The following is a 57,671-nucleotide window of genomic DNA, read 5'->3' as shown; positions in this document are numbered from 1 at the left end:
ATGAGCGCCTACGAACGCAAAATCGTCCACGACGCCGTAGCTGACCTTGGTCTGGTCAGTGAATCCGAAGGTGAAGGCGCTGGCCGCCACATCGTTGTATCCGCTGACTAGAGAATTGCTGAACAGCTAATCATGGTTGATATCACGGCAGCTGAACTGCTGGCCGCAGAGAAGATCTTCGGCGACCGGCTGGACCTCGCTAAGCGATACGTTGAGCACCTGGCTACCTCTGGAACGGAGCGTGGGCTCATCGGCCCGCGTGAGATCCCGCGGCTGTGGAGTCGGCACGTCCTGAACTGCGCAGTCATCGAAAGCGAGATCGCCCACGGGAGCCATGTTGCCGACGTTGGAAGCGGTGCAGGCCTCCCCGGACTGTGCCTCGCCATCGCCCGTCCGGACCTGGAACTGACCCTGATTGAGCCTCTCGAGCGCAGGGTGATCTGGCTCCAGGAAGTGGTGGATGACCTTGGCTTGGCTAACGTGACGGTCATGCGAACGCGGGCGGAGCTCGCCGTGGGGCATGTGAATGCCGATGTGGTGACCGCCCGTGCGGTGTCAGCACTGAGTAACCTGGCTGGACTCACTATTCCCCTGCTTGGCGGCAAGGGTGAGGTTGTGGCTATCAAGGGCCGCAGCGCGGGCGAGGAAATTGAAAAAGCCGCCAAGGTCATCAGGAAACTCGGTGGCGTCCAGACGTCCGTGGTCACGGTGGGTGAGCATCTCCTGGAGGAGCCCACCACCGTGGTCCGCATCGTTGTAAATAAGTCCCAAAAGATTGCCTAGCGCCGGGCCCCGGTAACCTTGGTCTACAGGGCGAAGCGGTTAGGCTAGACAACGGCAGCAAAAAGCTGAACGAGAGTGAGTGTGTCCCAGTGACCAGTAGCGAAGCCTCCACACAACGGATTCCCCCGTTTGTGTCTTTGGGGTCAGCACGATCAGTTGCTGGGCCGGGATACGCACCAGGACGGGGCGGAATTCACCCGAATCCGGTTGCTGAACTTGCAACGATGGCCGCTGTTTCACGTGAAACAACCACTTCCGGTAAAACCAATGTTTTTGACTCGATGGACGATTCCAGCCCGATCGCCCGTGAACTTGCCCATGAGACCAAGCGCAGGGAACGCCTCCTGGGCAGGGAGTTGCCCAAACCCGAGAAGACTCGGATCTTCACGGTCTCGAACCAAAAGGGTGGTGTTGGCAAGACCACCACTACCGTAAACATCGCAGCAGCCCTGGCAGCGGCCGGCTTAAACGTCCTGGTCATTGACATCGATCCCCAGGGCAATGCTTCTACAGCACTGGGCGTCGAGCACCATGCCGATGTGGACAGTATCTATGACGTCCTCATCAACGATTTCCCGCTCGCCGACGTTGTGGCGCCTTGCCCTGATATCAGCAACCTGATCTGTGCACCCGCCACCATTCATCTCGCCGGCGCGGAGATCGAACTCGTCTCCCTTGTGGCCCGCGAACAGCGGCTCCGCCGGGCCATTGATGTTTATGCCAAGGCCCGAGCCAAGAACGGCGAAGAACGACTGGACTACATTTTCATTGACTGCCCGCCCAGCTTGGGGCTGCTCACAGTCAATGCCTTCTGCGCCGCTGGCGAAGTACTGATCCCTATCCAGTGTGAGTACTACGCCCTCGAGGGCCTGAGCCAGTTGCTCAAGAACATCGAGATGATCCAGAAGCACCTGAACGCTGACCTGGAAGTCTCCACAATTCTTCTGACCATGTACGACGGCCGGACTAACCTGGCGGCGCAGGTAGCTGCAGAAGTTCGCCAGCACTTCCCGGACCAGGTATTGGGTGCGGTGGTTCCACGCTCCGTCCGGATATCGGAAGCGCCAAGCTACCAGCAGACCGTGATGACTTACGATCCTTCCTCCAGTGGAGCCCTGTCTTACCTGGAAGCCGCAGCTGAAATTGCTGAACGCTAGAATCTTCGAAAACTGCAACAACCGGAGCCGGGCTTTGTCAGGCTCTACCACTGGAGGGATTTATCCATGAGCGAAAAGCGACGGGGCTTAGGCCGCGGTCTTGGCGCACTCATTCCAAGTTCCGCCTCTGGCAGTGCGTCGGGTAACGGGGCTGCAGCGTCCCGGCCAGTGGATCTCTTCTTTCCTGAAGGCCGCAAGAAAGTCACCTCGGTTGAGGATGATGCCGACCGTACGCCGTCTGACAGGACGCCCGGCGTAGCCGAACCCGCGGCTGGTGATGCACAGGCTGAAACTGATGCCACGCCCACGGCCAGGAAATCGGCCGCGCCCAAGACGGCGCCGCGAGCTACGCCTAAAGTTGAGGCTAAGCCGGCAGCTGCGAAGGAACCGTCGAAGCAGCGGACAGCCGCCGCGAAGACCAGCTCCCCCAAGCTTGCCGAGGACGAGGCCCCCGCGGGGACATCAGCTGCCATTTCCGAGGACACCCAGCAGATCGACAACGGTGTTGACTTGGTGGAAGTGCCCGGAGCGCGGTTCGCTGAAATTCCCGTGGGTGACATCCACCCGAACCGGAAACAGCCGCGTTCCGTCTTCGATGAAGATGACATGGCGGAGCTGATTCACTCAGTCCGCGAAATAGGCGTCCTCCAGCCAATTGTGGTGCGCACATCAACCGAATCCGGTGGTGAACCATATGAGTTGGTGATGGGTGAGCGCCGGTGGAGGGCTGTCCAAGCCGCAGGCCTGGAAACCATCCCCGCGATTGTCCGTGACACCACAGATGACGACCTTCTCCGTGATGCGCTGCTCGAGAACTTGCACCGCAGCCAGCTCAACCCACTGGAAGAGGCTGCGGCCTACCAGCAGCTTCTTGAAGATTTTGGCACCACTCATGAACAGCTTGCAGACCGGATCGGACGGTCCCGGCCGCAGGTCTCCAATACGCTCCGCCTCCTAAAACTGCCACCACTGGTCCAGCGGCGTGTGGCGGCAAGTGTTCTATCGGCGGGCCACGCGCGGGCCCTGCTGGCTCTTCCCGATGCTGCAGCGATGGAACGCCTGGCGCAGAAGATCGTGGCCGAAGGTATGTCCGTGCGTGCTACGGAGGAAGCGGTCACTCTTTACCAGGACCCGGCGAAGCCAGCCAAGAACAACATTCCGCGCCCTGGCGCGCGCCACGAACGGCTTGATTACCTGGCTTCTTCCCTCTCAGACCGCCTGGATACAAACGTCAAGATTTCGCTTGGAGTGCGCAAAGGACGCGTCAGCATCGAATTTGCAAGCGTTGAGGACCTAAACAGGATCATGGAAGTCTTGGCTCCGGGCCAGGACAACTAAAAGATACGCATGCGGGGGCCTGTTTCACGTGAAACAGGCCCCTTCTTTGTCTTCGTTTCCACGAGTGGCTGCGCAATTCGTTGTGGGGAGCACCATGTCATTAGTGACTTCTTGGGCACCATATCCAGGCCGCTGCACTCCCCGTGCTTGGTCGGGACCAGGGCCAGCCGTCGGGGTGAGACAGGACGCCTCCCGGGACTCGCTGAGTTGAAACTTATAGGTTGCATTTTTGAGTCCCGCGGCATGTGTTGGTTCCTGTTCAGCGTTCCGTCCGTTCACTGAGGCGCGATCGCCACAACGTTCGGGCTTCTTCTGTTGGAGTTCCAGGACCGCTTTGAGGTTTGTCTTCTATGTGACTCTTTGACCTATTACGGCGAACAAAACGGGAAGCTTTCGAGGCTATTCGGATACATTCCCGGTAGCGAGCCCGGAGTTCATCGAATCCGGACGTGACAAGAGTCTTTCTAGCATGGCTTCCAACTTGGTGGCGCTATTGCTGGGACTCTCTGTGTCCTTTACGGTCGCGGCTCCTTCTGGGACACAAGGTTCTCATGTCGTGGAACCTGATCTCTGCGACCGTTCGTCCAGCGCATTGCACCGTGGGAGCAGAACGAGCCACAGTGCCCCCCCTGTCGTTTCACGTGAAACGACACGGCTTCGATGCAGAGACTAGGGCGGAAACTTGCTCCCCGATACCGGAAATCCCCGATGTTAGGTACGTCTAGCCTGGCGGCTACTTAGAATCTGGGCACATTGGAGTGCATGCGTTGCCTCGGCCCAGGATGCCGGCTCAGGCGTCAAAGCTTGCAACGGTACGTCAATAAGCTAGGTCCGAACATAGAACTATTAGAAGTATCCGGGCCGCTGCCGAAGCATGCGCATTCCTTCCGTGAGCGGCAGATGATTGCCTTGGCCTTCCTGAGGGAATCTTATTTCGGCGGATTGTTTCACGTGAAACAGGACTACTCCAGCCGGAAAGTTCACAGGTCCGGACGGGCAGTGAACTCATACCCGCTCATTGTGGCACTGCGTCTGCTTTGCCCGTCTCTGAAGGCCCCCAGATCCATCACTACCCGTACCATCCAGGGCGCATCTGCGTCCCGGAGGCGGCCCGGGGCCACAGTGGGGGCGATATGAAGGTCCACCTCATTGGGCGGCCCAACAGCCGTGCTACGGGCCTCACGTTCGCTACGCCCCTCATGGGACCGTCATCGTGGGAAGAGGCTGAGCTGGCAACATACAGAGCGTCGGAGCCCATGGCCACCATTTTCTGACGTCGGACACCTTGCTGCCCAAATGATTCGTCTTCGGGGGGTCTGGGCAGGCTAGGTTCGGTCCTTGCCTTGGATCGTACTGAACCACGGTATGCAGAGGACAATCTCCTGTTGAGCTATTCACCAGCTTTCGTCCCGATGAACCCGACCGTGCCACTTTGCAGGCTTCGGAACGGACATCTCATGTGGAGAGCGCACGCCAGGCTGACAGTCCCCACCCGGCGGCTTTATCGGACCAGCCATGCCAGCTCATCGCCGATCTGCCAGGCCCTATCTCATCGCATTGTCGATCTTGGAGACTCGGTCCTCCGCAATGGGCGATCGGTCCGGCAGTCCGGGACCAAAAACCTTAAAGACGAACGATTCTTGCCCGCTGCAAATGCAGGGGAAGACATGGCCTCGGGGTGGGAGCTGATCGGCACTCCCCCTCCTAGAGCGCCCTCGTCGGTTCACTACGGATCCCGTGGCGTTCCGTCGCGACATGGGGCGGGGCCAATCAGCAGGCAGGATTCAGTACCCCGACAACTATTGCGTCGGGCGAGCGTGGTGCAGGATTTGAACCGCCAATTGACAGCTGATCTCAACGACCGACGGAGCGACCCTACGAAGGAATTGAGGGACTGCCGCTTGGAGGAGGAGGAGTTGGCTACGGACTGGCGGCCCTGGAGCGCGTGACAGCACAAGGCTGGAGGATGGACGTATTCGTCCGATTCCAGCCGGCCTGTCCCAGGTGGGGCGCGGAGCGGTCTTTGACTACAGGAGGTAGTCGGTGAGCTGTCCACTCCATGTGTCCGGACGGAAAAGAACTATGAATGCTACCGGTGGGGAGTTGGGCGTTGGTTCCCTGAAGGCCTGGCAGACGCCTTAGACGAGAGGCTTGGGTCGACGTAGTTTGGGGACGACCTGTGTATTGGGCAGTGGATAACGCTGTGGATAACTTTGTGGATAGAAGACGGCCGGACATACCTCGAGCCCCTTCGGTGTCGACGCCCCATTTGTTTTCTGGGTTCTCTTTGGCTGGTCCCTACTCACTGGACGGCCGCCTGTTTCACGTGAAACACACTAGGTTGTCTCGGCTCGGGCGGAAATACCGGGATATTCGCTCACTGGAGCTGATTTTCCGGCTTGAAGGGCCCCAATAGTAGCGCAGAAGTGGGGGCAATGGGGGTTCTGCTGAAGGGGACTTCCGCCAGCCCATGTCGGCGCCAGACAAGGAATGGCAGTCCTGCGTTCCTGTGATTAATTTCTCAAAAATCACCTTGTGCATAGGCCTGTGGATAATGATGTGGATAACTTCTGGGGATAAGCATGCAGCCTGTTGACAAACTGGCCTTCCACCGAGGTGGAGCCACCAGCCTAACCGGTTCAAAGTCAGTGCTTTGTTCCGTTGGCGGAACGGTAGGTGAGGCGCGGGTTCAAGAATTGGTCACTGCCATGGAATGGATCACGGCATGCTTGGCGCGGCTTTCCCCTTCGAGTGCCTCAACATGGGTTCGACAGTGGCGGGTTGTTGCCTTAGGTTATCCGCGCAACCAGGGCCCGATCGTCTAGTAAGACGAGTTCGCTACTGATTGACCGACCGACGGAAGGCCGTGCATGGTTGAAGATTGGACCGGTACGTGATGTCACCCGCGCGACGGGACCTGTGGCGTGGTGCCTTGCGTACCTCTGAGCCGTGGCTGTTTTACGGCATAACGGCGTCTAACACTCGCCGGCTGATGCCGGACACTTCCATGACGTTTGGGATGTGCGGCACTCAGAGGACTAGCACTGCCCCTTTTAGTACCTAAGGTGCGAGTGGGTTAGGCGGCGCCAATTTCGGCAGGTGCGTGTCTGGGGGTCTTGCCGTCGAAGCGACTGCTTTCTCCGTCATGTGTGCCTCGCGCTTTCGGTTCCTTACGGCCAAGGACGGCTAGGGTGTTTCACGTGAAACATTGCGTGCGTCCGGGCCACGCTCGTGGCGCCAACAGCAGCCAAAGGGCTCCCGTAAGCTCCGAGCCGGGCTGCAGGTCGCATGCACTGATGCGCCGGGGCAGCAGCCCTAGGCCGAAGAGTCATACCGGCAGCCAAGGCCGAAGGGCGTACCGGAAGGCTGTCTGCTCTGTCCGGGAGCCCGCGTAGTGCCGACTGCCCCGGGCGCTGGGTTCGGCAAAGTGCAGGGCTAGGGCTATGCGAAGTAGTGTCAACGCACTTGCAAGCCGACATTGCCGATGAAGCCAGCCGACGAAGCCAATTGCGAGTTGATGGGATAAATGGATGTAGCCAAGCAAGAGTCGATCGTAGTACCGCCACCGTTGGCGGCTGCCACTGCTTGAGTCCTGTTTCACGTGAAACAGCCAGGGAGGCGTCATGGCCCCGGTGGCTTTGTCCTGGTGTCCTGGTGTTCTGGTTCCAAGGACATGATGAGCTGAGCAGAGGCGGACAGAATACCCGACGCGTTGTCCATTGGGTCGCTGAGCCTCTACGAAAACTCGCAGGTGGACAAGCCGTGCGGCGTACTGCCGGGCGGCCGAACACGTGCCTTCGATTGCTGGTGCCGGCGGACGTGGTGGCCTGTCTCGCGCAGTGGATAGGTCCTCCTCCCCGTCCACAGTGGCGATACGCCCGAATGTAGCTTTCTAGAATCGGGCTGGCTTGCCTGGCTGAGCTGATGCCAGATTAAGTAGGGCTATTCTGTAGTCGCCCAGAGTTTGCGCCAGATGCTCAGGTGGTGGGCTCAAGAGACAGGATGAATCGATGGGGATCAGCCAGATTCAGAAACCTCGGCGACTGCGCCATGAGTTGCCCTGGGCTGCGCACTAGTGAATCTGTAGTCGTGGACTCCGGGGACGATAGCGTTATGGCGGGTGTTTCAGGAACCCTGGACGCGCCCGTTGCTGCAAATCGACGTTCCGACTCGGCCCCTATCCCGAGGGCCCAAGTCCCCTGTCCCGAGCGGCAGAGCCGGTCTTTGCCACCGCACTTTGCGGCAAGCAACCGACCGTAACAGTAATAACGACTTGCAGAGAGACAGGGGTGTGCAACTGTCGAAGAGGACAGTTTGGTTCTTACGCCGCCTTGGATGTTAGCCGTATCCGGTTGTTGTCATCGGTCCTTGGCGATCTTCCATTCTCTGGCGAGTGTCGCGCAGCCAGAATTCAAGGGAATGTTGCACTGGATGTGCACCGGCGGATCATGTGCTCGTCCAATTGTGGGCCGCTGTATGTAGGAGGGATGACTCGCTATGTTTCACGTGAAACACGCTATTACGCCGACTGGCAGGGACCTCCGAGGAGGTGCGTGAATCGGTCATCCACGGGAAACCACAAGCGCTTTTCAGCCTTGGATGAACTCGGAAAATGCCGCAGAGCACCGCGAGGAACCCACCCGGGCACTATGAAGTCAAAGTACCGACTCGTGATGGAAGTGCGGCGGCAGGCCATTCTTTAGCTCAGCCCCAAGGAACTGATTCACCAGAGCTGTGAGCCTCCCAAACGCTTATGGCACCTTATGCTCATCCGATGGGAATGACGAGGTGTCGCTTTGAGTTACATCTCGCGATCCAGGAGAGTTCCGGCCCCATGACAGGCACCGGCTTCCTTAGCTGATGCTCATCGAGCGCTGGTCTGCTCGGCGTTCCCTCGGGATGTCAGACCTGAATGGGCGCCGTCCAGTCAGGCCGCACGAAGTCCATCCATTGCCGCTTCAAGGCCACGCAATGTTTCACGTGAAACACGTGGGCGGAGCCGTGCCTACACAAGTCGAACTTCACCAAGTTTGCCCAGCGCTCCCCCAGTTGCAGGCAAGTCCAGAAAATGACACTCAGGACGGCTGGGAGAACAAACGCGATACGAATTAAACCAAAAATGGACACATAACCCAGCAGATCGCGGCATAAGTGGTGGACCTCAGTAACTTCAGCCGCTTAAAAGAGGATGGCCACCGCTTGGAAGCGGTGGCCATCCGGTTGGCGGCTGAGCGATGAGCCCAGTTCCAGCGAGAACCCTTAGGACAGAACGTCCGCGAATTCCTTCTCAAAGAACTGCTTTGGCTTGGCGCCAATCACCGTGTTCTTGACCTGCCCATCCTGGAACAGGTAAACGGCGGGAATGGATGTGATGCCATACTCAGCAGCGATGGCCGGGTTGTCGTCAACGTTGACCTTGACGACGTTCACTTTCTCGCTGTACTCCACGGAGATCTCATCGAGGATGGGGCCCAGTTTGCGGCAAGGGCCACACCACTCCGCCCAGAAGTCCACAATGACCGGCTTGTCCGCTGACAGGACATCCGTGCCGAAACTTGCATCAGTTACGTCTTTTGCGTTGCTCATAACCTTTTCTCTCTCTTCAAAGGGTGGATACGCGAATTAGGCGTGAAGGTCTGCGAGGTAGTGCTCTACATCAATGGCTGCCACACAGCCCGAACCGGAAGCCGTGATGGCCTGACGGTAGGTGGGGTCCACAACGTCTCCGGCGGCAAAGACGCCGGGGATGCTGGTTTTGGAGCTGCGGCCCTCGACGGCGATGGTGCCGGCGGGCGTGATATCCAAAGTGTCCTTCACGAGCTCAGTGCGGGGGTCGTTGCCGATTGCAACGAAGACCCCGGTGACAGCGAGGTCGGAAACGGACCCGTCCAGGAGGTTCTTGATTTTCAGTCCCGTTACCTTGTTCTCGCCAATGACGTCGTCCACGGTGCTGTTCCAGATGAAACTGATCTTTTCGTGGGCCAGCGCGCGGTCAGCCATGATCTTCGAAGCCTTCAACGAATCGCGGCGATGGACTACTGTGACAGACTTTGCGAACTTGGTCAGGAACAGCGCTTCCTCCATGGCGGAGTCTCCCCCGCCGATGACTGCAATGTCCTGGTCCTTGAAAAAGAAACCGTCGCAGGTTGCACACCAGCTGACGCCGTGGCCGGAAAGGCGCTTCTCGTTGGGTAGTCCCAATTCACGGTAGGCGGATCCCGTCGACAGAATAATTGCGCGTGCCTGGAATGTTTCACCCGTGGCGATCGTGACGGTCTTGACGTCGCCCTCAAGCTGCAGTGCGGTGACATCCTCGAACTGGATCTCCGTACCGAACCGCGCCGCCTGCTTCTCGAAGTTCTCCATGAGGTCCGGGCCCATGATGCCCTCGGGGAAGCCCGGATAGTTCTCTACGTCGGTAGTGTTCATCAGTTCTCCGCCAGCGGTGACGGAGCCCGCCAGAAGCAAGGGCTTGAGGTTGGCACGCGCCGTGTAGACGGCGGCCGTGTAACCAGCCGGGCCCGAGCCGACGATGATGACATCACGTACTTCGGACGCGGTGTTTTCTGCGTTGCTCACTGAACGGTGAACCTCTTCCTTAATTGATGCGCCACCCCGTGGAGGTGGCCACATGGCACAACTGAATCGCATTGCTGAATATTCCGGGCGCCGGTAAACGAAGGAACCATCCGGTAACGGTGCAAAGTCACCTCAACAACGACGCCATACCAGATTACCGTCTGCAGACAGCAGAGCCGCGCCTGTTACCCCAAGAGTGAAGGGGAACTGGCGCGGCTCGACTGCAACGACAAGAACGCGTGAACTATTGGATTTTGATTTCGGCAAGACGGATGCCGTAGCCATATCGCGTCTTAGGCGCAGCCAGCTTGGGCAAAGACTTGATGGACACAATGACGTACTGGGCGTCAACAGGTTCAGCGAGGGGCATGGTCAGATCAGTGGAGGTGAAGCTGTTGGTCCCCACCTGCTTGGCGCCATCCAATGATGGCCGGTCGTTCGTGAACACGCTGATGTTACCGCCGGATGCTCCCAGCTGGGTCAGCGTGATAGAAGAAACAGTGGCCGGGCTCTTCAGCTTAATGAACAGCGGCACACCGTCAGGGGCTAGCCCGCCCCATCCCTCAGTGGCAAACTCCATGTCAGACCAGTAACTGGCGGCATTGCCATCAAACGCTTTCACCAGGTCCACATCGTAGGTGGCGGCAAAATCGAAATTACCCTGGCGGGTAATGCCCTCGATGGCGGGAGGTGCAGCTGGCGCAGTCGAAGTCGCGGTCGGGTTGGCCGGACCGGATTCCGAAGGAGCCGCGTTTGAGCCAGTGGCAGTGGTGTTTGCCTGTGGATCAGAGCGGAACAGGCTTCCCAGATTGGTCACAGCGAAGACGAGTCCAGCAATGAGGACCACGGCGAGCAGGCCCCCGACCAGCCAGCGCATGGAGCGGGGCTCGCGCTCGGGCTCGTCGTCGTCGTCGTAGTAGGTTTCGGGTTCGTCTGCGGGGGCGGAGGATGTCGCTGCCGCTGCGGGCGCAGCAGAACGGGCAAAAGCGGGGAACTTCCCAGAGGAACGATCCGCCTGGCGGGGCGCGGCGGTCGCTGCCGGCTCATCATAGGCGGCTTCCTGTTGGTCCGTACCGTAGTTGTAGTCCTCTTCATTCCACAGGGAGACCTTGGGTGAGGCCGCGCTGGTGCTGTCCGCGGAACCGGAGCCCCCGGCTACCGGCACATTGGGCTGCCGGCCGTTCGGCTGGAGCGGCTGTGGGGAGGTGACATGCTGGGACGCGGCTCCGGAAGCGGCAACGCCGGCGGCAGCGCCAGCAGCAGGGGACGAAGCGGGCCGGGCGGGCGGCTTAGGCGGAACCACCGGCTGGTTGGCCCGGTAAGGGTCGACCTGGCTTGGGTGATCATCCGAATACTTGATGTAGCCGGCGTCGACGTTCTCTTCGTCGTCGTACGGTTCCGGTTCATGTGACCGTGCCTGGCCAAAGATTTCACTTCCGAGCGTATCCGTGAAAAACGGCTCTACGTACGGCGGGTTGGAGGCGACCACAAGGTCCAGCAGGTCTGCGGCGGAAGTGTGATTGGTGATCAGGTAGGTGGCTGCTTCCGTGACACCAAGATCAAGGACCTGGACGGTGCCGGGCCGTTCACCGGTGGCAACTTCACGGGCGCTCTGGGCAACCTGCTCGGTATTTTCCGGGCCGGCGACCAGAATGCTGACTGGACGGTTGAGAACCTGGTCCACCCCGTCCAGCACCAGATCCTGGTCGTGTGAAGTCAATACCGTGGCTGTGACCTTGTAGCGGCCGCCGAGTACTGATCCAACATCGATCGGGTGGGACACGTGTTCCTCCTAGACTGTCCGGGAAATTGCCGGCTTGTGGATGGTGCCACTGCCGTTCCAGGGCCTGCCGGCGGGCCGGCTGACGCTTGACTGCAACAACCCTTGTTCACTTTCGATCCTAGCCGATGGGCTGTGGCGGCCGGTGGAGACAGGCAGCTGATAACCCCGGCTATATCACTTTTTTCGTGGCCGTCGCGGCTTGAAGTGGGGGTTCTGCCCCGCTGGCCCTTGGAAGGTCCGCCGGCCGGGCAACGGGATCTCGTCCCGCAGCAGGCCCCGCCTGGCTGTGCCGGGGACGTCTTCCGCCGGCAAGTATCCACCGCCGGATCCGTCGTCGGAGTCGGCTGGAGGAGGAACGGCGTGGGGGGCGTGGTCCCGTGAAGGCTCCGGCACTGGCCCCGCCCGGAAAGAGACCGCGTCAAACTCGCCGGAAATCCGGGGAATCAGGCCGGTGTCCACCGAGACTGTGGCGCGTTCCGGCGTCGGACGTCCCGTTCCGGAGTGGGCTTCCCCTGAACCGGACGACGGCGGCGTCTCCGGACCGGAGTCAGTGGGAGCGGCGGACTTGGAACGACCAAGGCGTCCCAGCAGCGGGCGGAGAAGGTCGCGCAACTCCGAGACATGGAAGATCTTGAGCAGGAAAACGTAGACCACCAGCATGATGGGTCCGACGACGATGAGGGTCACCAGTGCGGTTGCCTGGTTGGTCCAGGCAAAGCCGTCCGGGCTGTAACTGCCCATCAGCCATAACGCGCCGGCGCCCGCAACGGCGGATCCCAGCGCGGCGTACCCCATCCGGATATACGAATTGGCAATCCGCGGACCGTCGAGGTGTCCCAGCAGCCGGCGCAGGAAATAGGCGCTGATCACCACCGAGAGGATGTTGCCCACCATATAGAGGATGGCGATGGCGTAGATGATCTGGCCGACGGGCAGGAACTGGATGGCGAAGGCGCCCACAACATAGACAAGGGCCAGCAGGAGCTGAATATAGAACGGTGTGCGTGCATCTTCATTGGCGTAGAAGACACGGGACATCATGAAGTTTGCGCTCATAAAGGGCGTGCTGAGGGCCAGGAGCGTGAGCGTCTGGGCCAGCATCACGCCGTCCTGCCGGGGGCCGCCCGAGAAGAACATGCCCAGCGGTCCCGCCAGGGCGAAGAGAGCCAGCGCGCCAAAAACAGTGGCGACAGCCATGGTTCGCAGTCCGTGGGAAAGGGCATCACGGAGCTCGTCCCGGTTGCCGTCCTGGGAGGCCCGGGTCATCCGGTTGAACAGGACTGTGGCCAGCGAAATGGCAATGATGGAGTGCGGCAGCAGGTACAGCTGGCTGGCCACCTCCAGCACGGCGTTGCCGGGCAGCATGGCGGCAGCCGGATCACCGGCAGCCTGAAGCCTGAGCCGCTCGGCTCCGGGAATTGTGGCGATACGCATGACATACAGGAAGGCGAGCTGCCCGACGGCGGCCGTCAGCAGTGTCCACACGCTGAGTTTTGCCGCCTGGCCAAGTCCTACTCCCCGCCAGCCGAACCGCGGACGCAGCTTGAGCTTTAGACGGAATACCGGCACCAGCAGGATGGCGGTCTGGGCCACCACACCAATGGTGGAAAACCCCGCCACAAGAAGGGTCTGCGAAGAACCCCAGTTTTCCAGCGTGTGCGGGTTGGCAATGTTGGCCCCAAAGATCCAAATGAACATTCCCAGGCCAGCGACGGCCACGAGGTTGTTCAGGATGGGTGCCCACATGGCAGGGCCAAAGGCTCCGTTGGCGTTAAGGACCTGGGTGAGCAGCGCGTACAGGCCGTAGAAGAAGATCTGTGGCAGGCACCAGAACGCAAAAGCCACCGCAAGCGACTTCTGCTGTGGCGAGTAACCCTGCGTGGTCAGTTCAATTACCCATGGGGCTGCAAGGGTCACCAGGGCCGTGAGCCCCAGCAGCAGGAGCACAGCCAGGGTCAGCAGCCGGCTGATGTAGTCCGCTCCCCTGTCCGGCGCTTTGCTTGCCTTGATGATCTGGGGCACCAGTACGGCGTTAAAAACGCCACCCGCAACCAGCAGGAAGATCAGGTTGGGAAGGTTGTTCGCGTTGATGAAAGTGTCGTTAACAGTGGACCCGAGTCCAAGGGCAATGCCGAGCATCCAGGTCTTGCCGAACCCGAGGAAGCGGGAGATCAGCGTACCGGCGGCCATGATGGCACTGGAGCGCGTTTCGCTGGGTTGGACGGCAGCAGGCTCGGCTTCACCGGCATTGCCTGCGTTGTCGGAGGGGAAGTTGGTAGCGGACATCGACTTCATCGTCTCACCCGGAAGCCGATATTGCCGCAACGCAGCGGGAAGCCGCGGCCGCGGGGCGCGCGCGATGGACTACTCAAAGATGTTCGGGCAGGACTTCCCGCGCGAGGTCGGCGATGCGCCGTTCGTTGGGAAAGGAGAGCTTCCGCGCGAGTTCCTGGATAGGTACCCAAGCGACGTCCACGGCTTCCTGGTCGGGATCGTTCTCGATGGTGAGTTCGCCGCCGGTGGCGCGCAGCAGGTAGTGGTGCACGGTCTTGTGCACGCGATGTCCGCTGACAGTGAACCAGTAGTCGATGCTGCCCAGCGGCGCCAGGATGTCGCCCTCGATGCCTGTTTCCTCGGCAATTTCGCGGACTGCGGCCTCTTCGTTGTTTTCTTTGCCCTCCGGGTGCCCCTTGGGCAGGCACCATTCGAGCCGTCCGCCCCTGTTAAGGCGGGCGATGATCGCAACCTTGAGGTCGCCGTCGGAAGTGTCCACTACTACCCCGCCGGCGCTGATTTCCTCCACAGTTGGAAGCGAGGCCGGTGCCGAGTGCTGGGCGGGCGCGACATGGGCACCGATTGCCGATGGCAACGGTGGGTTTGTCCTCCTGCCGGGAGCGCTCGGTACGGGATGGGCCATGAAGTCCACTCTAACGACTCTTGCCCGTTCCTGATGACCGGAACATGACATCAGGATGGACTGCGTATGACGCACTTTGCCCCCGCCGGAACGATTAGGCGTGATCTTCACGAGATTTTGGCCTGCCAACGCTCTGGTTTCTGCCAAGCTTAAGTAACTATGGCGCACGTACATCACAAGACTGAATCCCACACCGTCGATTTCCAGGTTGACCCGGTGGTCCTGGAGCTCGGCCAGCGGTTTGTCGACGCAGGCCACGAGCTGTCGTTGGTGGGTGGCCCGGTCCGTGACCTTTTCCTGGGGCGGACGTCTCCGGACCTGGACTTCACTACCGATGCCACTCCGGATCAGACGGTGGCCCTCATTAAGAAGTGGGCGGACAACTACTGGGAGATTGGCCGCGCCTTCGGAACCATCGGCATGCGGAAAGCCGGCTTCCAGATCGAGATCACCACTTACCGGGCCGAGGCCTATGATCCGGAGTCGCGGAAGCCAGTGGTGGCGTTCGGTTCCTCCCTGACCGATGACCTGCTGCGCCGCGACTTCACTATTAACGCCATGGCACTGCGCCTGCCCTCGCTGGAGCTCATTGACCCTTTCGGCGGCGTGCGGGACCTCCACGGCTCCGTCCTGGCCACCCCCGGCTCCCCGGAGGCCTCCTTCTCCGACGATCCCCTCCGCATGATGCGCGCCGCACGGTTTGCCTCCCAGCTGGGGATTTCCGTGCATGACGACGTCCGGCTCGCCATGAGCCAAATGGCCGAGCGGATCACGATCATCTCCGCCGAACGTGTGCGCGATGAGCTGGTCAAGCTCATCTGCGGCGCCAACCCCCGGACCGGCGTGGACCTCCTGGTGGACACCGGCCTGGCAGAGTACGTGCTGCCCGAAGTCTCCGCCCTGCGGCTTGAATCGGACGAGCACCACCGCCATAAGGACGTTTACCAGCATTCTTTGCAGGTCCTGGAACAAGCAGCTGCCCTTGAAACCGATGCCGACGGCGACGTGCCGGCTCCGGACTTTGTGCTGCGGTTTGCGGCGTTGATGCACGACGTCGGCAAGCCGGCTACGCGGCGTTTTGAACCGGGCGGCGCGGTCAGCTTCCGCCACCACGACATGGTGGGCTCAAAGCTCACTGCGAAGCGGATGAAGACACTGCGTTTCGACAACGACACCATCAAAGCCGTGGCCCGCCTGGTGGAACTGCACATGCGCTTCTACGGCTACGGCGATGCCGGCTGGAGCGATTCTGCCGTCCGCCGCTACGTCACGGATGCCGGTCCGCTGCTTGAGCGCCTGCACCGGCTGACCCGCTCGGACGTCACCACCCGCAACCAGCGCAAAGCCGAGCGCCTCGCCTTCGCCTACGACGACCTTGAGGCCCGCATCGCAGCACTGCGCGAGCAGGAATCCCTGGACGCCGTGCGCCCCGACCTCGATGGTGCCCGGATCATGGACATCCTGGGCCTCAAACCGGGGCCAGTCGTTGGCCGTGCCTACAAGTTCCTCCTGGAGGAACGCATGGAGCATGGCCCCCTGCAGCCGGACGATGCCGAGGCCAGGCTGCTCGCCTGGTGGGCGCAGCAGCCCGAAGCAGCACCTCCGGTTCCGGAGGCCGATGAGTCTCCTGCCGACGTCGAACTTTCCGCTACTGAGGAGCCCAAATGAACATCTCTGCCATGACCCCCCGGCCTCAGCTTTGGATCCTGCGCCACGGCGAAACGGAGTGGTCCAAGAGCGGCCAGTACACGGGCCTGACCGATCTGCCGCTCACGGTGGAGGGCGAGCAGCAGGCCGTGGAGGCTCGCAAAGTGCTGGACCAGGTGGACTTCGACCTGGTCCTGACCTCCCCGCTGCGCCGTGCCCGCCGCACCGCCGAGCTCGCAGGATTCCCGGACGCGCAGCACGAGCCCCTCGCCGTGGAGTGGAACTACGGCGACTATGAAGGAATCAGTTCGGACCTGATCCGCAAGGACAATCCTGACTATCTGATCTGGACGCACGGGGTGCCCAACGGGGAAACCCTGGACGAAGTGGCGGCTCGCGCCGACAAGATCGTGGCGAGGGTCCTCGAATCAGGCCTGGATAATGTGCTGATCGTCGCCCACGGGCACTTTTCCCGGATCCTTACCGCCCGCTGGCTCGAATTGGCACCCACCGAAGGTCGCCACTTCATATTGGGTACCGCGAAAGTCTGCACATTGGGCTGGGATAAGAAGACTCCGGCAATTGTGCGCTGGGGCCTCTAGAAGGCTTTAGTTACAAAAGAATTTGAAATGTTTCCCCATTCAGTGGCGAACTGATGCATTCATAGTGTAATTTTATTTCTGACCCCAGAGCGTCTCGCCGGGGTCAAGGCGCGCGTTTGCCTGGCGAGTCAGTCAGTGCAACGGCTTAGCGGAAAAGGAGGTTGGGAGAAATGATTACTTTGACTAGCGGATGGAAGATGACCATCACCGCGTTCCCGGCCCCTGTCGCACATGCGCGCCATCTTGACCGACGAACTGACTCCTAAAGCCTATTGCTGCTGATGCCGAGCATCAGTGGAGCAATAGTCACCTACTAGCCGCCCCGTCAGGGTGGCCGGTTGTCAGCATCTGGTCCAGGCGGAACCCCTCGGTTGCGCAGCACCCATAGTTCGGAACCAGCTTCTTGTTGGGTCTGCAGCGCCAGCCTCAGGGGCCCCATTTTCGCATTCTGCGAACTCTATTAATTAGCACCGGGCATTTCTTTGCCTAAATTCAGGCGTTTATTGTCGCGACCATAAACGGCTCTATTTGTTGTGCCTAATTCCTGCTGAAAGCCCAGAGACCATGACGATCACCACGCCTGCACCATCCAGTTCGCAGCCTGCAAGCCAAGCTGCCAAAGACCCTCGGAAGGAGGTGACACACATGATCAAAAAGATCCAGCGACTGTTCTCCAGGCCCCAACAAGTCCGCGACAGGCCCCGTGAATTCAACGGTGACCTACTGGACAGCCATCGTGAGTACGTTTTCTTACTGATGCACCAGCAAATGCGCGGCATGAACTGATGCCGCAGTCCCTCTTCGTTCGTCCAGGAGGAGCTGATGGCTAATACCGGCAGCAATCCGCAAGGAGCCCACGCGGCGACGCGTGGGCTCCCCCCTTTAAGCGAAGCGAGTCCAATGGCGTTCCTGCAGACTGTGGGTCGTTGCTGCCTGGAACCACACGGGTAAGCTCGAAAGCATGCAGGAGACCAAACCGCCGGCACACCCGCGACGCACTCGCTTGGTGGTTCCCAGCCGCAGCGACCTGCTGCTCAGAAACTTCACTGAAATCATTGGCGGGCCAATGGGTGTCCGTTCGGCTCCCGGCATGATCTCCCCCGGGGCGTTCACAGTGGAGCGCGTGCTGATCATCCTGACGGTGCTCGCGGCCCTGGTGAGCATCCTCATTAAGGGCTATTGCCGCGCCAACGGTTGGGAGTCCCCCAGCCAGTTCTACTCAACGTGCTATTCGGATTTTCCGGAGCTCTTCCGCAACCGCGGGCTGGGAGACGGGACCTTCCCGTTCTTCAGCCAAGGGAGCCTGTTCGAATACCCGGTCCTGATGGGGCTCATCGCAGGTGCCACTGCCTGGCTTGTACCGGGTGAGGGCGTCACCGATGCGAGGATCCTCGGCTACTTCGACGTCAATGCAACCCTGATCGCCGCTGTCTGGATCGTCACGGTACTCGCAACCGCACGGATGTCGCGGCGCCGTCCTTGGGATGCTGCGATGGTGGCGCTGGCGCCTGGGATCGTACTGGCCGGGACCATCAACTGGGATATGTGGGCCGTGGGTCTGCTGGCCGTGGGCATGCTGTGTTTTTCGAAGGGGAGGCTGGTGCTGGCCGGCGTCCTGATCGGCCTGGGAACAGCCACCAAGCTCTACCCGGTGCTTATTTTTGGGGCCATCCTGCTCCTGGCGCTAAGGACCGGAAGGATCCGGACATTCGTGGTCACCGGGGGTGCGGCCCTGGTGGCATGGCTGGCCGTCAACATACCGATTGCGCTGATGAACCCCGCAGGGTGGCGGTACTTTTACCAATTCACGGAAGATCGGCCGGCCGGTTACAGCTCACCCTGGTTCGCGTACAACCTGGTGGCAACAAGGCTGCGCTGGAAAGTCCTGGACGCCGAAGTCATCAACGCGCTGGCCCTCAACCTGTTTGTCCTGGCCTGCGTCGGCATTGCCATAGTTGCCCTGACCGCTTCGAGGCGGCCCCGGCTCGCACAGTTGACCTTCCTCATAGTGGCCGCATTCATCCTGACCAACAAGGTCTACTCCCCCCAGTTTGTGATTTGGCTGATTCCCCTTCTTGCCCTGGCAAGGCCGCGCTGGCGTGACTTCCTCGTGTGGCAGGGAATTGAGGGCCTCCACTGGGCTGCCATTTGGATGTACCTCGGACAGGTGACCAGCGGAGGCTCCTCGCAACACAATATCGATATGCCCTATTACGTCCTTGCTGTCGCGGCTCACATGCTCGCAACGGCATATCTTATGGGCCGTGTGGTGTGGGACATCTACGACCCCGGCTACGATCCCGTCCGCCGCCATGAGATGGATGACCCCCAAGGCGGGCCCTTTGAGGGGGCACCTGACCGTTTGCGGATCCATATCCTCAAACCGGCGGAATCCGTCCTTCCTTGGCGGGCCAAGAGCCATGCTTGACGTCGCCGTCGTCGGATCCGGGCCGAACGGACTGGCTGCTGCCGCCGTGATGGCGCGTGCGGGACTCCACGTTGAGGTCTTCGAAGAGGCAGGAACGATCGGAGGCGGAACCCGGACGTCAGAGCTGATGCAGCCCGGATACTTCCACGATGTCTGCTCGGCGGTCCACCCGATGGCCCTGGCCTCACCTTTTTTCCGCGCTTTTGAGCTGGCCCGCCGGGTGGAACTGGTGGTTCCTGAATTGTCGTTCGGATCCCCCCTCGACGGCGGCCGCGCGGCGTTGGCCTACCATTCACTGGAGCGAACAGTCCAGGGGCTGGGGCGTGACGGTCAGGCCTACCGGAAGCTGATGGGTCCGATTGTCAGCCGCATCGACGGAGTGATGGACCTGACCCAGCACCAGCTCCTCCGGATCCCCAAGGATCCATTGGCTGCGGTGATCTTCGGGCTGGGCACGTTGGAGCAGGGCACGCGGCTATGGAATACGCGGTTCAGGGAAGAATTCGCTCCCGCACTGCTCAGCGGCGTAGCGGCCCATGCTGTCTCGCACCTGCCTTCGCTGGCCGCCGCAGGTGCCGGGCTGATGCTCAACGGCCTGGCCCACGCCCAAGGTTGGCCGATTCCAGTGGGGGGTTCGGCGTCGATTGCTGCCGCGCTGGGTGATGACATCCGTGCCCACGGCGGCGTGATCCATACGGACAGTCCGGTTGAAGACCTCCGGGAACTCGGCGGTGCCCGCGCAACCCTCGTGGACGTGGCACCGCGCGGATTACTCCACATCGCTGGGGATGGGCTGCCGGCTAAGTACCGGCGGTCGCTGGAGTCGTTCCGGTACGGGAACGGTTCCTGCAAGGTGGACTACATCCTGTCAGGACCGGTTCCCTGGGCAGCCCCCGAACTGGCGGATGCCGGCACAGTGCACGTTGGCGGTACCCGTGCCGAACTGGCGCACGCCGAAAACGAGGTTACGGCCGGGAGGCACCCTGAACACCCGTACGTGCTGGTGGCCCAGCCGTCGCGCTTCGACAGCGGCCGCGCGCCCGCCGGCCACCACGTGCTCTGGGCCTACTGCCATGTCCCCGCCGGATCGACGCGGGACATGGGCGAGGTGGTCACTGCGCAACTCGAGCGTTTCGCGCCCGGATTCCGCGACCTGGTGATGCAGACCCACGTAACCACCGCAGCGGAGCTCGGCCGCTACAACCGGAATTACATTGGCGGAGACTTCAGCGCTGGCCTCATGGACGTGCGCGGGCTGCTTCAGAGGCCGGTTATTTCCACGGTCCCTTGGCGGACCCCCCTCCGCGGCGTCTACCTTTGCTCATCATCCACGCCTCCGGGGCCGGGTGTAACGGGCATGCCTGGCTTCTACGCCGCAAAATATGCCTTGAAAGACATGTTTGGTCTGGACGTTCCGCCCTTGGGGCTGTAGGCAGTAAGTTTTTCCAGCTTCCTCGGGGCATACGTCTACTTCACACCGTGTTCTGCGGGGCGTCATACGTTCGGTCGCGCAGGGGAATGGCCAAAAACGGGGCATAATGACGCCGTGGGGAACTCAAAAAAACTGTCTCTTGCCATAGTTGGAATCATTCTCGGCGCCTCTCTGGCCGCCTGCGACGATGGGCGGGGGGACGCGGAAGCCGCGGCGAAACAGCTTGCCTCCGGCGTTTCCGCCCTGGACGTCGGCTCGGTCGCCTTCGACGGCCGGGACTCAGCGGCCGTGAATGATCAGCTCAAGGAAGTGTTCAAGTCGCTCGAGCCGGACAAGCCTACCGTGGAAGCCGGCGAGCTGACCCTCGACGGTGACAGCGCCACTTTCCCCCTGAACTACAAATGGAACATTGCCTCAGCTGAATGGAAATACACCGTCTCCGCGGAACTCAAGAAGTCCGACGGCGAGTGGCGGGCAGTGTGGGATCCGGCAGACCTCGTCCCGGACCTGGCCGACGGCGAGATCCTCAGCAAAGGCACGCAATCGCCGCAGCGGGCTGACATCCTCGGTGCCGGCGATGCCAAGCTGGTCACTTATAGGCCCGTGGTGAATGTGGGCATCGACAAGCCCCGCCTCGGCGCTGCCGATGCGGCTGCATCTGCCACCAAACTGGCCCAGCTCGTGGGCATCGATCCGGCTGCCTACGCCCAGCAGGTAGCCGCTTCCGGCGCTGAAGCATTTGTCCTGGCCATCACCCTCCGCGAGGAGGGACGTACTATCACGGACCAGCAGATCGCCGAGATCCCCGGTGCCCGCGGTATTGCTGCCACCATGCCTTTGGCGCCCAGCCGTACCTTTGCCCGTGCAGTCCTCGGTTCGGTCGGCGAAGCCACGGCTGAACAGATCGAGGCCTCAGCCGGTGCCCTGGCAGCCGGAGACGTGACTGGTATCGGCGGCCTGCAGCAGCAGTACGACGCCCAGCTGCGCGGCACCGACGCCGTGGTAATCCGGGCCCAGCGGGCCGACCTCACCACCGAGCAGATCCAGACTGCCGCTACGGATCCGCGCAGGGTCGTCTTTGAGGTGGCGCCAACGCCTGGCACACCCCTGAAAACTACTCTTGACCCGGCCCTCCAGTCGCTGGCGGAGAGCACGCTCACCAGTGTTGGTCCGGCGTCCGCAATCGTGGCACTGCGTCCCTCCACCGGGGCTGTGCTGGCGGCCGCCTCCGGTCCCGGGAGCAACGGCTACAACACCGCCATGCTGGGTCAGTACGCCCCCGGATCGACTTTCAAAATGGTCGATTCGCTGGCCATGCTGCGCAATGGACTCACCCCGGATTCCAAGGTGGAGTGCCCTCCCGACCTCACTGTGGACGGCCGGACCTTCAAGAACGCCGAAGGCTACCCCGCCGAATCGTTGGGATCCGTGACGCTTCGGGATGCCTTCGCCCATTCGTGCAACACAGCATTCATCGGAGCGCGTGACAAGGTGTCCCAGTCCCAGCTCGAGGCTGCCGCGATGGCTATGGGGGTTGCCGTGGAAGCGCCGTCACTGGGGGCAGCGGCCTTTCTGGGCTCAGTCCCCGGTGAGGCTGAGGGCACCGAACATGCGGCCTCGATGATCGGCCAGGGCAAGGTGCTGCTGTCACCGCTGGCCGCGGCCGTCATGGCCGGCTCCGTCGCTAAGGGCGCGCCTGTCTCCCCGCAGCTTGTCCTGAATCCCGACGCCGGCCCTGCCGCGGCAGAGGCCACTGGTGAGCCTACCGATGGGGCCGCGGCGCCGTCGTCGACCGTCACTCCCGAGGCGCCATCCCAGCCCTCGGACAAGCCGATCACGGCCGCTGAGGCCGCAGCCCTCGCCGACATGATGCGGGCGGTGGTCACTTCCGGCCACGCAGGCTTCCTGTCCACTGTTCCGGGCGCGCCCGTGGGCGCCAAAACGGGCACCGCAGAGTTCGGCAACGAGAACCCGCCCAAGACGCACGCCTGGATCGTGGCTGTCCACGGTGACCTCGCCGTAGCCGTCTTTGTGGAGGATGGCGGCCTCGGCGCCACCACGTCCGGGCCCCTGCTCAAGGAGTTCCTCGTCGCAGCCGGCTGACCCGGCCGACGAGGACCGCGGCGCGGGGCGTGGGAAGATTATTGGCGTGGCCCACATAGACGTTTCCGGTATTGACTATTTCCTCTCCGACGGCACCCAGCTGCTCAACGGGGTGACTTTCAAGGTCCCGGATGGCACCAAAACTGCCCTGATCGGCCCCAACGGCACGGGCAAGACCACGCTGTTCCGGATCATTTCCGGCGACCTCGTTCCGGATGAAGGCGTGATCGGGCGCTCCGGGAACATGGGCATCATGCGCCAGTTTGTGGGCCAGGTCCGGGACGACTCAACCGTCCGCGACCTCCTTGTATCGGCCGCTCCGCCTGCGCTGGCCGCCGCTGCCCGCGAAGTGGACGAGGCGGAACTCGCCATGGTGGAGCTCGACGACGAACCCAGCCAGATGCGCTACGCCCAGGCCATCGTGGACTGGGGAGACGCAGGTGGCTACGACGTAGAAACCGTCTGGGACGAAGTCTGCATGGCCGCCCTGGGCCTGCCCTTTGACCGCGCCCAGCACCGCCCGGCGTCGAGCTTGTCCGGCGGTGAGCAGAAGCGGTTGGTCCTGGAAGCCCTGTTTGCCGGCCCCGACGAGCTGTTGCTGCTCGATGAGCCGGACAACTACCTTGACGTGCCCGGCAAGCGCTGGCTCGAGGAAAAGCTTAACGAGTCCAGGAAAACGGTCTTCTTCATCAGCCACGATCGAGAGCTGCTGAATAACGCCGCGGGCCGGATTGTCACCCTGGAGCCGGGCATCAACGGTGCCGGCGCCTGGATCCATGGCGGCGGCTTCGGCTCCTACGTGGAAGCCCGGGCTGACCGGAACGCCCGCTTTGAGGAACTGCGCAAGCGATGGGACGAGGAGCACGTGAAGCTCAAGGAACTCGTCAACATGTACAAGAACAAGGCGGCCTTCCGGTCCGACATGGCCAACCGCTACCACGCAGCCCAGACCCGGCTGGCGAAGTTCCTCGAGGCTGGCCCGCCGGAGGCCTTGCCAATCGAGCAGAACGTACACATGCGGCTCAAGGGCGGCCGGACTGCCAAGCGCGCCATCGTGGCCGAGAAGCTGGAACTGACCGGCCTGATGAAACCGTTCTCCACCGAGGTGTGGTTTGGTGACCGTGTGGGTGTGTTGGGCTCCAATGGCTCCGGCAAGAGCCACTTCCTGCGCCTGCTCGCGACCGGAGGCACGGATCCGGAGCGTGAGCACCTGCCCGTGTCCGATGTCGAGATCGCCGAAGTGCCGCACGAGGGCACCGTGAAGCTCGGCGCCCGCATCCGGCCGGGATTCTTTGCCCAAACCCACATTCGTCCCGACCTCCTGGGCAAGACGCTCCTAGAGATCCTGCACCGCGGCGATGAGCACCGGTCCGGGCTGGGCCGCGAGGCTGCGGCCGGCGCCCTCGACGGCTACGGCCTGGCGGGGCAGTCCGAGCAGAAGTACGAATCCCTTTCCGGCGGGCAGCAGGCGCGGTTCCAGATCCTGCTCCTGCAGCTCTCCGGAGCCACGCTGCTGCTGCTCGACGAGCCGACCGACAACCTGGACCTGCACTCGGCCGAGGCACTTGAGCGCGCCATCGACCACTTCGAAGGAACGGTCCTCGCCGTGACGCACGATCGCTGGTTTGCCCGGACTTTTGACCGTTTCCTGATATTTGGTTCTGACGGCAAGGTGTACGAATCCACCGAGCCCGTCTGGGACGAAAAGCGAGTGGAACGGGTCCGCTAGGCCGTTGAGGTGGATTGATCACAGGAATGATTAAATGATCAAATCTTGTTAGCATTTGAACATGAAGACTGAGGAGCGCCATCGGCTGATTGGCGAGCTGTTGCGCCGTCAGGCCGAGGCTTCCGTCGAGGAGCTCACAGTGGCTTGCGGCGCCTCCGGAGCCACGATCCGCCGGGACCTGGAGGTGCTCGCATCCAATGGCGTCCTCCGGCGCGTCCACGGCGGCGCACGGAGCTTGATTGTCAGCGGTGAGAACCCCGGCTACGGCCAGCGTGAGCTCGAAGACCAGGCCGTCAAGGTCCGGATTGCGGCGGCCGTGGCCGGCTTGCTGCGGGATCGGGAACACGTGTGGCTGGACGGTGGAACCACCGCGACGGAAATCGCCAGGACCCTGCGCGGCCGCGAGCTGACGCTGATGCCCATGTCCGTGCGGTCGCTGACTACGGTGACGGCTGACGACCCGAATGCAGGCCAGCGACCGGCCCTGCTCCTCCCCGGCGGCAGCCTGGTTCCCGGCGAGCTGTGCTTTCGCGGCCCGCTGGCGGAAGCCAACATCCGGTCCTTGCGCTTCGACACCGCCGTGGTGACGCCGTGCGCCCTGAACCTCAAAGACGGCCTGCTCGCGCACGACCTCGACGACGCAGCTGTCAAAAGGGCAGGCCTCGAGTCAGCAGCCCGAGTGATTGTTGCCTGCGCCGGTTCCAAATGGAATGCCAACGCTATGGCACTGGTAGCGCCCCTCGAATCAGTGAACGTGATCGTGACAGACAAAGACTTGCGTGCGGAAGAACTCGCACACCTCAACAAGCTCTCGGTGGAAGTAGTGAAAGCATGAGCATCAATACCCGCACCACGGCCAGCCCGTCCCTCAAGGCGGCGGCTGCCGCAACATTCATAGTTTTCGGAATCAATGGACTGGTATTCGCCAGCTGGGCGGCACGCATCCCTGCCGTCACTGAGACGCTGAACCTGACATCAGGCCAGATGGGCACCCTCCTGCTGTGCACCGCCGTCGGTTCGTTGCTGGCGCTTCCGACGGCGGGCCTCGTGGTGGGCAGGCTGGGAACCGCCAACACGGTGCGGGCAGCCGGCGTGCTGGTAACGCTGGCAGGTGTCGGGATTGCCCTCAGCCTCTCGGTCGAATCCGTCCCGGGTACCGCCGTGTGCTTGTTCTTCTTCGGCATCGGCATTGGTCTCTGGGATGTAGCCCAAAATATCGAAGGCGCCGACGTCGAGCACAAGATGCGCCGCACCATCATGCCCCAGTTCCATGCGGCGTTCAGTGGCGGAGCCTTCGTAGGTGCCCTGATCGGCGCCGGCCTTTCCACCATCGGAGTCGGGCTGCCGGTCCACCTCCTGGTCATCGCCGGCGTGGTGGCCGTAGTGGCGCTGGTGACACCGCGGTACTTCCTGCCACACATCGCAGTTGCGACACCGGCTGAAGGCGAACCTAAGGCGGCCAAGGGACCCTCCGCGTGGCGGGACGGCCGCACGTTGCTGATCGGCGTCGTGGTCCTCGGTGCAACCCTTACCGAAGGTGCAGGAAATGACTGGATCGCGAAGGCTTCCGTGGACGGGCTCGGCACCACAGAGTCCACCGGAGCCCTGATGTTTGCCCTGTTCGTCCTGGCCATGACAGCAATGCGCTTCGTCGGCGGCAGGGCCATCGACGCCTACGGCCGCGTGGTTGTCCTCCGCGCGAGCATGGCCGCTGCGGCGGCCGGCCTGCTGCTGTTCGTCCTGGCCGGCAACGTCTGGCTCGCCGCGGTCGGCGCCGCTTTGTGGGGCGTAGGTGCTGCCCTGGCCTTCCCCATGGGCATGTCCGCTGCAGCTGATGATCCCAAGCATGCCGCAGCCCGTGTCTCGGTTGTATCCACCTTGGGGTATATCTCCTTCCTGGCCGGTCCGCCGTTGCTGGGATACCTGGGCGACCTGACCGGCATCCACCTGGCACTGCTGGCCATTCTGGCTCCGATCCTGCTTGCCCTCCTCCTTGCGGGCGCCGCGAAGCCGCTGAGCGGGAAATAGGTCCCGGCTGGCCTGCCCGGGTGAAATGCTCCCGGCGGTAGGGTGGTGGAATGCAGATCAGGTGGCGCAGGGGTTCCGGCTGGATTAGCCGCTTCGACCGGCATCTCGTCCGGAAGGTGTCGCGATTCCCAGGCGGAAACCATGACGTGTTTTTCCGCCGGTTGTCCGCGTCGGCCAACCACGGGAAGCTTTGGATGGGCGCTGCAGCCATCATGGCGGCGTTCCCGGGAAAGCCCCGCCGGGCAGCCCTCCACGGATTGATCGCCCAAGCGGTAGCCTCCGCAGTAACCAATATGGGCTTCAAAACCCTGCTGCCCCGTGCCAGGCCTTTACCGGAGCACCTTCCGGTCTTCCGGTTCGTCCATCCACAACCCACGAGTTCGTCCATGCCGTCAGGGCATTCGGCCTCTGCCATCGCCTTCGCCGTGGGTGCCGGACTGGTGAAGCCGGTGGTCGGGGCCGCTTTGGCCCCTGTGGCCGTGGGTGTTGCGTACTCGCGGGTCCACACCGGAGCGCATTGGCCCTCGGACGTGTTCTTCGGCTCCGCCATCGGCGCAGGCGCAGCCCTGATAACCAGGAAGTGGTGGCCAGTCCGCCCGCCGTTTCCTGCCGTGAGTCGGACGTTCACCCAAGCTCCGGAACTGCCCGGTGGTGCCGGACTCAGCATCGTGGTGAACACCCTCGGGGGATCGTTCACGCAGGAAACGGCCGGGGCGCTCCAGGAGGTATTCCCCCAAGCGCATATAAACACGGTGGAGCCTGGCGAAGACCTCTCCGTTGAAATACAGGCGACCGCCGCCTTTCCGGGAACAGTTGCCCTGGGAGTCTGGGGCGGGGACGGAACCGTTGGCACCGCGGCCGCCGCCGCCGTCGAACATTCCCTCCCGCTGCTGGTGCTGCCCGGGGGCACCCTGAACCACTTCGCCCGGGACGCCGGCACGGGACACCTTAAGGAAGCCGTGACTGCCGCCAACCGTGGCGAAGCGGCTCTGGCGGACGTGGGCCTGGTGACCGTGGAACGGGGAATGGCAGGGAACCCTGAAACGGCCGAGCTCGTCATGTTGAATACAGCGAGCATCGGCCTCTATCCCAACCTCGTCCGGCGCCGGGAAATGCTGCAGCCCGCGCTGGGTAAGCCACTGGCCGGTGTAGTGGCCATGTTCCGGACCTTCGCGACGGGAACGCCCACTACCCTGCTGGTCGACGGCGTGCGGCACAAACTCTGGATCGCCTACATTGGGCGCGGCCGCTACTACCCACGGGACCATGCACCCCTGGTGAGGCCCGTCCTGGACGACGGCGTCCTGGATGTCCGCATGATCACTGCTGATGAGTCCTTCGCAAGGCTCCGCCTGCTGTGGTCCGTCCTGACTGGAACTGTGGCTACTTCCCGGATCACCCACCTGTCCGAAGCCTCTACGATCCGCGTCGAATCCGACGGCTCACCGATGGTTTTGGCCGTCGACGGCGAAGCCCTGGCCGGCGTCCGAACGGCGGAGTTCCGGGTTGCCAACCGTCACCTGACGTACTACTCGCCACAGTCCTGAGCCACTTTCCTGCGGGGCGCCCGTGGACTCTGCGGGGGATCCTTTCATCCGGACGGACTACCCTGATTCAACCCTGAATCATCCCTGAGACCGGCGAAATCCATGGTCTGCGTCTGTAGCGTGGTGGATACACCACTCTCCAAAAATCCCCGCAGCCATTGGCTGCTGTTCGAAGGAACAATCCATGATCGAGGCAAAAGGCCTGACCAAGGTTTACGGCGAAAAGACGGCCGTTTCCGGCGTCGATTTCACCGTCGAAGCCGGCCGCGTGACCGGCTTCCTCGGCCCCAACGGTGCCGGCAAATCGACCACCATGCGCATGATTATGGGCCTGGACCGGCCGACGTCGGGCACTGTGACTGTCAACGGCACACCGTTCGCCCGGCACGCCGCTCCCCTGCGCGACGTCGGCGCACTGCTGGACGCCAAGGCGGTCCACACCAGCCGGACGGCCTATAACCATCTTCGGGCAATGGCAGCAACACACAGCATTCCCAAGAAGCGCGTGCATGAGGTCATCGAGATGACAGGCCTGTCGGACGTCGCCAAAAAGAAGGTTGGCGGCTTCTCGCTCGGCATGGGGCAGCGGCTCGGCATTGCCGCCGCACTGCTGGGTGACCCGCAGACCGTCATCCTGGACGAACCCGTCAACGGCCTGGACCCGGAGGGTGTGGTCTGGGTCCGAAACCTGGTCAAATACCTGGCCTCCGAGGGCCGTACCGTATTCCTGTCCAGCCACCTCATGAGCGAAATGGCAGTCACGGCGGACCACCTGATTGTGATCGGGCGCGGCCGGATCATTGCCGACGCTCCCATCCGTGACATCATCAACGGCCAGGGACGGATCCGCACGCGCGTCCGCACCGATCAGCCAGACCAGCTGATGCACCTGCTCGCCGGGGATGGTGTCTCCGTTGAAGTGCAGGAAAACGAATTGCTCGAGGTCACGGGCCTGGATCCCCGCCAGATCGCCCGCGCCGCCCTCGACAGCCGCGTCATGATCTACGAACTGACGCCGCTTCAGGCCAGCCTTGAGGAGGCCTATATGGAGCTGACCAAGGATGAGGTCGAATACCACTCACTGATCACCACGGGCGCCTCGGCTCCCGTCCAGCCCGGAGGCAACTAGGCCATGAGCTCAACCACCCTCGAACCCAACCCGTCCCGCCGAGGTGCGCACGCAGGTTCCGCGTCCTCCAGCAAACTGACCGGTGATGCCATCAGCACAGGCCCGGGCCCGTCCTTCCTCCGCGTGCTGAACTCCGAGTTCATCAAGTTCCGCACCCTGCTGTCCACGCTGATCCTCCTCGCCTGCACCGTTCTGGTAGTGGTTGGCTTTGGCGCCCTATCGGCCTGGGGCACGGGCCAGTTCGCAGAGCAGGCCCTGAACGACCCGGAAGCGGCCGCAGCTTTTGCCGCCCAAGGCGGGGACATCGCCGTCGGCGTCCCGACGTCGGGTATTGCCTTTGCCCAGCTCATTCTCGGCTCCCTTGGCGTGCTCCTGATGAGCTCCGAGTTCTCCACGGGCATGGCCCGCTCAACGTTCGCCGCGGTGCCCCAACGGACGCCGGCTTTTGTCGCCAAGCTGCTGGTGGTGATGGTCACCGCCTTCGTAGTCACCGCCGTCTCGGTATACGTTGCGGGCCTGGTCTCCGTGCCGATCCTGGACAACTACGACCTCAAGCTGGACTTGGCCAGCTCGCAGTCGGTGAAGATGCTGCTCATCAACAGCCTCTATGTTGCCGCCGTCGCCGCCATAGGCATGGCGCTGGGATCGCTCCTCAGGAACTCGGCGGGCGGCATTATGACCTTGGTTGGCCTCTTCTTCGTGGCACCTATCGCCTTCCAGCTGATCCCGGGTGAGTTCTTTGTCCAGACCCGTAAGTACCTCCCGGGGAATACAGTCGACCCCATGACTGCCGTGCAGCACGTGCCGGACACCCTCGAGGCGTGGCAGGCTGCACTTGTCCTCGGGGCCTGGGTGGTCATCCCGGTAGTTGTCGCCGCCGTCGTCCTGAAGAAACGCGACGTCTAGGCTGCAGCTAGGCTCAGACCATGAATGAAACGGCACCAGTAAGGGACGCGCCGGCCGGCTTGGCCGACGCGTCCTTTGCCGAAATCACGGCCAAGCGCCGGGGCCTGCTCCGCCGGTACCTTCACAAGCACCCGCGGGTGATGGACGGCGTGGTGGTGGTCAGCTACACCCTGCTGGTGGCCCCCACCGTGGTGGATGCTGTGATGTCCGGGGCATGGCTGGCTGCGGTGCTCCTTCTCGCCGTTGCAGGAGCCCTGTTCTTCCGGCGTCCATATCCCGTGGCACTCGTTGCCTTCATAGCGGTGGTGGAAGTGGCTGTCACCCTGCTCCACCCGTGGGGTTCGAACGTCTCTGCCGGGCTATGGTTCTCGCTGTATGCGGTGGCGGTGGTGCACACCCGCCGGTTCGCGCTCGTCACCATGGCGGTGGCCACTGCCCCGCTGGCACTGCTGTATCTGCTGGCCGCCGTCGGACCCATGGACACCTCCTTCGTCCATGACCCCGGCAGCAACCCCGGTGACTTCCACCTTTTGACCAGCATCGCCACGGGAGCGACCATCGCCCTGTCAAACGTCATCGCCACGGGAATCGGAATTTCCGTGCGGCAGCGGCGGGAACATGAGCAGGAAATCGCAGCCTGGGCGGCGCGGACCGCAAGCTTGGCATCCGTGAACGAACGGAACCGGATCGCGCGGGAAATGCACGACGTCGTGGCCCACTCGCTGACCGTGATGATCAGCCTCTCGGATGGGGCCGCCGTCGTGGTCCGGAAAAGCCCGGACCGCGCCGTTGAGGTGCTCGGTGAACTGTCCCGGACTGGCCGGACCGCGTTGGCGGACATGCGGCGTGTGCTGGGCGTACTGCGGGATGATTCCGGGGCGATGGCGCCGCGGCAGCCACTGGCCTCCTGTGACAGCCTCGCGACACTCCTCGAAGGATTCCGAACCGCCGGCCTTCCGCTGCACTACTCGCATACCGGTCCCGCGCTGCCCGGCGATGCGGCTTTCCAGCTGACCGTCTACCGGATCGTCCAGGAGTCGCTCACGAACGTCCTGCGCTACGGCAGGTCGCTTGGCCGCGTGGATGTGGGCATCGCCCGGGCCGGTTCAACCGTCACCATTGAAGTGCTCGACGACGGCGCCGGCGCTGCGGGGCAGGGAACCTCCGACGCCGGCGGGCCAGGTTCGAGCACCTCGGGCCCGGCGCTTCCGGGTCCAGGCCAGGGGCTTGCGGGAATGGCGGAGCGGGCACGCATCTACTCCGGCACCGTGGAAGCCGGGCGCAGCGGCCGGGGCTGGCGCGTATATGCCGTCCTCACCTGTCCCGATGACGGGCCCACTGAGCCGCTCAACCGTCCACACCAAATGCAAGGCAAAACGTGACAGGGAACCAACCAATAACCGTCCTGCTGGCCGATGACCAGCCGCTGCTGAGGATGGGCTTCCGCCTCATCCTGGAGGGCGAGGACGACCTCCACATCGTGGGCGAGGCCTCCGACGGCGCTGACGCCGTCAGGCAGGTCCGCGAGCTCAACCCTGATGTGGTGCTGATGGATGTCCGGATGCCCGTCTTGGACGGCATCGAGGCCACCCGTGCCATCACAGCATCCGGATCCGGCGCACGGATCATCATCCTCACCACCTTTGACGTGGACGAGTATGCGTTCGCAGGCCTCCAGGCCGGCGCGTCCGCATTCCTCTTAAAGGATGTGGCGCCGTCGGAACTGATCCACGCCGTGCGCGTGGTGGCCAGCGGGGATGCAGTGGTGGCCCCACGCGTCACTCAGCGGCTCCTGGAAACATACGTCCGTGGTGCTGCCCGCCCTGCTCCCGCTGCCGCGCCGCGTGATCCGCTGCTGGAGGAGCTGACGCCCCGCGAAACGGAGATGCTTGAGGCCATGGCAGAGGGCCTGTCCAACGCAGAGATCGCGCACCGGTATTTCCTGTCCGAAGCCACTGTGAAGACCCACGTCCGCCGTATCCTCACCAAGCTGCACCTGCGCGACCGTGTCCAGGCCGTGGTGTATGCGTACGAAACCGGCCTGGTGGTCCCGAGCAACCCTGACTACTGAATCCCCCGATAGCATCCTGCTGGCACACAGCACCCTCACAGGAACTCTCTATGCATGGCATAGGGGAGGGCGGTTGTATGGACGCATGACCAATCACGAGCCCCACCCCAACCACGACCGTGGCCTCGAGTTCGACCTGTCCACCCTGATGAGCCGCCGGTCGCTGGGCGTGTTCTTCGGTGCCTCCGGCGCCGCTGTGGCGCTGGCGGCCTGCACACCCGGCGGGTCGACGTCCACAGCCAGCACCTCGGCGTCGGCCACGGCCACTGCCGCCCCCACCGCAACCGCCACAGCCACTCCGACGCCCACGCTGACCCGCGCAATTGCCGAGTGCGGTGCGGAAATCCCCCAGGAAACCGCGGGGCCATATCCCGGAGACGGTTCCAACGGGCCCAACGTCCTGGAGGCCTCCGGCGTGGTGCGGCAGGACATCACCACAAGCTTCGGAACGTCCACCACGAAGGTCGAGGGAGTGCCCCTGACTTTCACCCTCACGCTCCTGGACAACTCCAACGGCTGCGTGCCCCTCGCCGGTGCGGCCGTCTACGCGTGGCACTGCGACCGCGACGGGAAGTACTCCATGTACGATTCCGGGCTCGACAACGAGAACTTCCTTCGCGGGGTCCAGGAGGCCGATGCGAACGGCCAGGTCACGTTCACGTCGATCTTTCCGGGCGCCTACATGGGCCGCTGGCCGCACATCCATTTTGAGGTGTTCGAGTCCATGAGCAATGCCACGTCGGCCGGGCAGGTGCTGGCCGTTTCACAGATCGCCCTGACGAATGCGGCGTGCAAGGACGTCTACGCCACGGCCGGCTATGAAACCAGTGCACGGAACTTCCCCCGGACCACTCTGCAATCGGACAACGTCTTCGGTGACGACGGCGGGATCTACCAGCTTGCCAGCATGACCGGATCGGCTGCCGCCGGATACACGGCCGGGCTCAATGTGACCATCTAGACTCGAGACCATGCCTTCCCTTTCCAACGCCGCAGACCACATCCAGGACCTTGGCGCCTATGTCAGCGCCTCGCCGTCGAGCTTTCACGCCGTCCATGAGGCTGCCCGCAGGCTGGATGCGGCCGGGTTCACAGGCCTGGATGAGCTGCAACCGTGGGAAGGCGGGGCAGGCTCGTTCTACATAGTTCGTGACGGCGCCCTCATCGCCTGGGTGGTGCCGGAAAGTGCAGGGCCGGCTACCGGCTTCAACATCCTGGGAGCGCATACCGACTCCCCCTCTTTCAAGCTCAAGCCCAAGCCGACCACTGGGGCCCATGGCTGGCTGCAGGCCGGAGTCGAGATCTACGGCGGGCCGCTGCTGAACTCCTGGCTTGACCGGGAACTGCAGTTGGCCGGCCGGCTGGTCATGCTCGACGGCGCCCAGCACCTCACGGCCACCGGGCCGCTGCTCCGGTTCCCGCAGCTGGCAATCCACCTGGACCGCGCGGTGAACGATGGCCTCACGCTGGATAAGCAGCGGCACATGAACCCGGTGTGGGGGCTCGGCAACCCGGCCAATGTGGACTTGCTGGCGGTGCTGGCCTCGCATGTTGACGGTGCATCCATTGATCCCGCCCGGATTGGCGGGTACGACGTCGTGATTGCGGACACGCAGCCGCCTGCGGTTTTCGGGGCCCATGGGGAGTTCTTTGCCTCCGGGCGCCTGGACAACCTTTCGGCGACGCACGCGGGGCTGGCGGCGCTCATCGCGCATGCTTCCACTTCTGGGACTGGTTCTGACCGCGCCGATGCGCCGATCGCAGTCCTGGCGGCCTTCGATCACGAGGAAATCGGCTCCAACTCCCGTTCCGGGGCGTGCGGACCCATCCTGGAGGATGTTCTGGTGCGGATCTCCGATGGCCTCGGTGCCACGGTGAGCCAGCGGCGGCAGGCGTTGGCGGCGTCGTTCTGTGTCTCCGCGGATGCCGGGCACGCTGTCCATCCCAACTACGCCGAGCGGCACGACCCCGCCAACCATCCTGAACTCAACGGCGGCCCGCTGCTGAAAATCAACGCCAACCAGCGCTACGCCACGGACGCAAACGGTGCCGCATTCTGGGCCCGGCTCTGCGGGCAGGCGAAAGTGCCGTACCAGGAATTTGTGTCCAACAACGTGATGCCGTGCGGCTCCACCATCGGCCCGCTCACCGCCACGCGGCTCGGGATCCGGACCGTGGACGTCGGGGTGCCACTGCTGTCGATGCATTCTGCGCGCGAACTCTGCGGCGTGGAAGACCCGCACCGGCTGGCTGCGGTGACGGAACTGTTCTTCCGGACTGCCGCGTAAGGGTCGCGGGCAGCGGACAGGGTCCAGGGCTCAGTCCCGCGAGGCTCCCGGATCCTTAGCGTCCGTTCCCAAAGCAGAAAATGTCCCGGTCGATTTCGTGGGCCGGCACACCCACCCAGGTCTCGCCGTCGGGAACGTTGCTGAGCACGGCGGCACCCATCCCAACCGTGGCGTAGGCGCCCACAGACGTCCGTTCCCGGACGCTGGAATTCATGCCCAGGTAGGCGGCCCGGCCAATCCGCACTCCGCCTCCCAGCGACACACCCGCGGCGAACGTTGCGAAGTCCGCCACGTCGTCGTCGTGCGTGAACGTGACCGATGGCATGGCCACCACGTGCGAACCGAGCGTGACCGACGCCGTCAGCGTCACGTTCCGAAGCAGGATACTGCCCCGGCCGATCCTGCATCCCTCGGGACATTGGACGGACGGGTCGATCGCTGTGGCATACCGGGCCTCATGCAGGCCCATCGCGGTGAGCCGCTCCACCACCGCTTCCCGCGATTTTCCGGAGCCCAGGCACACCAGCACAAAAGCGTGCGTGTATTTGGGTGCATCGTCGATGGTCCCCAGGACAGGTGCCCCGTCCACGGTGACTCCCGCCATCTCCTTGTCATCATCGAGCAAGCCCACGACGTCGTACTGGCCGCTGCTGCGGACCATCGCCAGTACCTCGCGGGCCAGCCCGCTCGCGGCGATCAGGATCAGCTCGCTCACCTGCCCACCCCGTTGGCGGCGGCATGGATGGTGTTCATGACACGGTTCATGCTGACGGGGTCCAGCTCGTGAAAGATGGGAAGGATGAGCGTCCGGTCCGTCAGGCGCTCAGTGTGCTGCAGCCTGGCGTTGCCCGTGTCGCGCCAGCGGTAGGCCGGCTGCCGGTGCGCCGCCATGACGCCCCGCTTGGCGGAGATACCCGCGTCAGCCAGCCTGCCTAGCAGCTCCTCGCGGCTAACAGGAAATCCCGGCAGGACCTCAACCCAGAAGGACTGGAAGTTGGTAGTGCCGTACGGCGGATCCGCGACGAAACGCAAGCCCCTCAACCCGGCAAGCCCGGCGACGTACTGGCCGGCCAGGGTCCGGCGCCGCTCCACAATTTGTGCGAGCCGGGCCAACTGCACGATTCCGATGGCGGCCTGCAGGTCAGTCATCCGGTAGTCGAAGCCGATCTCAAGGTAGACCTCGGGCAGTGCCGCAAGCGATTCGGGTCGGCCCATGCCCGTGACGCTCCTGGCATGGTCGCGGAGGGTTCGCGCCCGTGCAGCCCAGTCAGCGCGGCGGGTCGTGAGCATGCCGCCCTCACCCGTAGTCACTATGTTCTCCTGGTCGAAGGACCACACAGTCAGATCGGCCCCTGTGCCCACTGGGCTGTCCTTGTAGGTGGAGCCGATTGCGCAGGCGGCGTTCTCGATCACAGTGATCTCGTGCCGGTCACACAGTTCGCGGATGGGGTGCAGGTCCACTGGCACGCCGCCCTGGTCCACCACGATCACGGCACGGGTGTCCAAGGTGAGTGCCGCATGGATAGTCTCGGCAGTCACGTTCCCAGTGGCGGGGTCGACATCACAGAAGATCGGGCGTGCGCCGACGTAAGTCACCGCGTTCGCCGTCGAAATAAACGACAGTGACGGCACCACAACATCGTCCCCGGGACCGATGCCGGCCACTATGAGGGCCAAATGAAGCGCAGATGGGCAGTTGGAGGTTGCGACGGCGTAGCGCACGCGTTGCAAGGAGCTGAAGTCCTTCTCGAACTCCTTGACCTTCGGCCCTTGGGCTATCGAACCGGAGGCCACAACCTCAGCCAGTGCGCGCGCTTCCTCATCACCGAGCCATGGCTTCATCGCACTCATCCCCGCGAGGACTGTTTCCGCAGTCATCGGGCACCAACTTTCCTTGTCTCGGCGGTCTTATCGTTCTTGTGCCCACAAACTTCCACCCGGCCGCTCAAAGTGCCCTCATGTTCCGGATCTCGGCCCCCGCACGGGCTGAGTCTGCCAGTTCGGTGCTTGCGACAACGGACGTTTGACCATCACGACTGAGGCTCCGCGCCCCTGCTTCCAGCACTGCGAGAATGCGCAACGCAGAATCCCAACCCGTGCGCGACTCACGCTTGTTGCGGATGCAGAATTCCAACTCCTCTATGACCTGGCCCAGGGGCTCGCGCTCCGGCAGGGCGGGAGACCAAATATCGCCCGTTCTGTAGGCCGTGGCGGAAGTCCTCTTTTCGTTGGCCGACTTTGGTGACGGGTCCAGCGAGACGCTTCTGTCGAAGACGCTGAGACGTTGCTTCGGGTTCAGGTCATCCCACACCAGGGTCCTCAGCGATCCGCCGATGACCATTTGTCGTATCTTCGTGGGGCTCAGCAAGTTCACGTGCAAGTGGGCCGTGCCATCGTTCCGAAGCCTGAAGTTTAGGTGGCCAACACAGTTTCTCCCGATACCAAGCGGGTCACCCCCAAACGCGGAGACCTCGGTCGGATTCAGGCCGCCAGGAAGAACGAAGTCAAGAATCGCAAGGTCGTGTGGCGCCACGTCCCAGAACACGTCTACCTCAGGGCGCTCCAGACTCAGATTTATCCGCGTGGAGTCCACGAAGAGAATCTCGCCCAACGAGCCGGCCTGCACCAGCTCCTGCATCTTGAGTACTGCTGGGGAGTAGCAGTGCGTGTGGTCCACCATCAGCACCAGGCCGTTTGCCTGCGCCTCGGCCACCATCTCTAGTCCATGCTTGAGGCTGTCCGCCATCGGCTCCTCCACGAGGACGTGCTTTCCTGCCCGAAGAGCCGTCATGACCGTCCCGTAGTGGGCATGCGCCGGCGTTGCTATGGCGACTGCATCCACCTCGAAGGTGTCCAGCAGTTCATCAAGGGATTCGACCACCGCAACGTCAGTAAACGGGGTACCCAACGCCCGCGCTCGTTCTGAGTTCACGTCGCAGATGGCAACCAGGTCCCAGACGGGGCTCGCTTGAAGGTTGCGGGCCAGATTCGGCCCCCAATATCCGGCACCGACGACGGCGATTGACAGTTTCCGGGCCGGCAGCCGATGGGCCGGTGTATGAAAGGGATCAATGAAGCTCTTCATGGCTGTCCTTCTTCTCGCACGATCTAGTAGGCGCCGGAGGGCCGGAGTACTGCGCGGAATGTCCGCCACAGGATCAGCAGGTCACCGGCGATGGACCAGTTCTCGACGTAATAGAGGTCCAGCCGCACTGACTCGTCCCAGGAAAGGTCCGAGCGGCCGTTGATCTGCCAGAGGCCGGTAATTCCCGGCTTGATGAGGAGGCGACGGTGAGTGTGGCGTTCGTAGCCGTGGACTTCCCGGGCCAGCGGCGGGCGGGGTCCCACCATGCTCATGTCGCCGAGCACAACATTCCAGAGTTGAGGGAGTTCATCGAGGGAGTACTTCCGCATCCACCGCCCGCACCGGGTGACCCGCGGATCATCGCGCAGCTTGAACAGCACTCCGGCACCCTCGTTCTGCTCAGTAAGGGCTGCCAGACGGGCCTCGGCGTCCACCACCATGGACCGGAACTTGAACATCCCGAACACGGTGCCGTCCTTGCCAACCCTGTCCTGCCGGAAAAGCACCGGGCCCGGACTGTCCAGCCGCACAATCACGGCAAGCACCAGGAGCAGTGGCGACAGCACAAGGAGGGCAGCCAGCGCTACCGCCACATCCATGACCCTCTTCAGCGCGTGTTTCGCCCCCGAGTACTGGGGAATGTCCACGTGCATAAGGGGGAGTCCTTCCACCGGGCGCCAGTGGATGCGGGGACCCGCAACGTTTGTGAGGGTGGCGGCGAGGACCATTTCCGCGGCGCATTCCTCCAGTTTCCAGCCGAGTTCGCGGATGAACTTGTTTCCGCCGGGCAGAGGGCCCGCAACGATGACCGCATCGGCGTCGGTCAGCCTGGCGGTGCGGGCAATGTCGTCCGTGGAGGAGAGAACCGGGATCTGCTGGCCATCCACGCGCAGGCTGGCTCCGCGCCGGGCGCCGGGAAGGCAGACTCCCAGGATCTTGTAGACGGGTCCGGACTTCTTGGCCACTTGGTGCACCACGTAACGGACTTCCTCAGGTTCCCCCACCACGATGGCCCGGGACAGGTGGTGTCCCCGGGCCTTTTCCTTGGTGAGCCGGCGCCGGAACACCCAGCGGTTGCCCGTTAAGGCCACCAGTCCCAACGGAAGGGAAACCGTGACGAACGCGGTCCCGCCATGGACGGAAAAGACCACGGCGGCAATGGCCATCAGGCCGAAGATCCGCAGGGTTGCGGAGGCAACGCGCTTGTACTCGTCCGCGCCGACACCCAGGACTTTCGAGTCGCGGGTCCGATAGATTTCCAGCGCCATGAGCCACAGCAGCGTAACCGTGGTGGCGGTGAGGACTCCGCCTTTGTCGCTTTCTACGCCGGGGGTGAAACCGACGCTGGAGAGCAGGTAGCCGGCGAACACGGCCAAGGCCACCACGACCGAGTCTGTGATGCGCAGGAGGTTGATGTGGGTGGAGATCCACGCCGCCGTCGCCTTGCGTCCTGGCGTTGCCGGGGCGGCAGCCGGTGGCTGCGGGGTCCCTTTCGGTGAGGATTCCGGCAGACGCAATGGCGACGTTGCATTCCGCTGCGCGGCCAAGGGTTCAACCGGCCAGCCAAACGACGCGCTTCGGAAAGGGGCTACTGGAATTTCCGCCATGATCATCGCTTCCCGCAGAGTCCGCATTGGGTTCCACTTGTGAAGCAAAATTAGCCCGGAAACGGCTGTTATTACGGGGAAAAGCAGGCGCTTTGTGGTAGCGGGAAGGGAAGAATGTGGATACTGCGGGTTCCAGCGTTTTGGTCCCTAGAGGACAGGCAGGACGTAGGGTTCCCGGGCAGCGGAATCCTTGCCTGCGGCCAGGGCGGTGAGCTGTGCGCGAGACTCCACACCCAGCTTGCGGTAGATCGCGGTAAGGCGCACTTCCACCGTCCGCACGGAGACGTACAACGTGGCTGCGATTTCCTTGTTGCGCATTCCCCGCGCCACCATCTGCGCGAGGGCCCGCTCATGGTCGGCGAGCATCAGCATGGAAGGGTTGCCAGGGGCGCGGGCAGGTTCAACGCGCTCGTCCAGCAACAGGGAATCAACGTGCTGGGTCCACGCGTCGGCGCCGACCTCGTCGAACATCACTTTGGCCCGCAGCAGGCCGTCCCTGGCATCCCGCAGCCGGCCGAAGGCCCCTAGCCGCTCCGCGTAGCAGAGCAGCGTCCTGGCGCGTTCCAGCAGTGAGTCGTGGGCACCCCTGTTCTCAAGTGCGTGGTTGAACAGCTGAAGCGACTGCTCACCGTCAGCGAGCATCGCTCGGCTGCGTGCGACGGCGGTCAGCAGCCATGGGGATCTGAGCCCCACGGAGCGGCTTTCGAGCCGGTACAGGACCTGGGTGGCCTCGCGGTGCCGTCCCAACCGCACCAGCACTTCCACCAGGTCCGCTTCGCAGCGAAGCAGTGTCGGGTTGCCGAAGGCCATGCCGATCTCCACGGCGCGGGACAACTGGGCGAATGATTCGGCCAGGTTGCCGCGCATGAGTGCGAAATGTCCCTGGCAAGCGGCCAATTGGGCAGTGATGGCGGGGTGGCTTTCAGCGCCGGAGAAACGCTGTGCCTCCGCCACGTAAAGCCGGGCCAGCGCCTCGTCGCCCAGTGAGTGGGCGCGCCACACGCGGAAGATGTGCCGCATCCCGCGGTGGTATTTGGATTCCGGCTCCGTGAGTTCCAGGTCTTCAATGAGCCGGACAGCGGTCCGCACGTTCCCGGCCCGGATCTCGTTGTCCACGGCCAGGTAGTCCGCGGTTTCCCTCCAATTGACGTTGTTCGCCTCAACGGAGTTCCGCACCACTGCGAAGGCCTCCTGGGCAAGTTCATAATGCTCTGCGTAGGTCAGGGCGCGGCCTTGCACCAGAAGGGTAGCTACTGTGGCGCCCGCGTCATGCTTGCGGCCCAGATTCCCGGTGTTGCCGCTGATTGCTTCGATCAGGAGTTTGGCACGGTCCGTCACTGCGAGGCAGTCCTTGGAGGCAGCGTCCTGGAACTGCTCGGCGTGGCGGAGCAGGCGGAGGGCGTCTTCCAACTCCCACCGTTCCGCGTAAAAGAGCGAACCGATCGCCAACAGGGTGGCTGAATAGGCAGGATCGTGCTGGCCGAACTCCTTCACCAGGCGTAGCACCATGCTGGAGCGCACAGCGGCGCCCTGGATGAACTGGATCTCGAAATCCAGGCCGGTCAGGCGCAGGATCAGAGCGGGGTTGCGTGTCACACGCTGCGCCCATTCCAGGTACCGCCTGGCATAAACGAACTCTCCCCTGTTGAACAGCAGTTCAGCCACGTTGGCGAGCCGTGCCGCAGTCTCCGCTTCCCAGGGGTTGATGGTGAGGGCACGCTCGATGTACTCCACGGCGAAGGACACTTCCCCGTTGCGGATCAGGTCAACGGCAAAACGCAGGAGGCCAAACGGCGTCTGGCGCTCCAAGGCCGTAAAGCTCAGATGCCATCGCCTGGCGTAAGGATCTGTCTCGCCGGCAGCATCCGCCAGCGCACGGTGGTTGGTGGTCCGGACAGCCGGCGTCATGGCGGTAAAGACGAAGCCCCGCAGCAACTGGTCCTGGATCCGCAGATGCGGGCCGGACCTGCTGACCATGCCGTTGGCCAGGAGTTCGTCCACCCCCGTCCACAGGTCGCTGTAAACCTTCTCCAAGGTGGCGATATCGCTCCGGCAGGACAGCGACATCAGGTCAAGGACCTGCCGCGCGGCCGGGGTCAGGCTGCCCACCGTTGCCGCGAATTCGGATTCGAAGCTCCCCTTGCAGGGCAGTGGAATAGGCAGGGCGTACTTCCCCTCGGCCTGGCGCTCCAACAGGCAGGTGTAAAGCTCGACGGCGGCAAGCGGGTTGCCCTGGGTTGTAGCAGCCACCGCGTGGACTGCCGCTGTTGCGACTTGCCGCGCCGGAATCGACTCCAGCATCCGGACCGTGTCGTTGTAGTTCAGAGGCTTGAGGTGAAGGGCCGGGAGGCTGCCAAACGGGCTGTCCGGCACTTCTTCGCGCACGCTCATGAAAAGTGCCACGTCCGTCCCGGACAGGCGGCGGGCGAGGAACCCGATCACAGCTTGGCTGCTGGGATCCAGTTGGTCTGCATCGTCGACGACGACGACGGTGCGTGAGGACGAGCGCTGATGCAGTCCATTCAGGAGCATCGTGGACACGGTGGGGACATCCAGGGCGGCGGTGGAGTTTCTCAGCAGTTCATCGGCGAACCGGTTGAGGACGGGATCATCGATTCCGTTCAGCAGTGCAGTGAGGCCCGAAAGAGGCCAGTCGGACTCGGAGGCACTGGCCCGCAGGAAAACTGTCCGGTAGTCAGAGAGTCGCGGGATCTCTGACAGGAGGGCGGATTTACCCACACCACGGCGGCCTACAACGCTCAGGGCGGATTCCTTCGGCCCTCGGATCACTGAGAGGATCCGGTCCAACTCCTTGCTTCGCCCGATTAACGACATGTGGTCCCCATCCATCGTTGAAGGAGACCGATATTGCCTTGTACTTCCTGTATGTGTCGTCGAAGCCCCGTCCAATCATTCCCATGACTGAGCCGGGGCAATTCCTGGCCGCTTCGTTACGTCCAGCACGGTACCCAACCGTTGGAAGTCAATATAGCCCCGTTCCAGATCCCGCACCAGAGTAGTTTGAGCCGCGAGTACTCAGGTTTTGGAGCCCTGAGTACTTAGGTTTCGAGAGCATTTCAAAGTTGCCTGCAAGGCAGTGGATGGTTCGCAATGGTGTGCCATCCTGTGGAAACATCTGATTTGGCCTCCGGCGTTCTGTGCCAGTGCACATCAACCGGCGCCCGGTGCGCGTCTAGGGTGGGATAAAACGTGTGATCCACCGCACGGAGCAACCACGATGGCCTCCCGCCCCGTCGTTATGGCCCCGCAAGGCAGCCAAATTTCCGCACCAACATGAAGGACGGCGCACCCATGCACGCTGACCAACAACTCGCCAAGTCGCTCAAGCCGCGGCATCTGTCCATGATCGCCATTGCCGGCGTCATCGGGGCAGGCCTCTTTGTGGGGTCCGGTGCCGCGATCCAACAGGCCGGCCCGGGAATCCTGCTGGCCTATATGGCTGCCGGAATTGTCGTGATCCTGGTGATGCGGATGCTCGGCGAGATGGCGGCCGCCAACCCTGAAACCGGGTCCTTTTCGACCTACGCCGACAAGGCGCTGGGCCGCTGGGCAGGTTTCAGCATCGGGTGGCTGTACGCCTGGTTCTGGATCATCGTCCTGGGCATCGAAGCAACCGCCGGCGCGGCGATCATGCACCGGTGGGTCCCTGGAATCGACCAGTGGGTGTGGGCGCTGATCCTGATGGTCCTGCTCACGCTGACCAACCTGGGATCGGTAAAGTCCTATGGAGAATTCGAGTTCTGGTTCGCCTCCATCAAGGTCGCAGCCATTGTGCTGTTCCTGCTCTTCGGAGTGGCAGCCATCATGGGCCTTATCCCCGGAGTCCCCGCACCAGGCCTGAGCAACCTCATCGAGAATGGCGGATTCCTGCCCAACGGGCCGGGAGCGGTCCTGGCCGGGATCCTGGTGGTCGTTTTCTCCTTCTTCGGGGCAGAGATCGCCACTATTGCCGCTGGTGAGTCCGAGAACCCCGTTGACGCAGTCAAGAAAGCCGTCAAGTCCACTGTTTGGCGGATCCTGGTCTTCTACATCGGCTCGATAGCCATCGTGGTCACCCTGCTGCCCTGGAATGATGCCAACGTAGCCAAGAGCCCCTACGTCGCCGTGATTGAACTGTTCGGCATCCCCGGTGCCGGCACCATCATGGATATTGTGGTCCTCACCTCCGTGTTGTCCTGCCTGAACTCCGGCCTCTACACCGCCAGCCGCATGCTCTTCTCCCTCTCCAAGCGCGGCGACGCGCCAGTGGCCTGGACCCGGATTTCAAAGCGGGGCGTACCTGCCTCCGCAGTCCTGGCCTCCACCGTCGTCGGCTTTGTCACCGTGGGACTGAACTACATCGCTCCGGAGACCGTCTTCCTGTTCCTCGTGAACACTTCGGGCGCGATCGCACTCTTTGTCTGGCTGGTCATTGCGTCCTCGCAGCTGATCCTGCGCAAGCGCATGGGTGCCGCCGCCAAGGACCTCGCCCTGAAGATGTGGCTGTTCCCCTACCTGACCTGGGTTTCCATCGCCAGCATCGTGGCGCTGCTGATCGGCATGGTGATCCTGGAATCCACGCGCGAGTCCCTGATGCTCTCCCTGGCACTGGCCGCCGTGGTGGTTGGCATCGGGGTATGGCGCTACCGGAAGGGTGGCCCGGCCGGACCGGCAGCTGAGGCTCCGCAGGGTGAGGATGCCGCCGTCGGCGCAGCACAAGCGTCGTAAGTCTCCGGACGTCCTCAGGCCGCCAGGCCCAGCACCAGGTTGATCGTGGCGGCCAGGATGACCGTACCGAAAACATAGGACAGGAGGCTGTGCTTCAGGGCTTCGCACCGGATGCGCGGGTTCTCCAGGCTGGTGTCCGAGACCTGGTACGTCATGCCGATGCTGGTAGCCAGGTAGGCGAAGTCCGTGTACTGCGGCGGTTCGTCCTGGTTGAAGCTGACGCCGCCTTCGGTCGCCCCGCCGTAGTAGTGCTCCGCGTACCTGAGGGTGAACAGGGTCTGGACCAGCATCCAGGACAGGGCCACGCTGGCCAGGACCAGTGCCGCCCCAGCAAGTTGCGTGCCGCCGTCGCCATTGTGTGAGTCCATAACCACGACGGCGACCGCGGCCAGCGACGCGACGTTCGCCGCCAGGATCAGCAGGTCAGTGGTGGTCCGGGACGGGTCCTCGGCGGTGGCGTGGGCCTTGGTTTCCTTCGGACCCATCTTTCCCACTATCAGCCACACCCAGCCCACATACACCAGCGCTGCCGTGGCCCACCCTGCGGCCGGGGCCTGTAGCCATCGGCCGGTAGCGCCCGTCGCCAGCGTGGCCGCGATTCCCGCGACCAGCATTGCCAGGAACCGCAGCCGGCTGCGCCTGACCGGGCCGGGGCGGTCGTTGAGCGGTGCGGCGTCCATGCTCTGTACTCTAGCTGCGGTGCACAGGACCCTGGCCCCCCAGCCTCGGTTTTCCACATATCCTCATGGCTGCTTCCACTGTGGAACCATGGCGCATAGCGTTGAGTCAAGCGCGAATCGCCTATCCGATCCAAATGCACTAAGATATTGAAGTCTGTGCTGCGTCCTGCCTCCGTTCCGGTGGCCGGGCCTGTGCATGGCATCGCAAATGAACCTCCTGTTACGGAAATGCCGTAACCGCTTAGCCCAAAGGAGGTGGGTTCACATATGCGTCCTTACGAATTGATGGTAATCATCGACCCCGAGGTCGAAGAGCGTACCGTTGAGCCGTCGCTTCAGAAGTTCCTGAATGTCATCACCAACGATGGTGGAACCATCGAAAAGGTTGACATCTGGGGCCGTCGCCGACTGGCCTACGACATCAAGAAGAAGTCCGAAGGTATCTACGCCGTGGTGAACTTCACCGCCAAGCCGGACACCGCCAAGGAACTTGACCGCCAGCTGTCTCTTAACGAGACCATCATGCGCACCAAGATCACCCGCCCCGAAGAGCAGAAGGTTGTCGCTGAGTAATTTCAGCTCCGATTTTCATTCTTCACCCCGCAGGATCGAATTCTTCATCCAGGATCGAACAAGGAGGCAGTAGATGGCAGGCGAAACCACCATTACGGTCATCGGTAATCTCACCAATGACCCGGAATTGCGGTTCACACCGTCAGGTTCGGCAGTAGCGAACTTCACCATCGCTTCCACCCCACGCACCTTTGATCGCCAGTCCAATGAGTGGAAGGACGGGGAAACCCTGTTCCTCCGCGCAGCAGTCTGGCGTGAAGCAGCCGAGAACGTCGCCGAGTCCCTCACCAAGGGCATGCGCGTGATCGTTTCCGGCCGGTTGAAGAGCCGTTCCTACGAAACTAAAGAAGGCGAAAAGCGCACCGTCATTGAGCTCGAAGTCGATGAAATCGGCCCGAGCCTGCGCTACGCCAATGCCAAAGTCAACCGTACCCAGCGCTCCGGCGCCGGGGGTGCCGGAAACGGCGGACAGGGTGGCTTCGGCGGCGGCAACAGCGGCGGTGGGTTCGGGGGAGGCGGCGCTGGTGCAAGCCAGGGCGGCAACTCCGGCGGAAACTGGGGCGGCAACCAGCCCGCAGCGCAGGAAGACCCTTGGGCAACGCCCGGTGTCTCCAACGCAGGCGGCTGGGGCAACGGCCCGGATTCCGAACCCCCCTTCTAACCACCAAAAATTAAGGCCCGACGCCGGGACCGCCTGAGTGCCGCATGGCACCGAAGCGACTGCCGCCGTCGGACCACCACCATCCCGTGGATCAATATCCACGGGCTCCATAGAATAGGAGCTCCACGATGGCTAAGGCTGAACTCCGTAAGCCCAAACCAAAGTCCAACCCCCTGAAGGCCGCTGACATCACTGTCATCGACTACAAGGACGTAGCATTGCTGCGCAAGTTCATCTCCGACCGCGGAAAGATCCGCGCCCGTCGCGTCACTGGCGTCACGGTGCAGGAACAGCGCAAGATCGCACAGGCAATCAAGAACGCCCGCGAAGTTGCCCTGCTGCCTTACTCCGGCGCTGGCCGCGGCTAAGGAAGGGATTAACTAACATGGCAAAGCTCATTCTGACCCACGAAGTAACCGGTCTCGGTGCTGCTGGCGACGTTGTCGAGGTCAAGGACGGTTACGCACGTAACTACCTGCTCCCCCGCAACTTCGCCCTGACCTGGTCCAAGGGTGGCGAGAAGCAGGTTGAGTCCATCAAGGCTGCCCGTGCCGCCCGCGAGCACGCTTCCCTGGAAGACGCTCAGAAGCAGGCCGCTGCACTCTCCGCCAAGCCGGTCAAGCTCGTTGTCAAGGCTGGCGAGACCGGACGCCTGTTCGGCACCGTCAAGCAGGGCGACGTCGCCGACGCCGTTGAGGCCGCTGGCCTTGGCCGCATCGACAAGCGCAAGGTTGAACTGCCGGCACACATCAAGTCGGTCGGTTCCTACCAGGCCAACGTTCGTCTGCACGACGACGTTGCCGCAGTGATCGAACTCGACGTAGTCGCAGGCAAGTAGTTTTAACAGCTACGAAGCACTGAACTGCACGAAAACCCCCGTTGCCTAACCGGCGGCGGGGGTTTTCTGTGCGGACGCTGCATCGAAATGGCACTTCAGAGCAGTGTTGACGCTCCGGACTACCGTCAAATACCACCTCGTTCGCAGGTTAGGGGCTGTTAAGCTCCGTGGTGACATGCCTGTAGCCAGACCGGATCAGCTCCTCAAGAACGTTCCGGTCCACGTCGTCGAGCTTGTTGATGTAGAGGCAGGCTGCGCTGGTCCTGTGCTTCCCCAGTTCGGGCAGCAGCCGGTCGGCATCGGGTCCGTCGGTGAGGCCGTACAGCACCAAGTTCGCCTTCCGCGGTGAGAATCCGACGGCCGCGGCGTCGCCCTCCCGCCCGCTTTCGTATTTGTAGTGGTAGGTGCCGAACCCGACGATGGTCGGACCCCACATGACGGCTTCCTGCCCGGAGATGCGGGTCATCATCTCCAACAACTCGAAGCCGTCCGCACGCCGCTGCGGATGCTCCACCTCGGCAAGGAATTCTGCCGCAGGAACATCTGTGGGCTTGGTCTTGTTCTCTGCCATGCTCGTAGTTTCGCAGACGCGGAGGAGGTCAGCCAGCACCACCTGATACCTGCCGCGGTGACTCAGTGGAACGCTGATCCGCCAGGCGCGTGGAATAAACCCGAATGACCACCGGTTACCTCTGTACATGCAAATGCATGTATTGTAGTCCGTATCGAACTTCAGGAGTCCACAGTGGAAACCCGCCGCATCACCGTCCTGTCCGCCGGCCTGGGAGTGCCGTCCTCAAGCAGGCTGCTCGCCGACCAGCTTGCCGCTGCTGCAGAGCGCAAACTTTCCCGTGCAGGCTACGACGTGACTGTGGACGTGGTTGAGCTCCGGGACCTCGCAGTGGACATCGCGAACAATTTCGTCACCGGCTATGCGGCCCCGCGCCTGGCCGACGTCATTGCCGGGGTCGAGGCATCCGAGGGCATCATCGCGGTCAGCCCCGTGTTCAGTGCGTCCTACAGCGGCCTCTTCAAGTCCTTCATTGACGTGCTTGACCCCAAGTCCCTGGACGGTAAGGCCGTCCTGCTGGGGGCCACTGGCGGCACCGACCGGCACCAGATGGTCCTGGACTACGCGATGCGCCCACTGTTCAGCTACCTGCGCACCCGGACGGCGGCCACGGGCGTCTTCGCAGGCCCGCAGGACTGGGGAAACACCGACGACGGCGGCTCGCCCCTTTCGTCCCGGATCGAGCGGGCGGCGGCCGAGTTTGCAGGACTCCTGACAGGGGAGCAGCCTGGCCGCAAGCCGGCGGCCCTGGAGTCCCTGCCGTTCGAACAGCTTCTGGCGGGTATCTCGGGCGGACGTTGAGGCAGGCTCCGGTGGCGGGAATCCGGCGTCGGACACCTCTGCCGAACTATCCGGAGCCGCCACTCGTTGACCGGGACATGAAATGTCCTGTGGATTCAATTGACCTGATCATGAGTGAACGCAGTGGTGTGGAGATTGACTACTGCCCCCAGTGCCGCGGCGTCTGGCTCGACCGCGGTGAACTGGATAAGATCATCGACCGCGCCAACGAGGCCATGGCCGGAGGATCCCAGGCGCCCGCCCGCCCGGCGGTCCCGGCGCCTGGTCCGACTCCGCCTCCGCTGTACCCGAACTTTGAGCCGCGCCGTGATCAGCCGCGGTATGACCAGCCGCGATACGACGACCGGAAGTACGGCAAGCAGGGCCATGACCGCGACTACGACCGCCGCGGACACAAAAAGAAGGAGGGCTGGCTGGGGGACCTCTTCGACTTCTAGCCCCTGGACACATCACAGCCGCGGGGAGGAATCCAGGGAGGAAGGGTAGGCCCTAGTCCTCCAGGAGCGCGATGAACTCACGGGCTTGCTTGAGGGTGATGTCAGAGTGCTTGGTCAGCGCCGTGGCGGCGGCCTCTATATCGCCGCTGCGGACCAGCGTGCGGATCCGCCCGTAGATCTCGTCATTGAGCATGTTGCTGCTGACTTCGCGGGTTACATCGCCCTTGCTGGCGATGGCCCGGTAGCGGTACGGGAAGCGCTGGGGGGTGTCGTCATCGTCGGGATCCTGCACAGGCTCCGCGGAGGCGGGGCTGCGGTACGGCTGCGGGTGGGCCGCCAACGCGCCTACGGCATCCCGTGACGCTCTCAGGCCGGCGTCCGTGGCCTCGTAGTAGAGCTTGATCGCTGCCATGGCCTGCCCCTGGGCGATGAGGGCGTACAGGCGACGGTGCTGGTCCTCCGTAAGCTTCGCGGCGGCCGTGCGCGCCAACTCCACAGGGTCGGTGGCGGGAGCGGCCGTGCCGGCTGCGTTGGAAGCCGCCACGCGCCTGCTGACGGCGCGGGCACCCAGGGCCACTGCGGCGGCAACTACCACCAGGATGAGGGCGGGGATCACAAGCGATTCCATTTCTAAAGCCGATCTACGTACTTCTTGGCGGTAGCCAGGTCAAAGTGCGTCGCCTGGCGGAGGAGTTTGATGGCCTGGAGCTTTTGCCCGCTGCGGGCCATCGTCTGGAGTTGCAGGGCGAATTGAGGATTGAGCTGTCCGCCCGGAAGGGCTGTGTACCCGTGCTGGCCGGACGGCCCGCCTGCCTGCGCGTGCAATGCCGCACGGGCGTTGTCCGCCTGCTGTGACTGCTGTGCCTCATTTTGGCTGGGGCGTGTGTTGGCCTCCAACCGGGCACGGGCGGCAGTGGCGGCGCGGACCTGGGCGGCATAGTGCTCGGCGGAGCGCATCGCGAGGTCCTGCTGGTATTTTTCGGCGTCGGAGATTCCGGAGTCACGGGGGCTCAGGGCTGTTGAGAGAGCCCAGATTACTGCCACCAAAACCAACGCAGGCAACAGCACCATCAGTATTTCGCCCATGTATAGAGCTTATGCCAGATCGTGGTTATCCACAGCATATTCCTTGATTCGCATACAGGTCGCCTGCTAAGGCGTCAATTCGGGGCACGTGCTGTGGAATTCATCACGCTTTAGGGATGGATGCGGAGGATTGGACCCGGAATTCAGTTCCCAATCAACAGCCTCGGCATGCAAGCTGTGGATGAAGGTTGAGTAAAAGAATATTTCCTCCACACGTCCGGATGGACGTTTCCGCAGGTCAGAGGCTTATGAGAGGGAAAAGTTTTTTTGTTTCCACAGGGTCACCCACAGGCTGTGCACAAGCTATGCCGCTTAGTGCACAGGTTATCCACAGGCCGTGGGTACACGCGGCTTTGCCCTTGGGGAAAGGGGGGCTAGCGTAGCGGGATACCTGTTTTTGGGACGCGAAAACGCTGCTGCGGAGTACGCGAAGGACCGCGGCGGATTCCCTGGATCCCGCCGTGGCGGGTACCTCTGTGGATAACCTGTGGATATTGGGGATAACTCTTGTGCACAAAGCCTTTGGACCCGACAGGGCCGCCGGATGGCCAGTTGTCGGTGCCCTCGGATAGACCTGTCCTGGTGCCTGCGTTGCGGATGTTCCACGGCGCAGGTACCCGCAGGAAGAACAGCTTTAACCACGGCCGGACCGGTTCCGCCGCGGCACACAATGGAGGACGGCAGCTTTGTCAGTAACGCATCTGGACTCGATCGAGGGCACCCGCGGATCAGAAGGCAGCCGGAAACCTCCGCAGGACATTCCCGCGGAACAGTCCGTCCTGGGCGGCATGATGCTCTCCAAGGATGCGATCGCCGATGTGGTGGAGATCCTCCGTGGCCAGGACTTCTACCGTCCAGCCCACGAAACCATCTACGAAGCCATCATTGATCTCTACGGCCGCGGCGAGCCTGCGGACGCGGTCACCGTCTCGGATGAACTGACCAAGCGCGCCGAGATCAACAGGATCGGCGGCCCTGCGTACCTGCATGAACTGATCCAGACCGTGCCCACGGCAGCCAACGCCGGCTACTATGCCGAGATCGTGGCCGAACGCGCCGTGCTGCGCCGCCTGGTCAACGCCGGAACCAAGATCGTCCAGCTCGGTTATGGCTCGGATGGCGAAGTGGAAGACCTCGTCAACCAGGCGCAGGCCGAAGTTTACGCTGTGGCAGAGCGCCGCACGGCCGAGGACTACGTCGTCCTGAAGGACGTCATGGAGTCCACGGTGGATGAGATCGAAGCCTCCGGCCACCGCGGTGAGGGCATGGTGGGTGTACCCACGGGTTTCTATGAACTGGATGAACTGACCCACGGCCTGCACCCCGGCCAGATGATTGTCATCGCCGCCCGCCCCGCCGTGGGTAAGTCCACCTTCGCTCTGGACTTCGCCCGGTCGGCGGCCATCAAGAACAACCTGGCCACGGTGATGTTCTCGCTCGAAATGGGCCGGAACGAGATCGCCATGCGCCTCCTGTCCGCCGAGGCCACCATTGGGCTGCAGGACCTCCGCAAGGGCACTATCAAGGATGAGCAGTGGTCCAAAATCGCCACCACCATGGGCCGGATGAACGATGCCCCGTTGTTCATCGACGACAGCCCCAATATGTCGCTGATGGAAATCCGGGCCAAATGCCGGCGCCTCAAACAGCAGCACGATCTCAAGCTTGTGATCCTGGACTACCTCCAGCTCATGAGTTCCGGCAAGAAGGTGGAGTCGCGCCAGCAGGAAGTTTCGGAGTTCTCCCGTGCGCTCAAGCTGCTGGCCAAGGAGCTCCAGGTTCCGGTCATCGCGCTCTCGCAGCTGAACCGTGGTTCCGAACAGCGGCAGGACAAGCGGCCCATGGTCTCTGACCTTCGCGAATCCGGCTCGATCGAGCAGGACGCGGATATGGTGATCCTCCTGCACCGTGAGGACGTCTATGACAAGGAGTCACCGCGTGCTGGCGAGGCTGACATCCTGATCGCCAAGCACCGTAACGGTCCCACCAAGGACATCGTGGTGGCCTTCCAGGGCCACTACTCGAGGTTCGCCAACATGGCGGCCGACGCCGGTGGCGGCGGTTTCTGACCTCCCGTACCGTTTGGTGCTGGCGCGCTTAGCCCTGCGCCAGCAAGTGGTTGGGCAGGCGGTTTCCGGGAGCAGTGCCCCGGATTTCCAGCAGCTCGCGCGCATGCGCGTGCAGCCGCTTGTCCTCCTCCGAAACAGGCACCCAGCGGGGGATGGGCACTGACGTGCCTTCGGCGTCGCGCGCCACCATCACTGTCAGGCAGTACGTGGTGAGGTTCAGTTCCTTACCCTTGGGGTCCCCGGAGCGGACGTGTACGGCAATATGCATGCCTTTGGTTCCGGTGTAGACCAGCCGCGCCTCCACCTCCACCACGTGTCCAATGAGCAGAGGGCGGTAGAAGCGGACGCCGCCTGAAAACACGGCAACGGTGTCCTTGCCGCAGTAGCGGGACGCGCAGACATAGGCCGCCTCGTCGATCCACTTCATCACGATGCCGCCGTGGACCTTCCCGCCCCAGTTCACATCGGTGGGGGCCGCCATGAACCGCAGCGTGACGCGCTCGGCCGTTCCGGCGTCGGTATATTCCTGGTCCTTCATGGCTGCAACGATCTGTTCCCGGACCTTGACCCTGGCAAGGGCGTGCTCGCGCTGTTCGATTTCCTGGTCGGTGACCGGCTCAAACTGTTTCACCGGGATCGGCTTGCCGTCCTCGCCCACGGCTACGAAAATCACCATGCACTGGCTGCGCATCGTCGCTGGTCCGCCTTTGGGATCCCCGGAGGAGACGACGGTACGGATGTGCATGGAAGAGCGCCCTGTGTACACGATGGTGGCCTCGACTTCCACCATATCGCCGCTGTTGACGGGGTCAGCGAAGTGGATGTTGCCCACGTAGGCAGTGACGCAGTAGGACTTTGCCCAGCCGACAGCGGCAGCGTATGCGGCCTTGTCCACCCATTCAAGGACTGTCCCAGCGTCAACGGACCCGCTGTGTCCCACATCCATGGGGGCGGCCAGGAAACGGAGGGTTACGGAGTTGGCTGCGGTCTCAGTCATGCTGCGATCTTACTGAGGCGCAGCGTTACCCGAGGGTAGCTCCGGCCCCGCCCCGTTGTAGAAGCACCTCGCGGTCCGGGCGTCACGGAATGTGTGGGAATAAAACAACGACGGCGGTGAGCACCCGGGTGCTCACCGCCGTCGTTCGATGTTGATGTGAGCCGTTAGGCGAGTACGGCCAGCCTGGAGTTCGTACGGCCGAACAGGGCCCGGTCCACCGAGATGCGGCCGGCGCCGGTGAGCGCCACCGCCAGGGCCGCTGCTGCCAGAAGCAGTACCAGCTCGTAGCCGCCGGTTGCCGCGAAGACCCCCGCAGAGGCATGCACCAGAAACAGTGCCCCCAGCATGTCAAGGGCCAGCAGGAGGGCGACGACCCGGGTCAGGACACCAAGAATGAGCGCAATTCCGCCACCAAGTTCCAGGATTGCCACCGCCGGAGCGGCGATTTCGGCAGCGGGAACACCCATTTTGGCGAAGGAGGCCTGGGTGCCGGCGATGGTCCATTCGTTGAACTTCTGCCAGCCATGGGCGGCAAAGATGAAGCCGATGATGACGCGAAGAATCGTCACTGCCGTGGTGTTAAGCGAGGTCTTGTTCATGTCCCGAGTCTTCCAAACCTATACTTGAAGTGTCAACTAATTGTGTCTTAGTGTGTTACTTGTCATGGTTTCCACTGAAACCCGTGAAGGGGAGCGCCTCGGCAGTCGGCCGGATGTCCGGACGCGGCGATAGGCTGGCAATCGTGCCACATCAAGCTGCCCCTGCTGCCGCAAAGACCCCCGCCGGACACTCCCGGGAAATCCTGCGGCTCGCCGTCCCCGCCTTCGGTGCCCTGATTGCTGAGCCGCTGTTCCTGCTGGCGGATTCTGCGATCGTGGGCCATCTCGGCGTGGCCCAGTTGGCCGGGGTCGGCCTCGCCTCCGCTGTCCTGCACACTGCCGTCGGCCTGATGGTCTTCCTCGCCTACTCCACCACTCCGGCCGTGGCGCGGGCGCTCGGTGACGGCCAGCTCGGCCGGGCCCTCGCGGCAGGACGGGACGGCGTGTGGCTGGCGCTCCTGCTGGGTATTCTGCTGGCTGCGGCAGGCTTCGTAGCCGCCGATCCTCTCGTGGGCCTCATGGGTGCCGACGGCGACGTCAGGGTATTCGCCGCCGACTACCTCCGCTGGTCCATGCCCGGACTGGTGGCCATGCTGCTCATTTTCGCGGGCACGGGCGTTCTCCGCGGGCTCCAGGACACGCGGACACCCCTGGTGGTGGCCACGGCCGGCTTTGCCCTGAACGTTGTCCTGAACCTGTGGCTGGTCTACGGCTTGGGCTGGTCGGTGACCGGCTCTGCCGTGGGGACCAGTATTGCGCAATGGGCCATGGCTGCCGTCTACCTGGTGATGGTCCAGCGGAACGCCTCGCGGCACGGCGTCACCCTGCTTCCCGACTGGCGCGGCATCCGCGCGATGACGCGCGTCGGTTCGTGGCTGATGCTGCGCACGCTTAGCCTGCGCATCGCCATTCTCGCAACGGTGCTGGTGGTTACTGCCCAAGGTCCGGTGAACCTGGCCGCGCACCAGCTTGCCATGACGATTTTTTCCTTCCTCGCCTTCGCCCTGGATGCCCTGGCCATCGCGGCCCAGGCCCTTATTGGCAAGGAGCTGGGGGCATCCAATGCCGCCAAGGCGCGCCTGTTGACCAGAACGATGATCAGGTGGGGCATAGGCTTTGGTGCGGTCACGGGTGTGCTGCTCGCCGCTGCTGCGCCCTGGGTAGGGGTTTTGTTCACGTCCGACGCCGGAGTCCACTCTGTGCTGACCGTCGCCTTGTGGGTACTCGCCGCCGGTCAGCCCCTGGCCGGTTACGTGTTCGTCCTCGATGGTGTGCTGATCGGTGCCGGCGATGCGAAGTACCTGGCGATTGCCGGCGTCGTCAACCTCGCCGTCTACATCCCGCTGCTCCTGGCTGTGGCGGGCTCGGGCGCTTCCGGGCTGGCCGGGCTGGGGTGGCTGTGGGCAGCCTTCGCGCTGGGGTACATGGCTGCCCGCGCCCTGACCCTCGGCGTCCGTGCCAGGTCCGACAGGTGGATGGTGCTCGGTTCGCAGTAGCAGCCACGCCTACTAAACTGGACCGGTGACCCGCCCTTTGACGCCCGCAGAAGCCACGCCCGGTACCGCTCCCCAGGAAGACCTGTGGAAGCCGGTCCTGTTGCGGGCCCTTGCCGCGCTGGGATTCGGGGCCGTCACGATCTTCTGGGCCACGCCGTCGGTTGAGGTGATGGCCTGGGCGGGCGGAACCTACTTGCTGGCCACTGGCGCCTTGGTCCTGTGGGGTACTCCAAAGGCCGGCTTCACCCGCGACAGTACGCCTGGAAAGCTGCTTTCGGCCGCAGGGCTGATCCTGGCAGGCAGTGGCGCGGCGCTGCTGCTGTTCCATGGCGACGTGCCCTTCGGCGTGATGGCGGCGCTGGGCCTGGGCCTCGCAGGCGCGATCGAGCTGGTGTGTGGACTGCGGCACCGTGGCGGGCACGTCCTGGCCAGGGACTGGATAGCCTCCGGGGTCATTGGCCTCGGAACGGCCGCGGCGCTCCCGTTCTTCATCAGCCTCGGTGCGCATGCGCTGCTGGGGGTCGCCGGTGGCGGGGCCATTCTTGCCGGCGTCCTCTGGGTGCTGTCCGCGCTGACTCTGCGGCATGATGCCCGGGGCGCTGCCGCGAAGCCGTAAACTAGACAGGTACGGTTCTACCCGGCGTAGAAGTTTAGCCGTACACACCCACCGCACATTCGAACCGGGCAGGCCTTTCGTGCCGTGCCTGCAGGGGAGGAATCACCTTGGCAGACCAGCAACCAGGAAAACCGCGCAAGATGCGGACCTCGGTGAAGGGGCCGCTGATGTTCTCCGCGTTCTGGGCCGTCCTCGCCTTTTTTGCGGTCCTTATCTTCGCGTCGGGCGGCAGTTCACGCGCCCCTCGGTTCGACCTCGCCTTCACCGGGGCCGGCATCGCGTTCATCGTTACGCTGGTCATTGCCGCGATGCTCTCGATGAGCTATAAGGACAATGCCGAGCACCTCGGCAAGGGATCAGGTGTCAACCTGAGCTCAGCACGCAAGCCTTCCCATGGATTCGGTGGCACGGCTCCGCGGGCCGGTCGGGAAGGCTCCCAGCCTGGTTCCGACGAGCCCGGCACCCCCGACGCCGACGGACCGACCGGCCGCTGATCCTGCGCACCCGACGGGCCCGTCCGTTCTAGCTCGCCTTTGCCTGGCGCGCCCGGTAGGCCGCGACGTGTGCCCGGTTGGCGCAGTTGCCGGTGTCGCAATATCGCTTGGACCGGTTCCGCGTGAGGTCCAGGACCACTGCATCGCAGTCATCCCCTTCGCACACGAGCATTCGGTCCATCTCCTTGCTTCGGATCACGTCTGCCAAGGCCATGGCTGCCTCGGTGCCCATTCTTTCCGCCAGTGGCGCCTCGCGGGTGGTGGCATGCAGGTGCCAGTCCCACTGATCATGCTTCATCAGCTGCGGCAGGGCGTTGGCCTCCCGCAGCAGGCGGTTCACGGATTCCACCGCCGCATCCTCATCTGAGGTCCAAACCCTGGCTAGCTCGCCGCGCAGCTTGTGGATGCTGGCCAGTTCCGCCGCGTTGCGTGTCCGGGCTCCGCTGAAACCTTCGGCATCGAGGAAGCGGTCCAGGTCCGACACGGTGGCCAGGGTTTCCTGGCCATTCGCGGCGCTGTTGATCAGATTCACCACGGTGCGGAGCGCCACCTCGGTGTCAGGGGCAAAGACCATCTTGACTCCTTACAGGGCCCGGCGTAGTGTCATGGGCATTACCCCACTTTACTCCTGACAGGAGGCGACGATGACTGCCGCCACCACCCCCTCAAGCATGTCCGCAGCACGCCGTGGCTTTATGGCTTCCGGCCTGGGAGTTGCACTGTTCTCCTCCGCTGTCTTCGGAATCTCCGGATCCTTCGCCAAGGCGCTGCTCGAAACTGGCTGGTCTCCGGGGGCCGCAGTAACCGCGCGCCTCACCGGAGCGGCCCTGATCCTGGCGATTCCGGCCATCCCCGCCCTGCGTGGCCGGTGGCACCAGGTGCGCGAGAACTGGGTCACCATCGTCCTGTTCGGCCTCATCGGAGTGGCCGCGTGCCAGTTGTTCTACTTCAACGCTGTGGCCCGGCTTTCCGTTGGTGTCGCGCTCCTGCTGGAGTACCTGGCACCCGTCATCATCGTCCTGTGGCTCTGGGCTGCCAGCAGGAAGCGGCCACGTGCGCTGACCTTCGGCGGTACGCTGTTGTCCCTCGCGGGCCTCGTGCTGGTCCTCGACCTCACTGGAGCGGTCAAAATCGACGTCATTGGTGTTTTCTGGGGAATTGCGGCGGCGGTGTGCCTGGCTATGTACTTCTTCATCACCGCCAAGGAGAACGATTCCCTGCCGCCCATCGTCCTGGCGTCCGGCGGCCTCATGGTGGGGGCTTCCGTAATGTGGCTCGCCGCCGCAACCGGCTTGCTGCCCATGGCATTCAGTACGGCGGACACTAGGCTCGGCCCGTGGATTACGCCATGGTGGGTGTCACTAGGCGGACTGGTAGTCCTGGCAACGGTCCTGGCCTACGTATCCGGCATCATGGCGGCCCGTGCCCTGGGCTCCAAGGTGGCATCCTTCGTTTCGCTGACCGAGGTGCTGTTTGCCGTGGTCTGGGCATGGCTTTTGCTCGGGGAGCTTCCCGGCGCCATCCAACTCCTGGGCGGGGCGCTCATTGTCGGTGGCGTCATCCTGGTCAGGCTTGATGAACTGCGCAGCCCGGCCTTTGCTACTGCATCGGCGACGGAGGCCGAAGCACCCCGACGCAAGGCGGCCTCACCCCTGGAGCACGCGAACGACGTCGAACCCGTTCCCTGAGAGTCCAGCGCCGCCACTGCCATCCCCGGCGCCGCAAAAGCCTCCTGCCCCTTCCAAATGCCCGCGGGCCCCGGACACTGTGCTGTGTCCGGGGCCCGCGGTTCGCGTGCTGCGTGGTGGCGCGGCAGTGGCTAGCGTGAAGCCTGGTCCTGCTCGTTGGCGTTCTTCGTGGCCTTCT

The 57,671-nt window shown here is 63.2% G+C and carries 49 protein-coding genes (1 of these 49 running past the window's edge); 31 read left to right on the top strand and 18 right to left on the bottom strand.

The genetic code is table 11. The annotated features are described in order from the left end of the window. The 4 genes from V9L17_RS03300 to V9L17_RS03285 form a co-directional block, all read left to right on the top strand. Nucleotides 1–111 carry the final stretch of a Jag family protein gene (locus V9L17_RS03300; protein WP_337345171.1) on the top strand. It extends 453 nt beyond the left edge of the window, so 111 of the gene's 564 nt are visible here — the last part of the coding sequence; its start codon lies off the left edge, out of view; the stop codon is at nt 109–111. A 21-nt stretch (nt 112–132) separates the two neighbouring features. Further along, the gene (rsmG, locus tag V9L17_RS03295) at nt 133–783 is read left to right on the top strand and encodes a 16S rRNA (guanine(527)-N(7))-methyltransferase RsmG (protein WP_337345170.1); all 651 of its coding nucleotides are present in this window, start codon (nt 133–135) and stop codon (nt 781–783) included. 89 nt (nt 784–872) lie between these two features. Then, entirely contained in the window at nt 873–1,940 is a 1,068-nt protein-coding gene (locus tag V9L17_RS03290) for a ParA family protein (RefSeq protein ID WP_337345169.1), read from the top strand. Between the two features lie 66 nt (nt 1,941–2,006). Then, complete coding sequence (locus V9L17_RS03285; RefSeq protein ID WP_337350457.1) at nt 2,007–3,278, top strand: ParB/RepB/Spo0J family partition protein; 1,272 nt, start codon at nt 2,007–2,009, stop codon at nt 3,276–3,278. A gap of 5,259 nt (nt 3,279–8,537) precedes the next feature. Here V9L17_RS03285 and trxA read toward each other — a convergent pair. The 5 genes from trxA to V9L17_RS03260 form a co-directional block, all read right to left on the bottom strand. Then, nucleotides 8,538–8,864, bottom strand: a complete 327-nt coding sequence (gene trxA / locus V9L17_RS03280) for a thioredoxin (RefSeq protein WP_131132027.1) — start codon at nt 8,862–8,864, stop codon at nt 8,538–8,540. Nucleotides 8,865–8,900: 36 nt separating this feature from the next. Then, nucleotides 8,901–9,857: a thioredoxin-disulfide reductase gene (trxB, locus tag V9L17_RS03275; protein WP_337345167.1), complete on the bottom strand. Its 957-nt coding sequence runs from the start codon at nt 9,855–9,857 to the stop codon at nt 8,901–8,903. Nucleotides 9,858–10,101: 244 nt separating this feature from the next. Beyond that, on the bottom strand, nt 10,102–11,640 hold the full coding sequence (locus V9L17_RS03270; protein WP_337350456.1) for an ABC transporter substrate-binding protein: 1,539 nt from the start codon (nt 11,638–11,640) through the stop codon (nt 10,102–10,104). 174 nt (nt 11,641–11,814) lie between these two features. Continuing rightward, the gene (murJ, locus tag V9L17_RS03265) at nt 11,815–13,926 is read right to left on the bottom strand and encodes a murein biosynthesis integral membrane protein MurJ (protein WP_337350455.1); all 2,112 of its coding nucleotides are present in this window, start codon (nt 13,924–13,926) and stop codon (nt 11,815–11,817) included. 82 nt (nt 13,927–14,008) lie between these two features. Further along, nucleotides 14,009–14,509, bottom strand: a complete 501-nt coding sequence (locus V9L17_RS03260; protein ID WP_376044904.1) for an NUDIX hydrolase — start codon at nt 14,507–14,509, stop codon at nt 14,009–14,011. Nucleotides 14,510–14,716: 207 nt separating this feature from the next. Here V9L17_RS03260 and V9L17_RS03255 point away from each other — a divergent pair, with 207 nt between their 5' ends. Continuing rightward, the gene (locus V9L17_RS03255; RefSeq protein WP_337350454.1) at nt 14,717–16,225 is read left to right on the top strand and encodes a CCA tRNA nucleotidyltransferase; all 1,509 of its coding nucleotides are present in this window, start codon (nt 14,717–14,719) and stop codon (nt 16,223–16,225) included. Beyond that, on the top strand, nt 16,222–16,806 hold the full coding sequence (locus tag V9L17_RS03250; RefSeq protein ID WP_066288602.1) for a histidine phosphatase family protein: 585 nt from the start codon (nt 16,222–16,224) through the stop codon (nt 16,804–16,806). Before V9L17_RS03255 ends, V9L17_RS03250 begins: the two co-directional genes overlap by 4 nt. Before the next feature lie 709 nt (nt 16,807–17,515). On the opposite strand, the gene V9L17_RS21270 is transcribed toward V9L17_RS03250, so the two are convergent. Next, entirely contained in the window at nt 17,516–17,593 is a 78-nt protein-coding gene (locus V9L17_RS21270; protein ID WP_376044905.1) for a hypothetical protein, read from the bottom strand. 174 nt (nt 17,594–17,767) lie between these two features. Here V9L17_RS21270 and V9L17_RS03240 point away from each other — a divergent pair, with 174 nt between their 5' ends. The 13 genes from V9L17_RS03240 to V9L17_RS03180 all read left to right on the top strand — a co-directional run bounded on the left by V9L17_RS03240 (nt 17,768) and on the right by V9L17_RS03180 (nt 34,467). After that, nucleotides 17,768–19,234, top strand: coding sequence for a glycosyltransferase family 87 protein (locus V9L17_RS03240; RefSeq protein ID WP_337350453.1), 1,467 nt, complete (start codon nt 17,768–17,770; stop codon nt 19,232–19,234). Then, nucleotides 19,227–20,666, top strand: a complete 1,440-nt coding sequence (locus tag V9L17_RS03235; RefSeq protein WP_337350452.1) for a phytoene desaturase family protein — start codon at nt 19,227–19,229, stop codon at nt 20,664–20,666. The genes V9L17_RS03240 and V9L17_RS03235 overlap by 8 nt, the downstream gene beginning before the upstream one ends. Before the next feature lie 114 nt (nt 20,667–20,780). Continuing rightward, entirely contained in the window at nt 20,781–22,769 is a 1,989-nt protein-coding gene (locus tag V9L17_RS03230; RefSeq protein ID WP_337350451.1) for a penicillin-binding transpeptidase domain-containing protein, read from the top strand. Between the two features lie 46 nt (nt 22,770–22,815). Then, complete coding sequence (locus V9L17_RS03225) at nt 22,816–24,498, top strand: ABC-F family ATP-binding cassette domain-containing protein (RefSeq protein ID WP_337350450.1); 1,683 nt, start codon at nt 22,816–22,818, stop codon at nt 24,496–24,498. 61 nt (nt 24,499–24,559) lie between these two features. After that, nucleotides 24,560–25,333, top strand: coding sequence for a DeoR/GlpR family DNA-binding transcription regulator (locus V9L17_RS03220; protein ID WP_337350449.1), 774 nt, complete (start codon nt 24,560–24,562; stop codon nt 25,331–25,333). Continuing rightward, on the top strand, nt 25,330–26,526 hold the full coding sequence (locus V9L17_RS03215) for an MFS transporter (RefSeq protein ID WP_337350448.1): 1,197 nt from the start codon (nt 25,330–25,332) through the stop codon (nt 26,524–26,526). Before V9L17_RS03220 ends, V9L17_RS03215 begins: the two co-directional genes overlap by 4 nt. A 50-nt stretch (nt 26,527–26,576) precedes the next feature. Further along, nucleotides 26,577–28,073: a bifunctional phosphatase PAP2/diacylglycerol kinase family protein gene (locus V9L17_RS03210; RefSeq protein WP_337350447.1), complete on the top strand. Its 1,497-nt coding sequence runs from the start codon at nt 26,577–26,579 to the stop codon at nt 28,071–28,073. Between the two features lie 184 nt (nt 28,074–28,257). After that, a complete protein-coding gene (locus V9L17_RS03205; protein ID WP_337350446.1) occupies nt 28,258–29,202 on the top strand; it encodes an ABC transporter ATP-binding protein in 945 nt (314 codons plus the stop codon). 3 nt (nt 29,203–29,205) lie between these two features. Further along, nucleotides 29,206–30,108, top strand: a complete 903-nt coding sequence (locus V9L17_RS03200; RefSeq protein WP_337350445.1) for an ABC transporter permease — start codon at nt 29,206–29,208, stop codon at nt 30,106–30,108. Nucleotides 30,109–30,128: 20 nt separating this feature from the next. Next, nucleotides 30,129–31,490: a sensor histidine kinase gene (locus V9L17_RS03195; protein WP_337350444.1), complete on the top strand. Its 1,362-nt coding sequence runs from the start codon at nt 30,129–30,131 to the stop codon at nt 31,488–31,490. Between the two features lie 53 nt (nt 31,491–31,543). After that, complete coding sequence (locus tag V9L17_RS03190; RefSeq protein ID WP_376044906.1) at nt 31,544–32,179, top strand: response regulator; 636 nt, start codon at nt 31,544–31,546, stop codon at nt 32,177–32,179. Between the two features lie 85 nt (nt 32,180–32,264). Further along, the gene (locus V9L17_RS03185) at nt 32,265–33,140 is read left to right on the top strand and encodes an intradiol ring-cleavage dioxygenase (protein WP_337350443.1); all 876 of its coding nucleotides are present in this window, start codon (nt 32,265–32,267) and stop codon (nt 33,138–33,140) included. A gap of 10 nt (nt 33,141–33,150) precedes the next feature. Beyond that, complete coding sequence (locus V9L17_RS03180; RefSeq protein ID WP_337345150.1) at nt 33,151–34,467, top strand: M18 family aminopeptidase; 1,317 nt, start codon at nt 33,151–33,153, stop codon at nt 34,465–34,467. Nucleotides 34,468–34,522: 55 nt separating this feature from the next. Here V9L17_RS03180 and V9L17_RS03175 read toward each other — a convergent pair whose 3' ends face one another. From V9L17_RS03175 to V9L17_RS03155, 5 genes are all read right to left on the bottom strand, one after another. Then, nucleotides 34,523–35,182, bottom strand: a complete 660-nt coding sequence (locus V9L17_RS03175; RefSeq protein WP_337345149.1) for an acetyltransferase — start codon at nt 35,180–35,182, stop codon at nt 34,523–34,525. Further along, on the bottom strand, nt 35,179–36,345 hold the full coding sequence (locus V9L17_RS03170; RefSeq protein WP_337350442.1) for a DegT/DnrJ/EryC1/StrS family aminotransferase: 1,167 nt from the start codon (nt 36,343–36,345) through the stop codon (nt 35,179–35,181). The genes V9L17_RS03175 and V9L17_RS03170 overlap by 4 nt, the downstream gene beginning before the upstream one ends. 67 nt (nt 36,346–36,412) lie before the next feature. Beyond that, the gene (locus V9L17_RS03165; protein ID WP_337350441.1) at nt 36,413–37,552 is read right to left on the bottom strand and encodes a Gfo/Idh/MocA family protein; all 1,140 of its coding nucleotides are present in this window, start codon (nt 37,550–37,552) and stop codon (nt 36,413–36,415) included. Between the two features lie 23 nt (nt 37,553–37,575). Then, the gene (locus V9L17_RS03160; RefSeq protein WP_337350440.1) at nt 37,576–39,159 is read right to left on the bottom strand and encodes a sugar transferase; all 1,584 of its coding nucleotides are present in this window, start codon (nt 39,157–39,159) and stop codon (nt 37,576–37,578) included. 147 nt (nt 39,160–39,306) lie between these two features. After that, nucleotides 39,307–41,994: an AAA family ATPase gene (locus tag V9L17_RS03155; protein ID WP_337350439.1), complete on the bottom strand. Its 2,688-nt coding sequence runs from the start codon at nt 41,992–41,994 to the stop codon at nt 39,307–39,309. Nucleotides 41,995–42,471: 477 nt separating this feature from the next. Between V9L17_RS03155 and V9L17_RS03150 the strand changes: the two genes are divergently transcribed. Continuing rightward, entirely contained in the window at nt 42,472–43,887 is a 1,416-nt protein-coding gene (locus tag V9L17_RS03150) for an amino acid permease (protein ID WP_337345144.1), read from the top strand. 14 nt (nt 43,888–43,901) lie between these two features. On the opposite strand, the gene V9L17_RS03145 is transcribed toward V9L17_RS03150, so the two are convergent. Next, nucleotides 43,902–44,567 carry a DUF1345 domain-containing protein gene (locus V9L17_RS03145; protein WP_337350438.1) on the bottom strand — a complete coding sequence of 222 codons (666 nt, stop codon included), beginning with the start codon at nt 44,565–44,567 and terminating at the stop codon, nt 43,902–43,904. Between the two features lie 267 nt (nt 44,568–44,834). Here V9L17_RS03145 and rpsF point away from each other — a divergent pair, with 267 nt between their 5' ends. The 4 genes from rpsF (at nt 44,835) to rplI (ending at nt 46,639) form a co-directional block, all read left to right on the top strand. Beyond that, a complete protein-coding gene (rpsF, locus tag V9L17_RS03140) occupies nt 44,835–45,140 on the top strand; it encodes a 30S ribosomal protein S6 (protein ID WP_050683795.1) in 306 nt (101 codons plus the stop codon). A gap of 73 nt (nt 45,141–45,213) precedes the next feature. Next, nucleotides 45,214–45,801 (top strand): single-stranded DNA-binding protein, encoded by a 588-nt coding sequence (locus V9L17_RS03135; protein ID WP_337345142.1) that lies wholly within the window; start codon nt 45,214–45,216, stop codon nt 45,799–45,801. A gap of 128 nt (nt 45,802–45,929) precedes the next feature. After that, a complete protein-coding gene (rpsR, locus tag V9L17_RS03130; RefSeq protein ID WP_003800144.1) occupies nt 45,930–46,169 on the top strand; it encodes a 30S ribosomal protein S18 in 240 nt (79 codons plus the stop codon). Between the two features lie 17 nt (nt 46,170–46,186). Then, nucleotides 46,187–46,639, top strand: a complete 453-nt coding sequence (gene rplI / locus V9L17_RS03125) for a 50S ribosomal protein L9 (RefSeq protein WP_050057159.1) — start codon at nt 46,187–46,189, stop codon at nt 46,637–46,639. 148 nt (nt 46,640–46,787) lie between these two features. Here the strand turns inward: rplI and V9L17_RS03120 are convergent, their stop codons facing one another. Further along, entirely contained in the window at nt 46,788–47,210 is a 423-nt protein-coding gene (locus V9L17_RS03120) for a DUF1801 domain-containing protein (protein ID WP_337350437.1), read from the bottom strand. A 174-nt stretch (nt 47,211–47,384) separates the two neighbouring features. Between V9L17_RS03120 and V9L17_RS03115 the strand changes: the two genes are divergently transcribed. Both V9L17_RS03115 and V9L17_RS03110 read left to right on the top strand, forming a co-directional pair. Then, a complete protein-coding gene (locus tag V9L17_RS03115) occupies nt 47,385–48,011 on the top strand; it encodes an FMN reductase (protein ID WP_337345140.1) in 627 nt (208 codons plus the stop codon). Between the two features lie 77 nt (nt 48,012–48,088). Next, nucleotides 48,089–48,448, top strand: a complete 360-nt coding sequence (locus tag V9L17_RS03110) for a TFIIB-type zinc ribbon-containing protein (RefSeq protein WP_337345139.1) — start codon at nt 48,089–48,091, stop codon at nt 48,446–48,448. A 52-nt stretch (nt 48,449–48,500) separates the two neighbouring features. Here the strand turns inward: V9L17_RS03110 and V9L17_RS03105 are convergent, their stop codons facing one another. Then, the gene (locus V9L17_RS03105; RefSeq protein WP_337345138.1) at nt 48,501–49,076 is read right to left on the bottom strand and encodes a hypothetical protein; all 576 of its coding nucleotides are present in this window, start codon (nt 49,074–49,076) and stop codon (nt 48,501–48,503) included. Between the two features lie 2 nt (nt 49,077–49,078). Beyond that, entirely contained in the window at nt 49,079–49,534 is a 456-nt protein-coding gene (locus V9L17_RS03100) for a hypothetical protein (protein ID WP_337345137.1), read from the bottom strand. Between the two features lie 686 nt (nt 49,535–50,220). Between V9L17_RS03100 and dnaB the strand changes: the two genes are divergently transcribed. Beyond that, on the top strand, nt 50,221–51,603 hold the full coding sequence (gene dnaB, locus V9L17_RS03095) for a replicative DNA helicase (protein ID WP_337345136.1): 1,383 nt from the start codon (nt 50,221–50,223) through the stop codon (nt 51,601–51,603). A gap of 28 nt (nt 51,604–51,631) precedes the next feature. Here dnaB and V9L17_RS03090 read toward each other — a convergent pair whose 3' ends face one another. Beyond that, the gene (locus V9L17_RS03090) at nt 51,632–52,600 is read right to left on the bottom strand and encodes an acyl-CoA thioesterase (RefSeq protein ID WP_337350436.1); all 969 of its coding nucleotides are present in this window, start codon (nt 52,598–52,600) and stop codon (nt 51,632–51,634) included. A gap of 164 nt (nt 52,601–52,764) precedes the next feature. Beyond that, on the bottom strand, nt 52,765–53,199 hold the full coding sequence (locus tag V9L17_RS03085; RefSeq protein WP_337350435.1) for a DoxX family protein: 435 nt from the start codon (nt 53,197–53,199) through the stop codon (nt 52,765–52,767). A 143-nt stretch (nt 53,200–53,342) separates the two neighbouring features. Here V9L17_RS03085 and V9L17_RS03080 point away from each other — a divergent pair, with 143 nt between their 5' ends. The 3 genes from V9L17_RS03080 (at nt 53,343) to V9L17_RS03070 (ending at nt 55,805) form a co-directional block, all read left to right on the top strand. Beyond that, complete coding sequence (locus tag V9L17_RS03080) at nt 53,343–54,695, top strand: MATE family efflux transporter (RefSeq protein ID WP_337350434.1); 1,353 nt, start codon at nt 53,343–53,345, stop codon at nt 54,693–54,695. A gap of 25 nt (nt 54,696–54,720) precedes the next feature. After that, nucleotides 54,721–55,311 (top strand): hypothetical protein, encoded by a 591-nt coding sequence (locus V9L17_RS03075; protein WP_337345132.1) that lies wholly within the window; start codon nt 54,721–54,723, stop codon nt 55,309–55,311. Between the two features lie 107 nt (nt 55,312–55,418). Beyond that, complete coding sequence (locus V9L17_RS03070; protein ID WP_337345131.1) at nt 55,419–55,805, top strand: hypothetical protein; 387 nt, start codon at nt 55,419–55,421, stop codon at nt 55,803–55,805. 28 nt (nt 55,806–55,833) lie between these two features. Here the strand turns inward: V9L17_RS03070 and V9L17_RS03065 are convergent, their stop codons facing one another. Continuing rightward, complete coding sequence (locus tag V9L17_RS03065; protein WP_337350433.1) at nt 55,834–56,379, bottom strand: CGNR zinc finger domain-containing protein; 546 nt, start codon at nt 56,377–56,379, stop codon at nt 55,834–55,836. A 70-nt stretch (nt 56,380–56,449) separates the two neighbouring features. Between V9L17_RS03065 and V9L17_RS03060 the strand changes: the two genes are divergently transcribed. After that, nucleotides 56,450–57,493 carry an EamA family transporter gene (locus V9L17_RS03060; RefSeq protein WP_337350432.1) on the top strand — a complete coding sequence of 348 codons (1,044 nt, stop codon included), beginning with the start codon at nt 56,450–56,452 and terminating at the stop codon, nt 57,491–57,493. The last annotated feature ends 178 nt before the right edge of the window (nt 57,494–57,671 follow it).

It is taken from the genome of Pseudarthrobacter sp. CCNWLW207 (assembly GCF_037203945.1).
In the GTDB taxonomy this organism is placed as follows: domain Bacteria; phylum Actinomycetota; class Actinomycetes; order Actinomycetales; family Micrococcaceae; genus Arthrobacter.
Note: the sequence above shows the minus strand (reverse complement) of the source record. Positions and strands in the feature narration are given on the sequence as shown.

What these genes read in the sequence shown, in the direction of transcription:
- rsmG (WP_337345170.1), top strand. Translation starts at nt 133, where the DNA reads ATGGTTGATATCACGGCAGCTGAACTGCTGGCCGCAGAGAAGATCTTC.
- V9L17_RS03285 (WP_337350457.1), top strand. Translation starts at nt 2,007, where the DNA reads ATGAGCGAAAAGCGACGGGGCTTAGGCCGCGGTCTTGGCGCACTCATT.
- trxA (WP_131132027.1), bottom strand. Translation starts at nt 8,864, where the DNA reads ATGAGCAACGCAAAAGACGTAACTGATGCAAGTTTCGGCACGGATGTC.
- murJ (WP_337350455.1), bottom strand. Translation starts at nt 13,926, where the DNA reads ATGTCCGCTACCAACTTCCCCTCCGACAACGCAGGCAATGCCGGTGAA.
- V9L17_RS03255 (WP_337350454.1), top strand. Translation starts at nt 14,717, where the DNA reads ATGGCGCACGTACATCACAAGACTGAATCCCACACCGTCGATTTCCAG.
- V9L17_RS03250 (WP_066288602.1), top strand. Translation starts at nt 16,222, where the DNA reads ATGAACATCTCTGCCATGACCCCCCGGCCTCAGCTTTGGATCCTGCGC.
- V9L17_RS03240 (WP_337350453.1), top strand. Translation starts at nt 17,768, where the DNA reads ATGCAGGAGACCAAACCGCCGGCACACCCGCGACGCACTCGCTTGGTG.
- V9L17_RS03235 (WP_337350452.1), top strand. Translation starts at nt 19,227, where the DNA reads ATGCTTGACGTCGCCGTCGTCGGATCCGGGCCGAACGGACTGGCTGCT.
- V9L17_RS03220 (WP_337350449.1), top strand. Translation starts at nt 24,560, where the DNA reads ATGAAGACTGAGGAGCGCCATCGGCTGATTGGCGAGCTGTTGCGCCGT.
- V9L17_RS03215 (WP_337350448.1), top strand. Translation starts at nt 25,330, where the DNA reads ATGAGCATCAATACCCGCACCACGGCCAGCCCGTCCCTCAAGGCGGCG.
- V9L17_RS03210 (WP_337350447.1), top strand. Translation starts at nt 26,577, where the DNA reads ATGCAGATCAGGTGGCGCAGGGGTTCCGGCTGGATTAGCCGCTTCGAC.
- V9L17_RS03205 (WP_337350446.1), top strand. Translation starts at nt 28,258, where the DNA reads ATGATCGAGGCAAAAGGCCTGACCAAGGTTTACGGCGAAAAGACGGCC.
- V9L17_RS03200 (WP_337350445.1), top strand. Translation starts at nt 29,206, where the DNA reads ATGAGCTCAACCACCCTCGAACCCAACCCGTCCCGCCGAGGTGCGCAC.
- V9L17_RS03195 (WP_337350444.1), top strand. Translation starts at nt 30,129, where the DNA reads ATGAATGAAACGGCACCAGTAAGGGACGCGCCGGCCGGCTTGGCCGAC.
- V9L17_RS03190 (WP_376044906.1), top strand. Translation starts at nt 31,544, where the DNA reads ATGGGCTTCCGCCTCATCCTGGAGGGCGAGGACGACCTCCACATCGTG.
- V9L17_RS03185 (WP_337350443.1), top strand. Translation starts at nt 32,265, where the DNA reads ATGACCAATCACGAGCCCCACCCCAACCACGACCGTGGCCTCGAGTTC.
- V9L17_RS03180 (WP_337345150.1), top strand. Translation starts at nt 33,151, where the DNA reads ATGCCTTCCCTTTCCAACGCCGCAGACCACATCCAGGACCTTGGCGCC.
- V9L17_RS03170 (WP_337350442.1), bottom strand. Translation starts at nt 36,345, where the DNA reads ATGACTGCGGAAACAGTCCTCGCGGGGATGAGTGCGATGAAGCCATGG.
- V9L17_RS03165 (WP_337350441.1), bottom strand. Translation starts at nt 37,552, where the DNA reads ATGAAGAGCTTCATTGATCCCTTTCATACACCGGCCCATCGGCTGCCG.
- V9L17_RS03160 (WP_337350440.1), bottom strand. Translation starts at nt 39,159, where the DNA reads ATGGCGGAAATTCCAGTAGCCCCTTTCCGAAGCGCGTCGTTTGGCTGG.
- V9L17_RS03155 (WP_337350439.1), bottom strand. Translation starts at nt 41,994, where the DNA reads ATGTCGTTAATCGGGCGAAGCAAGGAGTTGGACCGGATCCTCTCAGTG.
- V9L17_RS03150 (WP_337345144.1), top strand. Translation starts at nt 42,472, where the DNA reads ATGCACGCTGACCAACAACTCGCCAAGTCGCTCAAGCCGCGGCATCTG.
- V9L17_RS03145 (WP_337350438.1), bottom strand. Translation starts at nt 44,567, where the DNA reads ATGGACGCCGCACCGCTCAACGACCGCCCCGGCCCGGTCAGGCGCAGC.
- rpsF (WP_050683795.1), top strand. Translation starts at nt 44,835, where the DNA reads ATGCGTCCTTACGAATTGATGGTAATCATCGACCCCGAGGTCGAAGAG.
- V9L17_RS03135 (WP_337345142.1), top strand. Translation starts at nt 45,214, where the DNA reads ATGGCAGGCGAAACCACCATTACGGTCATCGGTAATCTCACCAATGAC.
- rpsR (WP_003800144.1), top strand. Translation starts at nt 45,930, where the DNA reads ATGGCTAAGGCTGAACTCCGTAAGCCCAAACCAAAGTCCAACCCCCTG.
- rplI (WP_050057159.1), top strand. Translation starts at nt 46,187, where the DNA reads ATGGCAAAGCTCATTCTGACCCACGAAGTAACCGGTCTCGGTGCTGCT.
- V9L17_RS03120 (WP_337350437.1), bottom strand. Translation starts at nt 47,210, where the DNA reads ATGGCAGAGAACAAGACCAAGCCCACAGATGTTCCTGCGGCAGAATTC.
- V9L17_RS03110 (WP_337345139.1), top strand. Translation starts at nt 48,089, where the DNA reads ATGAAATGTCCTGTGGATTCAATTGACCTGATCATGAGTGAACGCAGT.
- V9L17_RS03105 (WP_337345138.1), bottom strand. Translation starts at nt 49,076, where the DNA reads ATGGAATCGCTTGTGATCCCCGCCCTCATCCTGGTGGTAGTTGCCGCC.
- V9L17_RS03100 (WP_337345137.1), bottom strand. Translation starts at nt 49,534, where the DNA reads ATGGGCGAAATACTGATGGTGCTGTTGCCTGCGTTGGTTTTGGTGGCA.
- V9L17_RS03090 (WP_337350436.1), bottom strand. Translation starts at nt 52,600, where the DNA reads ATGACTGAGACCGCAGCCAACTCCGTAACCCTCCGTTTCCTGGCCGCC.
- V9L17_RS03085 (WP_337350435.1), bottom strand. Translation starts at nt 53,199, where the DNA reads ATGAACAAGACCTCGCTTAACACCACGGCAGTGACGATTCTTCGCGTC.
- V9L17_RS03065 (WP_337350433.1), bottom strand. Translation starts at nt 56,379, where the DNA reads ATGGTCTTTGCCCCTGACACCGAGGTGGCGCTCCGCACCGTGGTGAAT.
- V9L17_RS03060 (WP_337350432.1), top strand. Translation starts at nt 56,450, where the DNA reads ATGACTGCCGCCACCACCCCCTCAAGCATGTCCGCAGCACGCCGTGGC.